This is a genomic window from Emticicia sp. C21 (assembly GCF_003418935.1).
Taxonomy (GTDB): Bacteria; Bacteroidota; Bacteroidia; order Cytophagales; family Spirosomataceae; genus Emticicia.
Genome location: NZ_QVMT01000021.1, coordinates 1 through 57,671 on the forward strand (window position 1 = coordinate 1; position 57,671 = coordinate 57,671).

At 37.0% G+C, this 57,671-nt stretch carries 53 protein-coding genes and 1 rRNA gene (1 of these 54 running past the window's edge); 31 read left to right on the forward strand and 23 right to left on the reverse strand.

Features of this window, described 5'->3' with window-relative positions:
* Positions 1 to 3 precede the first annotated feature (3 nt).
* Positions 4 to 115: ribosomal RNA gene (gene rrf / locus D0T08_RS26295) — 5S ribosomal RNA — on the forward strand.
* Between the two features lie 76 nt (positions 116 to 191).
* On the opposite strand, the gene D0T08_RS26300 is transcribed toward rrf, so the two are convergent.
* From D0T08_RS26300 to D0T08_RS26310, 3 genes are all read right to left on the reverse strand, one after another.
* On the reverse strand, positions 192 to 911 hold the full coding sequence (locus D0T08_RS26300) for a hypothetical protein (RefSeq protein WP_116985743.1): 720 nt from the start codon (positions 909 to 911) through the stop codon (positions 192 to 194).
* The gene (locus D0T08_RS26305; protein ID WP_116985744.1) at positions 892 to 3,915 is read right to left on the reverse strand and encodes an N-6 DNA methylase; all 3,024 of its coding nucleotides are present in this window, start codon (positions 3,913 to 3,915) and stop codon (positions 892 to 894) included. Before D0T08_RS26305 ends, D0T08_RS26300 begins: the two co-directional genes overlap by 20 nt.
* A gap of 179 nt (positions 3,916 to 4,094) precedes the next feature.
* Entirely contained in the window at positions 4,095 to 4,412 is a 318-nt protein-coding gene (locus D0T08_RS26310) for a hypothetical protein (protein ID WP_116985745.1), read from the reverse strand.
* A gap of 452 nt (positions 4,413 to 4,864) precedes the next feature.
* On the opposite strand from D0T08_RS26310, the gene D0T08_RS26315 reads away from it, so the two are divergent.
* Complete coding sequence (locus D0T08_RS26315) at positions 4,865 to 5,992, forward strand: aspartate aminotransferase family protein (RefSeq protein ID WP_116985746.1); 1,128 nt, start codon at positions 4,865 to 4,867, stop codon at positions 5,990 to 5,992.
* Here D0T08_RS26315 and D0T08_RS26320 read toward each other — a convergent pair.
* A complete protein-coding gene (locus D0T08_RS26320; RefSeq protein WP_116985747.1) occupies positions 5,982 to 6,785 on the reverse strand; it encodes a trans-aconitate 2-methyltransferase in 804 nt (267 codons plus the stop codon). The two genes, D0T08_RS26315 and D0T08_RS26320, sit on opposite strands and share 11 nt — an antisense overlap.
* A gap of 95 nt (positions 6,786 to 6,880) precedes the next feature.
* On the opposite strand from D0T08_RS26320, the gene D0T08_RS26325 reads away from it, so the two are divergent.
* On the forward strand, positions 6,881 to 7,363 hold the full coding sequence (locus tag D0T08_RS26325) for a DUF456 domain-containing protein (protein ID WP_116985748.1): 483 nt from the start codon (positions 6,881 to 6,883) through the stop codon (positions 7,361 to 7,363).
* Positions 7,364 to 7,486: 123 nt separating this feature from the next.
* Here D0T08_RS26325 and D0T08_RS26330 read toward each other — a convergent pair whose 3' ends face one another.
* Positions 7,487 to 8,029, reverse strand: a complete 543-nt coding sequence (locus D0T08_RS26330; protein ID WP_116985749.1) for a GNAT family N-acetyltransferase — start codon at positions 8,027 to 8,029, stop codon at positions 7,487 to 7,489.
* Positions 8,030 to 8,258: 229 nt separating this feature from the next.
* On the opposite strand from D0T08_RS26330, the gene D0T08_RS26335 reads away from it, so the two are divergent.
* From D0T08_RS26335 to D0T08_RS26360, 6 genes are all read left to right on the forward strand, one after another.
* The gene (locus tag D0T08_RS26335) at positions 8,259 to 8,618 is read left to right on the forward strand and encodes a BlaI/MecI/CopY family transcriptional regulator (protein WP_116985750.1); all 360 of its coding nucleotides are present in this window, start codon (positions 8,259 to 8,261) and stop codon (positions 8,616 to 8,618) included.
* A 31-nt stretch (positions 8,619 to 8,649) separates the two neighbouring features.
* Entirely contained in the window at positions 8,650 to 10,707 is a 2,058-nt protein-coding gene (locus D0T08_RS26340) for a M56 family metallopeptidase (RefSeq protein ID WP_116985751.1), read from the forward strand.
* A 181-nt stretch (positions 10,708 to 10,888) separates the two neighbouring features.
* Positions 10,889 to 11,614, forward strand: coding sequence for an OmpA family protein (locus tag D0T08_RS26345; protein ID WP_116985752.1), 726 nt, complete (start codon positions 10,889 to 10,891; stop codon positions 11,612 to 11,614).
* Positions 11,615 to 11,798: 184 nt separating this feature from the next.
* A complete protein-coding gene (locus D0T08_RS26350; protein WP_229239065.1) occupies positions 11,799 to 12,971 on the forward strand; it encodes an AI-2E family transporter in 1,173 nt (390 codons plus the stop codon).
* Positions 12,972 to 13,137: 166 nt separating this feature from the next.
* Complete coding sequence (locus D0T08_RS26355; protein ID WP_116985754.1) at positions 13,138 to 13,794, forward strand: porin family protein; 657 nt, start codon at positions 13,138 to 13,140, stop codon at positions 13,792 to 13,794.
* Positions 13,795 to 13,880: 86 nt separating this feature from the next.
* Positions 13,881 to 14,336: a hypothetical protein gene (locus D0T08_RS26360; protein WP_116985755.1), complete on the forward strand. Its 456-nt coding sequence runs from the start codon at positions 13,881 to 13,883 to the stop codon at positions 14,334 to 14,336.
* A gap of 470 nt (positions 14,337 to 14,806) precedes the next feature.
* On the opposite strand, the gene D0T08_RS26365 is transcribed toward D0T08_RS26360, so the two are convergent.
* Positions 14,807 to 15,061 (reverse strand): GlsB/YeaQ/YmgE family stress response membrane protein, encoded by a 255-nt coding sequence (locus tag D0T08_RS26365; protein ID WP_116985756.1) that lies wholly within the window; start codon positions 15,059 to 15,061, stop codon positions 14,807 to 14,809.
* A gap of 123 nt (positions 15,062 to 15,184) precedes the next feature.
* Complete coding sequence (locus tag D0T08_RS26370) at positions 15,185 to 15,547, reverse strand: response regulator (protein ID WP_116985757.1); 363 nt, start codon at positions 15,545 to 15,547, stop codon at positions 15,185 to 15,187.
* A gap of 221 nt (positions 15,548 to 15,768) precedes the next feature.
* Between D0T08_RS26370 and D0T08_RS26375 the strand changes: the two genes are divergently transcribed.
* The 3 genes from D0T08_RS26375 to D0T08_RS26385 all read left to right on the forward strand — a co-directional run bounded on the left by D0T08_RS26375 (position 15,769) and on the right by D0T08_RS26385 (position 17,107).
* Positions 15,769 to 16,077: a YtxH domain-containing protein gene (locus D0T08_RS26375; RefSeq protein WP_116985758.1), complete on the forward strand. Its 309-nt coding sequence runs from the start codon at positions 15,769 to 15,771 to the stop codon at positions 16,075 to 16,077.
* A 72-nt stretch (positions 16,078 to 16,149) separates the two neighbouring features.
* Entirely contained in the window at positions 16,150 to 16,512 is a 363-nt protein-coding gene (locus tag D0T08_RS26380; RefSeq protein ID WP_116985759.1) for a phage holin family protein, read from the forward strand.
* Positions 16,496 to 17,107, forward strand: coding sequence for a hypothetical protein (locus tag D0T08_RS26385; RefSeq protein ID WP_116985760.1), 612 nt, complete (start codon positions 16,496 to 16,498; stop codon positions 17,105 to 17,107). Before D0T08_RS26380 ends, D0T08_RS26385 begins: the two co-directional genes overlap by 17 nt.
* A gap of 10 nt (positions 17,108 to 17,117) precedes the next feature.
* On the opposite strand, the gene D0T08_RS26390 is transcribed toward D0T08_RS26385, so the two are convergent.
* Both D0T08_RS26390 and D0T08_RS26395 read right to left on the reverse strand, forming a co-directional pair.
* Positions 17,118 to 17,534 (reverse strand): response regulator, encoded by a 417-nt coding sequence (locus D0T08_RS26390; protein ID WP_116985761.1) that lies wholly within the window; start codon positions 17,532 to 17,534, stop codon positions 17,118 to 17,120.
* Between the two features lie 12 nt (positions 17,535 to 17,546).
* Complete coding sequence (locus D0T08_RS26395) at positions 17,547 to 18,935, reverse strand: CHASE3 domain-containing protein (RefSeq protein ID WP_116985762.1); 1,389 nt, start codon at positions 18,933 to 18,935, stop codon at positions 17,547 to 17,549.
* A 245-nt stretch (positions 18,936 to 19,180) separates the two neighbouring features.
* Between D0T08_RS26395 and rpoN the strand changes: the two genes are divergently transcribed.
* The 4 genes from rpoN to D0T08_RS26415 all read left to right on the forward strand — a co-directional run bounded on the left by rpoN (position 19,181) and on the right by D0T08_RS26415 (position 24,049).
* Complete coding sequence (rpoN, locus tag D0T08_RS26400; RefSeq protein ID WP_116985763.1) at positions 19,181 to 20,611, forward strand: RNA polymerase factor sigma-54; 1,431 nt, start codon at positions 19,181 to 19,183, stop codon at positions 20,609 to 20,611.
* A 32-nt stretch (positions 20,612 to 20,643) separates the two neighbouring features.
* Positions 20,644 to 22,074 (forward strand): sigma-54 dependent transcriptional regulator, encoded by a 1,431-nt coding sequence (locus D0T08_RS26405; RefSeq protein WP_116985764.1) that lies wholly within the window; start codon positions 20,644 to 20,646, stop codon positions 22,072 to 22,074.
* 74 nt (positions 22,075 to 22,148) lie between these two features.
* The gene (locus D0T08_RS26410) at positions 22,149 to 22,613 is read left to right on the forward strand and encodes a response regulator (protein WP_116985765.1); all 465 of its coding nucleotides are present in this window, start codon (positions 22,149 to 22,151) and stop codon (positions 22,611 to 22,613) included.
* Positions 22,610 to 24,049 (forward strand): ATP-binding protein, encoded by a 1,440-nt coding sequence (locus D0T08_RS26415; RefSeq protein WP_116985766.1) that lies wholly within the window; start codon positions 22,610 to 22,612, stop codon positions 24,047 to 24,049. Before D0T08_RS26410 ends, D0T08_RS26415 begins: the two co-directional genes overlap by 4 nt.
* Positions 24,050 to 24,101: 52 nt before the next feature.
* Here the strand turns inward: D0T08_RS26415 and D0T08_RS26420 are convergent, their stop codons facing one another.
* Both D0T08_RS26420 and D0T08_RS26425 read right to left on the reverse strand, forming a co-directional pair.
* Positions 24,102 to 24,935, reverse strand: coding sequence for a hypothetical protein (locus tag D0T08_RS26420; RefSeq protein ID WP_199538232.1), 834 nt, complete (start codon positions 24,933 to 24,935; stop codon positions 24,102 to 24,104).
* A 3-nt stretch (positions 24,936 to 24,938) separates the two neighbouring features.
* Positions 24,939 to 25,868: a YihY/virulence factor BrkB family protein gene (locus tag D0T08_RS26425; protein WP_116985767.1), complete on the reverse strand. Its 930-nt coding sequence runs from the start codon at positions 25,866 to 25,868 to the stop codon at positions 24,939 to 24,941.
* Positions 25,869 to 26,133: 265 nt separating this feature from the next.
* On the opposite strand from D0T08_RS26425, the gene D0T08_RS26430 reads away from it, so the two are divergent.
* Both D0T08_RS26430 and D0T08_RS26435 read left to right on the forward strand, forming a co-directional pair.
* Complete coding sequence (locus tag D0T08_RS26430; RefSeq protein ID WP_116985768.1) at positions 26,134 to 26,316, forward strand: hypothetical protein; 183 nt, start codon at positions 26,134 to 26,136, stop codon at positions 26,314 to 26,316.
* A gap of 24 nt (positions 26,317 to 26,340) precedes the next feature.
* Positions 26,341 to 26,811, forward strand: a complete 471-nt coding sequence (locus D0T08_RS26435) for a Dps family protein (protein ID WP_116985769.1) — start codon at positions 26,341 to 26,343, stop codon at positions 26,809 to 26,811.
* Between the two features lie 152 nt (positions 26,812 to 26,963).
* Here the strand turns inward: D0T08_RS26435 and lpdA are convergent, their stop codons facing one another.
* Positions 26,964 to 28,355 carry a dihydrolipoyl dehydrogenase gene (gene lpdA, locus D0T08_RS26440; protein WP_116985770.1) on the reverse strand — a complete coding sequence of 464 codons (1,392 nt, stop codon included), beginning with the start codon at positions 28,353 to 28,355 and terminating at the stop codon, positions 26,964 to 26,966.
* A 178-nt stretch (positions 28,356 to 28,533) separates the two neighbouring features.
* The gene (locus tag D0T08_RS26445; RefSeq protein WP_116985771.1) at positions 28,534 to 29,379 is read right to left on the reverse strand and encodes an SdiA-regulated domain-containing protein; all 846 of its coding nucleotides are present in this window, start codon (positions 29,377 to 29,379) and stop codon (positions 28,534 to 28,536) included.
* 102 nt (positions 29,380 to 29,481) lie between these two features.
* On the opposite strand from D0T08_RS26445, the gene D0T08_RS26450 reads away from it, so the two are divergent.
* Positions 29,482 to 31,539 (forward strand): M13 family metallopeptidase, encoded by a 2,058-nt coding sequence (locus D0T08_RS26450; protein WP_116985772.1) that lies wholly within the window; start codon positions 29,482 to 29,484, stop codon positions 31,537 to 31,539.
* Between the two features lie 60 nt (positions 31,540 to 31,599).
* Here the strand turns inward: D0T08_RS26450 and D0T08_RS26455 are convergent, their stop codons facing one another.
* Positions 31,600 to 32,295, reverse strand: coding sequence for a DsbA family protein (locus D0T08_RS26455; protein ID WP_158561355.1), 696 nt, complete (start codon positions 32,293 to 32,295; stop codon positions 31,600 to 31,602).
* Positions 32,296 to 32,504: 209 nt separating this feature from the next.
* On the opposite strand from D0T08_RS26455, the gene D0T08_RS26460 reads away from it, so the two are divergent.
* Complete coding sequence (locus D0T08_RS26460; protein WP_116985774.1) at positions 32,505 to 34,706, forward strand: 3-coathanger stack domain-containing protein; 2,202 nt, start codon at positions 32,505 to 32,507, stop codon at positions 34,704 to 34,706.
* A 71-nt stretch (positions 34,707 to 34,777) separates the two neighbouring features.
* On the opposite strand, the gene serS is transcribed toward D0T08_RS26460, so the two are convergent.
* From serS to D0T08_RS26505, 9 genes are all read right to left on the reverse strand, one after another.
* Entirely contained in the window at positions 34,778 to 36,049 is a 1,272-nt protein-coding gene (gene serS / locus D0T08_RS26465) for a serine--tRNA ligase (protein WP_116985775.1), read from the reverse strand.
* 45 nt (positions 36,050 to 36,094) lie between these two features.
* Positions 36,095 to 37,423, reverse strand: a complete 1,329-nt coding sequence (locus tag D0T08_RS26470; protein WP_116985776.1) for an aspartate kinase — start codon at positions 37,421 to 37,423, stop codon at positions 36,095 to 36,097.
* A gap of 49 nt (positions 37,424 to 37,472) precedes the next feature.
* Positions 37,473 to 37,949 carry an SRPBCC family protein gene (locus D0T08_RS26475; RefSeq protein WP_116985777.1) on the reverse strand — a complete coding sequence of 159 codons (477 nt, stop codon included), beginning with the start codon at positions 37,947 to 37,949 and terminating at the stop codon, positions 37,473 to 37,475.
* 150 nt (positions 37,950 to 38,099) lie between these two features.
* Positions 38,100 to 38,402 (reverse strand): DUF6922 domain-containing protein, encoded by a 303-nt coding sequence (locus tag D0T08_RS26480; RefSeq protein WP_116985778.1) that lies wholly within the window; start codon positions 38,400 to 38,402, stop codon positions 38,100 to 38,102.
* 8 nt (positions 38,403 to 38,410) lie between these two features.
* Positions 38,411 to 38,890, reverse strand: coding sequence for a 6,7-dimethyl-8-ribityllumazine synthase (gene ribH / locus D0T08_RS26485; protein ID WP_116985779.1), 480 nt, complete (start codon positions 38,888 to 38,890; stop codon positions 38,411 to 38,413).
* Between the two features lie 103 nt (positions 38,891 to 38,993).
* Entirely contained in the window at positions 38,994 to 39,689 is a 696-nt protein-coding gene (locus D0T08_RS26490; protein ID WP_116985780.1) for a tetratricopeptide repeat protein, read from the reverse strand.
* A gap of 332 nt (positions 39,690 to 40,021) precedes the next feature.
* On the reverse strand, positions 40,022 to 40,150 hold the full coding sequence (locus D0T08_RS28115; RefSeq protein ID WP_255413532.1) for a hypothetical protein: 129 nt from the start codon (positions 40,148 to 40,150) through the stop codon (positions 40,022 to 40,024).
* Positions 40,151 to 40,411: 261 nt separating this feature from the next.
* Complete coding sequence (locus tag D0T08_RS26500; protein WP_116985782.1) at positions 40,412 to 41,089, reverse strand: helix-turn-helix domain-containing protein; 678 nt, start codon at positions 41,087 to 41,089, stop codon at positions 40,412 to 40,414.
* A gap of 318 nt (positions 41,090 to 41,407) precedes the next feature.
* Positions 41,408 to 42,121 (reverse strand): MIP/aquaporin family protein, encoded by a 714-nt coding sequence (locus D0T08_RS26505; RefSeq protein ID WP_116985783.1) that lies wholly within the window; start codon positions 42,119 to 42,121, stop codon positions 41,408 to 41,410.
* Positions 42,122 to 42,468: 347 nt separating this feature from the next.
* On the opposite strand from D0T08_RS26505, the gene purB reads away from it, so the two are divergent.
* The 11 genes from purB to D0T08_RS26560 form a co-directional block, all read left to right on the forward strand.
* Positions 42,469 to 43,812, forward strand: coding sequence for an adenylosuccinate lyase (gene purB / locus D0T08_RS26510; RefSeq protein WP_116985784.1), 1,344 nt, complete (start codon positions 42,469 to 42,471; stop codon positions 43,810 to 43,812).
* Between the two features lie 210 nt (positions 43,813 to 44,022).
* On the forward strand, positions 44,023 to 46,968 hold the full coding sequence (locus D0T08_RS26515; RefSeq protein ID WP_199538233.1) for a DEAD/DEAH box helicase: 2,946 nt from the start codon (positions 44,023 to 44,025) through the stop codon (positions 46,966 to 46,968).
* 56 nt (positions 46,969 to 47,024) lie between these two features.
* A complete protein-coding gene (locus tag D0T08_RS26520; RefSeq protein ID WP_116985786.1) occupies positions 47,025 to 47,636 on the forward strand; it encodes a Uma2 family endonuclease in 612 nt (203 codons plus the stop codon).
* Between the two features lie 27 nt (positions 47,637 to 47,663).
* Positions 47,664 to 48,617, forward strand: a complete 954-nt coding sequence (locus tag D0T08_RS26525) for a D-2-hydroxyacid dehydrogenase (protein WP_116985787.1) — start codon at positions 47,664 to 47,666, stop codon at positions 48,615 to 48,617.
* A gap of 75 nt (positions 48,618 to 48,692) precedes the next feature.
* Positions 48,693 to 51,005, forward strand: coding sequence for a carbohydrate binding family 9 domain-containing protein (locus D0T08_RS26530; protein ID WP_147322848.1), 2,313 nt, complete (start codon positions 48,693 to 48,695; stop codon positions 51,003 to 51,005).
* Between the two features lie 152 nt (positions 51,006 to 51,157).
* Positions 51,158 to 51,679 (forward strand): hypothetical protein, encoded by a 522-nt coding sequence (locus D0T08_RS26535; RefSeq protein WP_147322849.1) that lies wholly within the window; start codon positions 51,158 to 51,160, stop codon positions 51,677 to 51,679.
* 249 nt (positions 51,680 to 51,928) lie between these two features.
* Positions 51,929 to 53,518 carry a sodium:solute symporter gene (locus D0T08_RS26540; RefSeq protein WP_116985790.1) on the forward strand — a complete coding sequence of 530 codons (1,590 nt, stop codon included), beginning with the start codon at positions 51,929 to 51,931 and terminating at the stop codon, positions 53,516 to 53,518.
* A gap of 190 nt (positions 53,519 to 53,708) precedes the next feature.
* On the forward strand, positions 53,709 to 55,205 hold the full coding sequence (locus D0T08_RS26545; RefSeq protein WP_116985791.1) for an NAD(P)/FAD-dependent oxidoreductase: 1,497 nt from the start codon (positions 53,709 to 53,711) through the stop codon (positions 55,203 to 55,205).
* A gap of 28 nt (positions 55,206 to 55,233) precedes the next feature.
* Positions 55,234 to 56,070, forward strand: a complete 837-nt coding sequence (locus D0T08_RS26550; RefSeq protein ID WP_116985792.1) for a phytoene/squalene synthase family protein — start codon at positions 55,234 to 55,236, stop codon at positions 56,068 to 56,070.
* 181 nt (positions 56,071 to 56,251) lie between these two features.
* Positions 56,252 to 57,376: a DNA polymerase III subunit beta gene (dnaN, locus tag D0T08_RS26555; RefSeq protein WP_116985793.1), complete on the forward strand. Its 1,125-nt coding sequence runs from the start codon at positions 56,252 to 56,254 to the stop codon at positions 57,374 to 57,376.
* 87 nt (positions 57,377 to 57,463) lie between these two features.
* On the forward strand, positions 57,464 to 57,671 hold the 5' portion of the coding sequence (locus tag D0T08_RS26560; protein WP_255413533.1) for a bile acid:sodium symporter family protein. It continues 770 nt past the right edge of the window; only the first 208 of its 978 coding nucleotides appear in the window; the start codon lies at positions 57,464 to 57,466; the stop codon falls past the right edge of the window.

Genomic DNA, 57,671 nt, shown 5'->3' on the forward strand with positions numbered 1-57,671 from the left:
CTTCATGGCGTCCATTGGGCGGGTGTTCACCTCTTCCCATCTCGAACAGAGTAGTTAAGCCCCGCACCGCTGATGGTACTGAGTTCATCCTCGGGAGAGTAAGTAGATGCCAGGATTTTATTACAAAAGCTCCAGAAGTAATTCTGGAGCTTTTTTTGTGTTTTTATATCCTGAATAGAGTAGTTTTTTTTTTACTTTGTAAAGTCGAAAAGTAAGTGATGTATTGTAAACTCCTTCCCTAAGCGTTTATGTAAACTATCAAAAGAAAAATTGTTTTGTTCAATAGAATTGTCATTAATATTGATTAAATCACCCTCAGGTGAAGTATTTAATTTCTCATTCAGTTTTGTTAAGAGACTGCTTTTAATTTCAGCATTATTTCCGGCTAACACAAAACCAATCATACCTCCAAAATTCAGATTTTGAGCGTACTTACCATTGAAATAACGTAATACTCCTCCATCAAATATATTAAGACCAGATTCATCTTTTTTGTATGTATTATAGCAAACATATTTATTTGTCAAATCTTGAGTTCCGTCTAAATTCTTGCATTCGAAGTAAAAGTCTTTATCTTTCCAATATGTATTATTTATAGTAATATCATAATTTCCCTCTACATTTTCATCATTTGTCTCTTCTCCTTTTACTGAAAAATTTAATCCAAATTTCTTATTTGCCCTTAATTTCAGTCGAATAAATTTTGCAATCACTCTTTCAGTTCTTGGAAATTGTTTCTTTTTCTCATCATCAATTTTTGACTTTAATTCAAAGCTATCATAATTTTGATAGAATTGGAGTAAATAGTAAAACACCCACTTCTTCCAAAACTCATCGTCTAATGCTCTTAGTTTACGAGTATCAAAAGGTATTGGAGAGGGCTTTCTAATCTTAATGTATTCTCTCTCCATCCTTATTAGGTATTAAGTGTTTTAATATATCCTGCCCATCTTCAAAAGCTTTTGTTTCAGTCCAATTTTTATTTATATCTTTCTTAATAATATACACACAATCTTTTCCAAAAATCTTCTCTTGACTTGCTAGGAAATTTGCATTTGAGTTTTGCTCAAAAATTTCATTCAATAAATAATTCTTCGTTTTCAAAGCTTCAGGACTATCGGGATTATTAACAAAAGATATTTTAACTACAATTAAATGAAAATCTGTAGAAGTTTTTTCAATGATTATAGAGCTTTCAAAATAAAACTCTATAATTTCTTTTAATATCTTTTCATAGCTATCTAAGGCTTTTTTCTTGTTCCCAATATTAGATTTAACTAGAAAGTAGTCTTTTATTCTTTGCTTTTCCCAATAGGATAATTCATATAAATCATAAATTAATTCATTTAATTCATGTTCTTTTTGTGCGTATTCATATTTACCATCAGATATATCTTTGCTTATATCAGAAATTTGTTTTTCTAGCTTTTGGTCAAATTCTTTCGGGATTGGAATTCCCAAGATGTCATCATTTCCAATTCTTGAAAATGAGTCAAAAAATCGCTTTCTATGGTAAAAGTCTAAATAGAATTGTATCAAATCAGAGTTTAAGATTGCTTGAAACAGATTGTATCTACTACTATTTTTCAGTTTGACTGTATAAATTGAAAAATCAAAATAATCATCGTTGTTTGAAAAGACACAGTTTAATTTACTTCCAATTCGAGTAAACATTAATTTCTCCCCATAGTATATTTCTCTATTTCTAGGTCTATGAAAATTGTCAATTCTATTTATGAATTGTTTTGAAGCTATCTTTATAAAAGGTTTTAAGGTAGTTGGTTTAATATATGGTTTATTATATTCCTCAGAATATGTATAGCTAAAATATTTCCCAATAAATTGGTTAAGATATTCTTTTTTTTGACTTTTACTTATTCGCTTCCACTCATCATTTGATATTTTAAACTCTTTTTTCCTTGCATCCTCTCCCCAAATTTCAAACCCTCTATGAACAGGATTTATATAATTACTCATAGGGGTATTAAGTCCAATTTTAAATATTAAATCTCTATCAAAGTCATTTCCTACAAGATAATCTCTTAATCGTACGCTTTTTTTAATAAGGTCTTTTTGATAAATATTAACAGCTAAATCTTCTTGAATAATTAATAATTCAAACGGCTTTTCTGAAAATAATCCTAAACTTACTGGATAATAGTTAATTTCGTTAACATCAGTTTGTACGCTTCTAAAAATAATAGCAACGACACTTTCTTTAGCCTTTTCAAATAATATATCCTTTACCCTTGAAAGTTCATAAATTTTCTCAATGCCATAGTTTGAATAGAAATATTGTTGGAAAGTTTCTGAATAATCGTTATAAAAATTAGAGCTATTTGAAATAAACCCAAATCTTGTATTTTCATCACTCCAATCTTTAATTTTCAAAAAAAAGCATTGAGAAATTTGGGATCTTCCTACGATATTTTTAGCAGTCACTATTTTCCCATCAGATAATAGTAACTTATAATTATTTAAAAATAAAGTTTCGTCCTTAAACTCTTCTGTATTAGGAATTTCAAAAAAAGGAGGATTCCCAACTATATATGAGAATTGTTTGTCATTAAAAGGTTTATATGAAGTATTGAGAGTATTTGAGTGTCTTATATTCTGGAAAAAGGAATATTCGGAGAAAAGATTAATTTTTTTATTATCCTTTAATTCCTTAGCTATGAATTCTTTTATATCTGTGGGGTTAATTCCGATGAAAACTTGCAAAGAAAGCGAGAATAGTGTAAAACGTTGGGCCATTAATTCTTTTTCTATCCCAAATATGTTTTCAGATAAAAGTTGTATTCTGTATCTAATCTTCTCAATATTATCGTGTGGTTCTAACCCTTGTTTTTGAGATATTTCCAGAAGTCTTTGATAACTTACAATCAAGAACATTCCCGAACCACTTGAAGGGTCTAAAATAGAACCTATTCGATCTTCTTTTATTACATCGTCAACAATTAATTGTGCCAATTTTTTCGGAGTATAATATATGCCATTTTCTTTCTGTTTTTCAGATAAGAAAACTTCATAAATGTAACTTATAAACTCAACTGGCAAAACATCAAATCTAAAATCATATAATCTTAATTGTCCAGTATTTAAATTCGCTTTGAAAGATAATGCTATGAGTTTACGCACCTCATATGTCAAATATTTGTCATCAATCGTTGGCTGATCAAAAAGTGCGTTATTAAATATTTCATGAATAATTTTATAAAGCTTATTAATGTCATTATTAGACTTATTTTCTAATAATATCTCATAGTTAAGCATCTCATCGTTAAAATAATGCTCATAAAAAAACGAATTAATAATATGATTGTCTTCTAAGTATTTAATATATAAAGTCCTATCAATTAATGCTTGGACAACCTCATTTCGCGCATAATCATTTGAAATTAATGAGGAAAGTAATTCACTTAACTGCTCTTTTAACGCATTTAAAGTATTAACCAATTCTTTATCAACCCCTCTGTACTTTGCTTTACTAATAAATGTATGATAATTTAGCCAAAATACTCCACTGTCAAACTGCCAGTGTTTGATTTTTTCGATTTTATCTAAATCTTTTTTAGTAGTTGAAAAAGTATCTAATTTGCTATCTATAGTAGAAACTTTTGGAGAATATTTGGCATAAAGCATTATTAACTCATCGGTATCTACTGGATAATAAAAAATTATATCGGCATCATTCTTATTCCAAACATATTTTCTGAATTGCTCAAGTTCAAAAGTTTCTAATGAAGAGGTAATTAAGTAAAAAGAAGTATTAGTATTATTGGGGCTTTTATAAAAAAAAACTGAGTCTTTAAGTTTTTGAGATAAAGTAGCTTCCTTCTCAATTTCTATAGTTTTTACTATCAAATCAATATTGAAAGCAAAGCCTAAATTAGAAAAAAAATCTATATAATTCATTGATAATGTGCTTGTTAGGTGTTTTATGTGTGGTATTTGTCAAGGATAAAGTTAATGAAAAATATTGAGTACTTATAGTCTTTTGGTATTTAAATAGTTTTCAAAAACGAATCCGTAAATTAGTTGTATTTATAATTTAGAGAAAAATAATTCGCATTAAAAATGCAGTCATATAAACTCTAAGTCGTCGGATACTCATCAATCCCCAAAGTGGTCAGTTTAGGATTAATAGTTTTAGGACAGATAATCACTTGAAAGAACTTAGTCTTCATAGCATCAAAATCGCATACAAACTTGTTCTTTATCTTCAAAGTACGATAGACCGCTGTATAATTTACCTTTTTCTGCTCCCAGCCGTTAATCGCAAGATTGGTTTGTACACACTCAATGGCTCTTTTTAAATTAGAGAAATAAACCGTAAAGGGTTCTCTTTTCCGAACATCATTCAATGAACCGATATAATGGATTGTCACCTCGTAGATAATTGCCTGCCGCATGAAATAAAAAATTTTAAGACTTATTATCTCCTTTGAATGGAGTCAATTTTTAAATTTATCTAATAAAACGCTTTTTGTGAAAAATTATTAGATAATTTTTCTGCTTCACAATATCAGCATATATCTGGCGTTATTTAATAGTATTTCATTTAGTTATAGAGAAAAAGCCCGAACATATCGATTTGTTGGGCTTTTTCTTTTTTATATAGGTTCTGTTCCATTAGGCTTCTTTGTAGAAATTTACTTCTACATTCTTCTTCCCTACTAGCACATTTTCATACTTATCCACATATACACAAGCTTATCCACAAATGTTGATTGTTTCTTACCAGTGGCATAGACATTCACATTCTTTCAATTTTTTGACTATTTTCTGCTAATAAAATGAGAACTTTGCTGGCTCATTTTAAAACGGCTCTCACAGAGCCATTTATCATAAAACCAAAGTACAAATGACGCTTTTTAATGTGTATCCCCTTTACGACATTGAGCCCGTTAAAGCTCAAGGTTCTTATCTATGGGATAAGAACGGACAACAGTATTTAGATTTATATGGTGGACATGCCGTTATTTCAATAGGTCACACCCACCCTGTTTATGTCCGAAGGCTTACACAACAATTAAAGAACATTGGTTTTTATTCTAACTCTGTAAAAATTCCTTCGCAAGAAGAACTAGCCGACAAATTAGGCAAAATATCTGGACTGAAAGATTATTATTTGTTCCTGGTTAATTCAGGTGCAGAAGCCAACGAGAATGCTTTGAAACTAGCGTCTTTCTATAATGGTCGTAAAAAAATCATTGCTTTTACCAAAGGTTTTCACGGGCGTACATCAGCTGCCGTAGCTGTTACAGATAATCCGGCTATCAAAGCCCCGATTAATTTTGACGACCACGTGCAGATTCTACCTTTCAACGATGTAGAAGCAGTAAAAAGAGCTATTGATACCGATACTTGTGCCGTAATTGTTGAGGGTATTCAAGGAGTAGGTGGTATTCAGGTGGCAAGCGATGAGTTTTTAAAAACTATCCGCAAGGCTTGTGATAAAACCGGGGCTATTTTTATTCACGATAGTGTACAATGTGGTTACGGCCGTTCGGGCAAGTTTTTCAGTTTCCAACATAGCGGTGTGAAACCGGATATTATCTCAACTGCCAAAGGTATGGGCAATGGTTTCCCGATTGGCTCAATCCTGATTTCTCCTAAATTTCAGGCAAAACATGGGATGTTAGGTACTACTTTTGGAGGAAATCACCTGGCTTGTACGGCTGCCAATGCAGTACTAGATGTGATAAAGAAAGAAAAACTGGTACAGAACGCTGCCACGGTAGGCGATTATTTCTTTGAAAACCTGAAGGGTTTCAACGGTATTAAAGAATTGCGTGGTAAAGGGTTAATGATAGGCATCGAGTTTGAACAACCCGTTGAGCCTATCAGAAATGCCTTATTGTTTGATCAGAAAATATTTACGGGCGTGGCCGGGAAGCATACGATGCGTTTGCTTCCAAGCCTTGCTCTTACAACCAAAGAGGCCGACATCTTCTTAGATGCCTTAAAAAAGGTATTGACTAAGGTTTAACCGCCTCTACAGCTAATAAATAGAGCTTCATGGCTTGTGCGTCACTGGCAATCCAGGCATCATACTCCTGGATTGCTTTCAGACGTAATTCTTCCGTGCAAAAACCATCGCGTACTACCTGATTCCCACGTGTTTCAGCTACCACATTCCAGATTCTTGCATCACCTTCAAATCTTTCTTCACCTTGTCTGCTTACTTCGTGTTGATCAACACTATTAATTAATTGAAGCCCCAAGTCTTGATAAATTACTGAAAGATTATCTGCAATCGCATTGTCATAGCCCGCGTCTGTTCTCCAGTTCAAAAATGCCTGGTAAAAGTCTATCATCGATTGTGGCGGCTGCGGCGTCCACTCAATTTTGGTATGATTATAATCTAATATAGAAATCATTCCTCCCGGCTTTACTAAATTCAGCATCTGCGCAACTACCTCCTTAGGGTTGTTGACCCATTGTAAAGTGCGGGCGGCAATCACTAAATCAAATTTTTGTTCTGGGTTATAACTATTAATATCAGCTACCTCAAACGACAGATTGCTCAGGTGCTCGTGGTTTTTTTGTGCTTGCGCAATGAGGTGTTCGCTGAAATCGATAGCCACTACCCGCCCGCTTACGCCTACCCGCTCGGCAACGCCTGCGGTAATAGTTCCTGAGCCACAACCCACATCAAGTACCGACATTCCTTCTTTCAGCAGGTTTAAGAGCGACGAATAAGCGTTTTCAACTGTTCGACGATCAAGCACTTTATTAGCGCCCTGTGGCATTTCTGCTCTTGTTTGAGATGTCTGATTCATGAGATATTTGATAAATGGTTGATAATGCTGATTGAAATAGTAGGCATCATTTCAAAAACTAATACATTTGTTCATTCAAATGCCACTCAAAATTTATGGATATTGTTCTGCTAATTGTTGCTATTGTTTGCCTGATAATCGGCTTAATCGGTGCTGTATTGCCTTTACCGGGGCCACCGTTAAGCTTTGTGGGCATATTAGTCTTGCACTTTACTAAGTTTGCCCAATTCAGCGAAACTCTTCTCTGGACATTGGGCATAATTACCTTAATTGTTACCATTTTGGACTACTATGTACCTATCTGGGGCACCAAAAAATTCGGCGGTTCTAAATATGGCACATGGGGTAGTATGATTGGCCTTATCGTCGGGTTATTCTTTGGACCATTTGGTATTTTCATTGGTGCGTTTTTAGGTGCTTTAGCCGGTGAACTCATTGGAGGCTCAACTTCACAACAAGCTACCAAAGCAGCCTTTGGTTCATTCCTGGGTTTCCTTGTGGGCATCGTCATGAAAATTGCGCTTTGCGTAGTCATGATCTGGTATGCCGGTAAAGAATTGTGGCATTATTTCGGTTAATTTTTTCGAATTCGCTTATTAAGATTCAAAATAATCGTCCAAAAAAGTACCTGGTTTGGTAGAGACAGGGCATTGCCCTGTCTCTACGTGTACCTACCATTAGAACTTTATGTGGATGAATAATCAGTCGATGAATATAGATTTCTCATCCTTTTTCAACTCCCACAATATCAATTCATTCTCGGTTTTTGCATACTGAAAACCAGCCTTTTGCAGTACTCTCTGCGAATTCAGCAGGTCAATAGGAGTATGAGCGATAATGGTTTTGAGGTCCGGATTCTGAAACGCCCAGTTTGCCAGGCAACTTAAAGCCTCGGTAGCATAACCTTTTCCCCGATGATTTAAATCCATGCCATAACCTATTTCACAGGAGCCGTTCTCATCAGGTAGGCCGGTCACGCCAATGCCCCCTACGGCAATATTTTCTTCTTTCAGCACAATCAGCCAGTTGGTATACCAGATATAATTGTCAGGATTCTGTTCTACGAGAGGCGCCCAATGATTTTGCAGGGCATCGTCGAACTCACTTTGAAAAAATGGTTCGGTTTCAACTTTGGCTGCTTTTAAGCCAAGATTTTCAGCTAAAGCTTCTGAATGAGTATAAATACGTAATTGATGTAAATTTAATGGGATGAGCTTTAAACGCTCAGATTCGATATAAAACATGATTTTGGATAGTCTTTTTTGAAAAAATAAACTCTTAGAACAAGTGAAGACTTGTCTTGATAATTACCTGTTTGTTTGTCTTAAACAATATCAGGCAGTCGACTATCCAGAAGTGAAGTATTAAATTTCAGAGGCAAATGATTACGCTATAAAGGTAGAAAAATATTTTCTAATAACAATAACTGAGAAATAAGTTTTATAACTGAAAAATACGTTATACATTTGACTTATGGAAGAATTAACAAAAACCGAAGAACGCATCATGCAGATAATCTGGGATTTAGGCAGATGCTTTGTAAAAGATATTATCGAAAAAATGGATGACGAGCCAAAACCGCCCTACAACACCATTTCCTCAGTAGTACGTATCCTTGAAAAGAAGGCATATGTGGGTTTTAAAGCCTATGGCAAAACTTATGAATATTTCCCGATTATCAGTAAAGACGATTACGGGAAATTCTCTTTCAAAAAAGTCTTTGCTAACTATTTCAATAACTCCACTGAAAGTTTACTGTCTTTTATGGCGAAAGAAGAAAAACTAACTGAGGCTGAAATCGAGAAACTGAAACAATTCATTGACAAACAATAGACTTTGTTCAACCCTCTAAATCTAAAATGCTATGCTGTTTCTAATTTACCTTCTTAAAGTATCGGCCTGTCTGGCTGTTTTTTATGGATTGTATTTCTTTGCATTTCGCCAGTTTACATTCCATACCCTCAATCGTTTTTATTTGCTTTGCACACTTTGCTTGAGTTTCATTATTCCCCTCATTTCTTTTGAAACTACCAAAGTTGTGAAGGTTGAACCTGCAGTAGTTGTTGAGACCTCTCCGATTACAAGCACTTCTGGTTATGAACCTGCTTACGTTCCGATGTATGATAGTCAAGCTATTGCAACTATACAATCTGTAAAAGAAGCACCAGACTGGCGTTTTTATGTATTATTCGCCTATATAACAATTGCCGCCATTATGATGCTATTCTTATGTGCAAAGCTTTTGAAAATATACCAACTTAGCCGAAAAGCCGTAAGAGCTGATAATTTAAGAATTATTCAAAGAGATGGGCAGTTGACTAATGCCTCGTTTTTTAATCTTATTTTTCTGAATACGAATGGACTTACCGATAATGAGAAAGCCCAGATCATTGCCCACGAATGTGTCCATATCCGTTATTTACACTCCATTGATATTTTGTTGGTTGAATTCTGCAAGATCATTTTGTGGTTTAACCCTATCATTTATTTCTATAAAAAATCATTGGTAGAAGTACATGAGTTTGAGGCTGATCTAAATACGATTCAACAATTTGACAGTAAAAGCTATGCGCATTTGCTACTCAAATTGGGTATCAGCCATACTATTGACTTAACTAATCAGTTTAGTTTACATCCACTATCTACACGTATTCAGTTTTTGTTTAAAAAACGTACAATTTCTATAAAGAGATTATTTTATATGATAGGGTTGCCTTTCTTAGCACTTGGAATTTTCGCCTTTGCTCAACGTAACGAAAAATTGATTTATGAAGCGGCGGCAAAAGCATCGGAGAGAATAAACAACAAAATAGAGAGTTTGACGGAAGTTTCAAAATTGGTTGACAAAGACTCAGTGAAAAAGCAACAAGAGATAAACCCATTAATAACGGCTATTCCTGCAGATTCAGGAGCATATAAATTAATAGTTAATCCTTTTTTATTAAAAACACCTGAAATTCAGTTTCCTGATTATGCTAAGAACCCAATGATTGGAGGAGAATTGACTATTACAACTCAATCTAAAAACACACCTGAGCTTTTTTCTTTTGATTTTTTTCAAAATGGAAGATATGTTACCAAAGGAGTGTCGGCTGATAGTATTAAAATTTTCCAGAATGGTAAAGAATTGCTGAATGGGGAAGATTTTGAATTTGTATATGAAAAAAGCATTATTACAAGCGCTGTTTTTAAGAAGCATATTGTAAGTGAAACTTTAGGGCTTACTATCCAAATTACAAAAGGACCGTCTTATACTCCTGTTAAACAAGGTGGAATTCCATTACAAATAAGACCAACACCTACTTTTAATAGCCCCTGGCGATATAAAGTTCGCCTCAACTCGCAGCAAAATTTCAATACCGACAGCCTACGAACTTTTATGCCTGCTAATTTTTTAGGAAAAAATCCATTAGTAATTATTAATGGTCAGGAGTATCCTTCAAATATATTACAAAGAATAAATCCTAAATCCTTTGGTTGGTCTTATTTTGCTGAACCGGATGAAGCACATGCCTTAGAAAAATATGGTGAAAAAGCACGCGATGGAGTACTGGAAATCAGAACCAAAGATGATTTTTTATTTAAATCAGAAAAAGATCGTCAAATGGCACTTGATAATATCCAAAGGGAATTGGATGCACGTAGAATTTATAAAAATGACAAAATAGTGCGGGTTCGTCTATTAGAAGATGATGGAAAAGAATTTGAAAGAGTGATTATTAAAGGTTTTTTTCAGGAGGAAAGTATAGTGGTTGATATTCCGGTAAATGGTAAAATACACTATGAAATTGATGGAGTAACCGTTAGTGAATCTGATGTAGTTAATTATAATGGTCTTTTTCAAGGCAGTAGCGGACAACATGGTAAAATACCTGATAAAAATGGGTATCATGCAAGCATTAGTTTAAAAACAAAAAGGTGAAAAATTGTAGAAAAATTTCCCATATATGTGCAAAACGTTCTAATTTTTTACATTTTTTAAATAATTAGACATTTACCCTTAAATGTCTAATTATCAATTGATTATAAAGTTTCATGTCTTAAACTGGTATATTTCTTTGACTGATTATTGAAAATTTCTAATCATTAAAATTTTCAAAGTCATGAATACGACTCAATCATCTATCAAAAAAATTGTAACATTGTCGGTTTGCGGAGCGATGTTATTGAGTGCTACAACTTCCTGTAATTCATTCAAGAAACTAACTAATGAACAAAAAGGCGCTATTATCGGTGTAGGTGCCGGAGCCGCCGCAGGAGCAGCCATAGGTAGCAAAAGTAAAAATCCTGCCGTATACGCTATTGTAGGCTCAGCAGTAGGTGGCGTAGCTGGTGTTTTTATCGGTAAATATATGGATAAACAAGCCGCTAAAATGAAGAAAGACATGGAGGGCGTTGCGGAAGTAGAACGTGTGGGTGAAGGTATTAAATTAACCATGAAATCAGGTATCCTTTTCGGAGTTGATTCTTATTCACTAAATCAAATGTCTAAAGATAATCTGGAGAAACTGGCGCAAACCTTGAAAGAGTATGAAGATACTAATATTCTAGTGGCAGGGCATACCGATAATACTGGGAGTGAAGATTACAATATGAAATTATCGGAAAAACGTGCCGATGCAGTAGCTGACTTACTAAATAGTATGGGAGTAAAACGCAGTAGAATGTCTGTAATAGGATATGGAGAATCAGCTCCTGTAGTTGATAATACAAGTGATGCCGGACGAGACAAGAACCGTCGTGTAGAGCTGGCCATTGTAGCTAACGAGGATTTGAAGAAAGATGCAGCCAAAAACGGCTCAAACGCTGTGGCTACCAATAATAAGTAATATACAGGTTGATATATATGGTGTACTTGGGCACGCCTAGTAAGGCACGCTCATCGGGGTACATGATGATAGGCTATACATACTATGTGTAGCCTATGTTGTTGTATAATATAATATGCGATACTTATAACTGGAATAGGTTTTTAATGATTTATACGTAAATTGAATTATAAACTATATCTCCATGCTTCCAGAACGTTTACCGTTTAATGTAAAACTGCCGCTTGCGCTTCTTTCCATTACTATTGTTGTATTTTGGCTGAGTATTCTTGAATCGGTGCTTGTCCCTTTTATTATTTCTATCATCTTATCTATCCTTTTATTTCCTTTATGCGATTGGTTCGAGAAAAGAAAAGTAGGAAGGGTATTAGCCATTACCATCACCTTAATCTTATTTACTGTTCTGATAGGTGTGATTGTCTATTTAGCCTCTACGCAAATTGCCGGGTTTTCTGAAATGATTCCGCAATTGCTTGATAAATTAGAAAAAGCCTATAATAATCTTTTAAAATGGACCTCTGAAAAGTTTGATTTATCAACTGAAACTCAAACTAATCAGGTGAATACTTACGCAAATCAATTACTTGCCAGAGGAGGAACCGTAGTAGGTACGGCTCTTACAACAACTTCAAATATGCTCGGCAATTTGACTATTATGCCCGTTTACATGTTCTTCTTATTACTGTACAGAGATTTCTTCAGAGAATTTTTTTATAAAGTATTTAAGAATGTAGAGAAAGAAAAGGTAGATGAGGTATTAGGTAAAATTTATGATGTGATTCATAGCTATCTATCGGGTGTCATCATCGTAACTATTATCATAGGTACGCTCAATACAATCAGTCTGCTTTTATTGGGTATTGATTACGCCATCTTCTTTGGTTTCCTTGCGTCTGTATTACTCATAATTCCTTATATAGGTATTCTTATAGGTTCACTATTACCTATTATTATTGCCTTGGTTACCAAAGATTCTCCTATGTATGCTGTAGGAGTAGCAGCTTCGTTTTTTGCTATTCAGATGTTGGAGGGTAATTTTATCACACCCAATATTGTTGGCTCAAAAATCAGTATAAATCCTTTAGCTGCCATTCTGGGCTTATTAATGGGCGCAATTCTATGGGGTCTGGCCGGGATGGCTCTATGTTTACCTTGTATAGCCATCATCAAAGTAATTTTTGATTCTGTTCCCAATTTACAACCCTATGGTTTTTTGATGGGGGAACCTGCAATTTCAAGAGATAATACTGAAGAGAAAAAGAAAAGAGCTAATAAAATTGAAAAGGAGATAGTAGATACCATTAGTGGGACAAAGGCTTTTTTTAAGAAAAAGAACCCTCCTAAAGAAAAAAAATAGATTTTGCAAAATCTTCAGAATAATAAATATCTTTCCCAACCTGTAGAAAGATTTCCTCATTTATAGAAGTGAATCTTTTTTAATTGGCTGATTATTAGGATTTTATGTACTTGGCATATAAATTTTTTCTTAATAATCAGAAAAGATTTAATAAAGAACACACAACATGAAAAAGATTATCACGTTAGCAATTGTCTCTCTATTCAGTGCCTCGACATTTGCACAAACAAAAGGATTCACAGCAGGTTTAAAACTAGGAACGAACCTGTCGCAAGTGAGAGGAAACGATTTATCTTTTACCTCGGGTAATACAGTTTTTAATTTTAGAAATAACGATAACAGAGCATTCGGTTTTGTCGGTGGTGTGTTTTTAAGATTTGGTAAGACAGTATTTTTACAACCCGAAGTTCTGGTTTCTCAAAAAGGTGGTAAATACGATTTGATTACTGACAATGGTAATAGTACCAAGACAATCGACTTCCGTATGACTAACCTTGACTTACCTTTATTAGTTGGGGTGAAAATAGGAGAGGTATTAAGAATTAACGCTGGCCCGATAGCCACATTCAATATAGGGAATGATGGCAAATTAGGAGATGCTATAACTGAAGCCAGAGGAGAAAGTGCCGAAAGCGTGTATAAAAAAGCTGTTTTTGGTTACCAGGCAGGTGTAGGTTTTGATATTGGCCAGATTAACTTCGATGTACGTTATGAGGGCAATGTAAATGATGTAATTGATGTAAAATATAAAAATGCTGAGACCGCCAGTAAGTTTGCCGCTAAAGGAAATTCGTTCCAGGCTACTATCGGTTTTCATTTCTAAAGCGAAATCTAAACTCCAACAATCCTCTATAGGATTGTAATATAAATAAAACATACGAAAACAACCATTTAAAATTATTATTAGCAATGAAAAAGAAAGTAATATTCGCATATGCGTTAATAGCAATCGGGACATTAAGTTTTACTTCGTGTTCGAGAGAAGAAAAAAGAGAGGCAGCTGATAGTATTCAGAATGCACAAGACAATGCAGCCAATGCAGCAGATGAAGTTGCCAGCGATATTAAAGATGGCGTTGACCAAACAGCCGAGGATGTAAAGAGAGAAAAAGATGAGATGGCAGCAAAACTGGAAGACCAACGTAAAGAGTTGAAGAGAGAGATAGAAGAAGCAGAAGATAATATTAAAACTGCCTCTGCTAAAGAGAAAGACCGTTGGGAAGAAAGAAGACAAAAATTGAAATCTCAATTGAATGATATTGATGATGATATAAAAGATATCAGAAGTGATATGAAGGAAGACTGGAAAGATTTCAAGAAAAGAGTCAATCAGAAGATAGATGAAATTCAAAAAGATATTGAATAATAATAATAGGTGGTTTAGATTAGTAGCAATGGTTAGAAAAGCAGCGGATTTTATCTGCTGCTTTTTTTGTTTGTCTGGTTTATGAGTTGCAAAGATTACTTCAGAATGACTATAGTAGAAAGACACTAGCCCCTATTTTAGATATGTAATGTTCGCTTTGCTTACACCTGGGCTAGGCTCTCATAGCGCCATAATTATTCTGTCTGAATAAGTGACAGACACAATGTAAAAATCAAGTATAAAATCTACTGTATTCAGACCCAGACTAGAATCTTTATGTAAATGCCTTTTAAGCTCTGAATAAGGGAAAAATATGCTGACTTTTGAAAATTGCTATAAAGCCAATATAAGTATCATTTATAAAAATTTAAAGACGTGTTGAAGAGAAATTTATTATTGCCATATACACCAAAAAAAGGATAGGGAATGATAAACCTACCATTCCCTATCCTTTTTATATCTAATAATTATTAAACCCTCCGTATCAGTCCCACTATAAACAGTACAACGAGAGCGCCTATTACGGCAGTAATGATTTGGCCAATAACACCAGCACCTAGAGAAACGCCCAGTGAGGCAAATAGCCAGCTACCTACAAGGGCACCAACTATACCAACGATGATGTTACCGATAAGACCAAAGCCGAAGCCTCGTTTGATTTCTCCAGCCAACCAGCCGGCAATAGCACCAATAATAATTGCATACAATAGTCCTTGTCCTTCCATTTTTATTTGTGTTAAAGGGTTTAAAAAAATTGCGTATATAACAATTAGATTTACTGGATTTTGGACACTATGAAAGGTCGCAAAACTGTGTGGATTTAGTAAACTAATAAATTGAATTCCTGATTATAAAGAGTTATCTATCGAAGCATATGATAAAGGCTTTTCAATAAAATTATAAGCGCCTACTTCAAAAGCCTTTTCTTTCAATTTTCCTATAGCAGTTATCATTACAATCTTGCTGTTAGGTAATAGTTTCTTAAACTCAGGCAATTTTTCAATGCCTAAGCCATCTGGTAAATTATTATCTAAAAAAATCCATTGCGGTTGCGGAGTCAGGCTACCTGCTTTTTCAAAACCATCTTGCAAAGTATGAGCATGAAAAGATTCTATTCCTTTCTTTTTCAAATACATTTTTATCAGCAAGCAAGTATCTATTTCATCATCTACTATTAGGGCAGATAATACATTTTCTTCTAAGCTTTTCATCTTTGCACAATTTGCATCAAATTATAATTCAATATATTATAAAAAACCATGCCAGCACTTTTTTTCTAGGCTTTTTAGGACTCGTCGTGCGATTCCCACAATCTGGGCAAAAACTTCTACAATTTAAAGTAAGTAAATATATGCTGGAGTATTGATAAACGTATGGAATAGGATTTTTAAACTACTTACCATATTGAAAACTATTTAAACATTGAACTATTATGAAAGGTACTTCAAAAATCTTGTTGGGAGTTATTACAGCAGCAGCGGCTGGAGCAGTAATCGGGATGTTGTTTGCTCCAGATAAAGGAAATGAAATTCGCTCAAAAGTGAAAAAGACAGCTAACGAATTAGCGGATGAGTTATTGAATGCAATTCGTCGTGGAAAAAGCCAATACCAGGATGCAAAAGACGAGGTACGTAATAAGGCATACGAATTGAAAGGAAAGGCTCAACAAAAATTCGAAGATGTAGCTGAAGAAGCTGACGACCAATATAATGCTACTAAAAAGAAGCTACAAGTTAGCTAAATCCAAAAGCATTTTTTGATGAGTCAGGGCTATGGCCTTGACTCATCTTTCACTTAAAAAGTACCAACTGCTATGGAAATCTACAACGACATTAAAGAAAAAACGGGAGATATATTCGACGATCTGACCCATCACTTGGAGGCTCGCTGGAATTTAGGGGTGCTGAATGCAGCAGAAAAAACTGCCGGAGCTATCTCTTCTGCTGCCTCTGCTATTATTATAGGAGCTATCACACTATTTGTACTTTTCTTTTTGAGTTTAGGTGTTGCCTGGATCATAGGCCAAAGCCTCAATAATCTTGCCTATGGTTTATTTATTGTAGCAGGCTTTTATGCCATTGTAGGATTAATAGTATATGCACTAAGGGATACTTTTATCAAGATTCCGGTTATTAACGCTTTAATTCATAAATTCTACTATGAAGACGAACATTAAAAATATTAATGACCTCAGAGCTGAAAGAGCAAGACTCAAAAATGAAATTGAGTTATCCAGAACCAAGATGAGGGGTAGTATTAATGCTATTAAAGAGGAATTAAGCCCCGCTCGCCATATAGTGAATTTCTTAGGTGACTTCCTGACTAACCGAAATCAAGGTCTGCTGAACGTGGGTGTTGGGCTTGGTGTTGATACCATAGTCAGAAATGGTATATTAAGACATGCTCCCTGGCCGCTGAAAGTATTAGTACCATTCTTCCTGAAGAATTTTGCAGGTAATGTAATTCATAATAACAAGGATAACATTATGCAGAAAGGTATAGAGTGGGTAAGAGACATAACCGAAAAGAAGCCGGAGCCTATATTGACCGAATTAAAAGAGGTAAGAATAGAAGAGAAACCATCTATGGTTGAAAAAGCCTTGCTATGGGTAAAAGATAAAACCGAAGAAAAACCCAAAGAATTGGCATTGAAAGAAGATCCGCTGGCTCCGCAAACAGAGAAGCCATCTTTTGTAGAAAGAGCTTTAATGTGGGTGAAAGAGAAAACCGACGAAGATCCTAAGCCTGTTCAGGTAATTCATGTGAACTGATACTCAGCAACTAGAGCTTTGTAGGAATCGATGCTATATTAAACCAGAACTTATTTAATTCGCCAATAACCCTCATCAATCCTTCAAAAGTTGAGGGTTTTGTTATGAAACAATTCGCCCCCAGAAAATAACAGTTTCTTATATCTTCCGGTGAGTTAGAGGTAGTTAGTATCAGGATAGGAATACTTCTTAATTTTGGATTTTCCTTGATTTCTTTCAGCGCTTCTCTGCCGTCTTTTTTCGGCATATTCAAATCTAAGAGAATGATGCTCGGCAACTTCTTTGCTTTATTCAGAAAATCCATCAACTCTTGCCCGTTATCTACAAAAGACAAAGGGGCATCTATTCCGCTTTCTTCAAAAGCTGATTTCAAAAGAAATTTATCATCTTCATCGTCGTCAGCGATGAGGATTGAAAATACACTCATTCTAAAGATTTATTATTTTGTAGGGAAATATAATATAAACCTGGCACCTTCGCCCAATTTACTTTCAGCAAATATAAAACCATTATGATTAGTCATAATCCGGCGGCAAATCGCCAAGCCTACTCCGGTGCCTTCATAATGACCTCGCCCGTGAAGACGCTGGAAAATAACAAATATTTTTTCGGCGTATTCTTCTTCAAAGCCAATGCCATTATCACTAACGGTTATTTTATGGTAATCAAGTTCTCTTCTTATTTTCTCAATTCCTTTTATCTCTGAGCCTTTTACTAAACTATAGATAATAGATATTACGGGCCCTCTGTCTGCAGCAGTAAACTTTAGGGCATTGCTGACAAGATTTAAGAATAATTGATTTAACTGAAAAGAAACGCCCCAAATATACGGCAATTTTTCTACATTTAGCTGTGCTTTTTTCTCTTCTATTTTTAATGATAAATCATTTATTACCCGCTCAATCGTTTCCTGCAAATTCACTTCCTGGAAACTGACCTCTTTTCTGTTTACCAGCCTGGAGAAATCAAGCAAGTCATTAATCAGAGTCTGCATGCGTTCAGCAGAATAAGTAATCTTATCTAATGTCTCTTTTCCGTCTTCATTCAATGACTCTGCATGCTTTCTTATCATACGATCACTAAAGGCTCTGATTTTCCGCAGAGGCTCTTGTAAGTCGTGTGAAGATACATAGGCAAACTGCTCTAAATCTGCATTGGAGCGGTTCAATTCATCAATTTTATTTTCTAGCTGATGTTGAAACTTTAGTCTTCTCTGCAGCTCGAGGAATATTAATAGAAAGCTGACGAATAACAAGACAAATGAGAAAATGGATAGCATTAAGAGCGTAGAGGTAGTTTGATTATCCGTCTTGTCTTTCAAGGCTTTTCTTTCGGCCAGTAGTTGTCTTTCAGTAGCCTGAAACTGATTAACAATTACCCTGATTTTATCCATCTCTTTTTTCCCTAAGAGAAAAGACTCTTTATCAAATATCTGATTGCCGTCCGATTGCTTAATATTAATTCTTAATAATCGAAGTTTTTGGAGAATGGCATTTCTTAAGGTATCTAATCTTTTTGCCTGTAGTGGATTGTCTCTTATCTGATAATGCAGTGTTCTGTATACGTTATTAATCTGGCTTTCGGCTCTGTAATAAGGTTCTAAGAAAACTTTCTCTTTGGTTAGAAGATATCCTCTTTGACCGGTTTCAAAATCTTTTAAAATAGAAATAAGTTCTTCACTTTTTCTCATTACCTCATGCGTATGTTCTACTGAGGTGGCATAACTGGTGGAATCTTTGATTTTCTGATAGGAGGTCCAGCTTAAGATAGCTAATAGCACAACACAGACGGCGAATGACCAAAAAATAAGACGCAGACTTTTTTTCATAGGTAGTGCTATAACTATTAGTAATAAGTGGTTAAACTAAAAAATGTGTAATATTATCCCCACATTGTGGATTTTTTTGCATTCTTTGTGAAAGCAAAGCCCGTTAGTATAAAAGTTGTGAAAAATTGTTGCTTTTGTAAAGTGCTGATAGTCAAAATTTTAAAATAACTTTTTTTGTTTTTTTCTTACATCCCAAGATGTGGGCTGTAAATTGATATATATAGGCTATCATAAAACATTATGCCATGCTAAATCTCAGCCAGACCCAGAAACAGACTTTAAGAATTTCTCCGTCTCAGATACAGTTGCTGAATTTTTTGCAACTCTCAACTTTGGAGCTCGAAGAGCATATTAAAACGGAATTAGAGGAGAATCCTATGTTAGAAGAAGCAACTGTAAGTGATGATAGTGCAGAGACTGACGATTTTGACAAAGATGAAAAAGACTTACTCCAAGGTAATAATTCTGATTACCTTGATTGGGACGAGTATGACGATGATACTCCCAACTACAAAACTCAACTAAATAATTATAGCAGCGACGATGATTTTTATTCGGCGCCTATTATACAACAGATCTCATGGCGCGAGGATCTGAAAGAGCAATTGCATGTATTAGCATTAACAGAACGCCAATTACTTTTAGGTGATTTTATTATTGATTCTTTAGATGAAAACGGTTTCTTAAAATATGATGCAGAGGCTATTGCTGACGATGTTTCTTTTACAAACAATATTTTTGTTGATACACCGGATGTAGAAGAAATGATTAAGGTTATCCGCCAGCTAGATCCGATTGGTATTGGTGCTTCAAATCTGCAGGAATGTTTGTTGATACAATTAGACCATAAGCGTGAACATGGATGCGATGTAGATTTAGCTTATGAAATTGTATTAAATAACCTGGATGATCTGGCTGTGCGCAACTATGAGAAAATTATGCGCTCACGTGAGATATGCACTGAAAAGCTCAAAGAAGCGGTAACACTCATTACATCATTAAACGCCAAGCCTATTTCAGAAGAAAATACCAGTTCTATTCTGGTTAAAGATAATATTATACCTGATTACCTTGTTTTCTTTGATGATGGTAAGATCGAGGTTTCATTAAATAGCAATCAGATTCCACCCTTAAAAGTCAATAATTCGTTTCAGGATTTATTGCAGGGCAGTGCTGATAAAGCCGCAACACACTATATCCACACTAAAGTTTCAGCAGCTAACTGGTTGATTGATGCAATTCAGCAAAGAGAAACCACCATGCTCAAAACCATGCGTACGCTGGTAAAATTGCAGGAAGAGTTTTTTAAAACCGGAAATGTTCAGAAACTAAAACCAATGACACTGAAAGATGTGGCAGAGATCATAAGTATGGACATTTCGACGGTATCAAGGGTAACCAGTGGCAAATATGCCCAGACTCCTTTCGGTACTATTCATTTAAAAGACCTTTTCTCAGGTGGTATTTTTACAGATTCAGGAACCGAAGTATCTAATCGTGAAATTCAGCAAACATTAGCTACACTGATTTCGAACGAAGATAAAAATACACCATTGAACGATTTCCAGTTAGCCGACCTGCTAGCACAAAAAGGGTACCCTATTGCTCGTCGTACGGTAGCAAAATACCGCGACCATCTGGGAATTCAATCAGCACAATTAAGACGTGTTTTATAATCTTAACTATTTAAATCAACCATATATTACTTATGCAACGTATCCTTGTTATTGATGATGACACTGATATTTGTCTTTTACTTCGTCGTTTCTTAAGCAAAAATGGTTACGAGGTAGCTATTGCTCAAAGTGGACAAACTGGCCTGAGTTTATTAGAAGAGTTTTCTCCTGATTTAGTCATGACCGATTTTCGTTTAGGAGATTTAGATGGAGGACAAATTTTAAGAAAAATCAAAGAACGTTTTCCTGAAGTTCCGGTGCTTATCATTACAGGCTATTCTGATATAAAGATTGCCATTGATGTAATGAAGCAAGGGGCTTTCGACTATATTACCAAACCGCTTTTCCCCGACGAAATCCTGCTTACAATTAAGAAAGCATTAGGCGGCGAAAAACCGGAGGGCAGTATGCAAGCTGCTGCCGAAAAAGAAAATACAGCTACTAAATCCGCTACTAAATCCAACAGAACGAAATCAGATGCCAGTTATATTTTTGGTAGTGGCCCCGAGTCTAAAAATCTGTATCGTCAGATAGACCTGGTTGCCCCTACCAACTATAGTGTAATTATCTACGGCGAGAGTGGTTCCGGAAAAGAGTCTATTGCACAGGAAATCCATAAAAGAAGCAAAAGAGCCAACGGCCCTTTTGTAGCTATGGACTGCGGAGCAATTTCAAAAGAGTTAGCTGCCAGCGAAATGTTCGGGCATGAGAAAGGCTCGTTTACAGGTGCTTTAAACCAGAAAATCGGGCACTTTGAAATGGCCAACGGTGGTACGCTTTTTCTTGATGAGGTGGCCAATCTGCCCTATGATGTACAGGTAGCTTTGCTACGCGTTGTACAAGAAAGAAAACTACGCCGCATAGGTGGTAATAAAGAAATTGCCGTAGATGTTCGTATACTGGTAGCATCAAATGAGCGTCTGATGGAATCGTGCCGCAAAGGGAAATTCAGAGAAGATTTATACCATCGTTTCAATGAGTTTAGCCTGGATGTACCGCCATTGCGTGATCGTAAGACCGATATTATGGAGTTTGCCCAATTCTTCCTTGAAACAACTAATAACGAATTAGGAAAAGATGTAAGAGGCTTTGACGAAGATGTAAAAGCTGCCTTTTTGAGTTATCCATGGTATGGCAATTTACGCGAAATGCGTAATGTAGTAAAACGTGCAACCTTGCTTTCGGATGGCGATTATATTGAATCTAAATCTTTACCATTTGAAATTATTAATTATTCAAGGTTATTATTCTCAGAGCCTACACAACCTGTTATCAACGAAGATATAGTTCCGAAACAAGAAGAACCCGCTAAGCCTAACCTGAAATCGGCGGCACTGGATGCCGAATACGAAATGATTTTACAGGTGCTTAAGCAGGTGAATTATAATAAAAGTAAAGCTGCACAGGTATTAAGTATTGACAGAAAAACGCTTTATAATAAAATGAAGAGTTATAACCTTTAAATAAGATAAAGATATACAACAGCTTAACTATAATAATAAAACTTTTAACCCAAACTCTCTAAAATTTAGTAATAATGATTCAAATTCAAAAAGATAGAAAGAGTATAGTAATAATGATGGCTGATGACGATCCGGATGACAGAAGCATGACAAAAGAAGCCTTAGAAGAGAATTTTTTATTGAACGAACTGCGCTTCACAGAAGATGGTGCTGAATTGATGGACTATCTGAAACGAAGAGGAAAATATAGCAATCCAGAAAGTTCACCACGTCCGGGAGTAATATTACTCGATCTTAACATGCCAAAAAAAGATGGACGAGAGTGTTTAAAAGAAATAAAATCAGACGACGAATTGAAAAGTATCCCAGTAATTGTTCTTACTACCTCAAAAGCCGAAGAAGACATTCTGCGTACCTATGATTTAGGGGTAAACAGTTTTGTTACCAAGCCTGTTACATTTATGGAATTGGTAGAAGTAATGAAAAACCTTGGCAATTATTGGTTTGATATTGTTCAGTTACCAAAATATAACTCATGAAAGATCTTGACACAATCAGGGTGTTAATCGTGGATGATGATGAAGATGACTTTTTCCTGACGAGCGATTATCTAAATGACATACGAGGTAAAAAATTTGCCATTGACTGGGCTAAAAATTTTGATGATGCCGTTGGAAAAGTAACATCCTGCGAATATGACATTTGCTTTTTTGACTTCCTACTTGGGGCTAAAACAGGTCTTGACCTGTTGAAACGGGCTATTCAGGAGGGTTGTCAAAGCCCGATTATTCTACTTACCGGTAAAGGCGACCATAAAATAGATATGGAAGCCATGCGGCTGGGAGCTGTTGATTATCTGATAAAAAGCGAGTTAGACCCCGAAAAACTCGAACGTTGTATCAGATACTCGCTAGAGCGCGCAGATACACTCAAAACTCTCCGTGAAAGCGAGCAGCAATACCGTACTATCTTTAATCATGTAAGGCAGGGTATTATTGTTACGCAACCTAAAGACGGCAGCTTTATCTATTATAATCCGGCCACTTTAGAGATGCTCGGTTATGAGGCCGAAGAACTCAACAATATGAGTACCGCCAAAATCTTCGAGAAACCTGAAATATGGCATTTGTTCAACGAAAGACTGGAAGAAAATGGTAATATTGATAAGTTTGAGGCTATCTTCCTGACAAAGAAAGGCGAAAAGAAAATTTGCCTGATTGATGCTCAGAAACAGAAAAACAGTGAGGGAAAGGAATCTTTCCTGAGTATTATTCATGATGTAACGGCTCAACGTAAAGCCGAGCGTGAGAACATGATGTTGGAGAAAATGGCCGCAACCGGACGTTTGGTGCGTACATTGGCACATGAAGTACGGAATCCGCTAACTAATATTCATCTATCGGTAGAGCAATTAGAAGATGAAATACAAAACGAAGATTCTAAGTTGTTTCTGGGCATTATCAAACGCAATGGGCAACGTATCAGTGATCTGATAACTGAACTGCTTAATAACTCAAAACCATCTGAACTGGCATTCGGTAAAATTTCAGTTCATAAGATTTTAGATGAAACGCTTGAACAGGCTATAGACCGTATTAACCTGAAAAGTATAGCCTTAGAAAAACAATATGGTGAAGATGTACTCCTCAATGTTGATAGCAATAAGATAAAAATTGCGCTTTTGAATATCATTATCAATGCAGTAGAGGCAATGGACGAGGGCAAAGGCTTGTTGTTAATCAAAAGTTATATCAACAACAATTATTGTTATATCTCTATCAAAGACAACGGTACGGGTATCAGTCCCGAAAATATGAGCCGTTTGTTTGAACCCTATTTTACAGCTAAAAACAATGGTATTGGTCTGGGGCTTGCTGCTACATTAAATATTATTCAATCCCACAAAGCCACCGTAGATGTTAACTCGGAGGTAGGCAAAGGTACTGAGTTTATTATTACGTTCTCATTAAATTAAAAAAGGCCATCATTTTCATGATAGCCTTTTTCTCATATTTTAATTCTTACCTTTAAACATGGTCATGAACTAATGGCTGGCGTTTTCTGAATCCTCCTCTAAATAGTTCGATAAACACACTTATCGCCACCAGGATAATACCTGCCCAGGCACTTAGCACGATGTATTCATAATAGATACTATCGCTTTTACGCTCGATAATAATACCGCTCAAAGCCCAGATAACGGCCAGCCCAATATAGAAGTTGTTGAACCTTAATATAGCTACAACACCTATCAATGAGCCTATCAGAACCATCATCGAAGCCCACGACTCTTCACTCATACCAAAGCCTCTCCAACCATAGCTTACTAATAAAGCTGTGATATTAGCGATAGTTGCTATACAAATCCAGCCTAAATATAAGCCAAAGGGCGCTTTCACTATAAAGCTTTGTGTATTGGTCAGATAAGGCTCTAATAATCTAATCTGAGTATCTATATAAATCAAGCGGCTGAGCAAGAAGAGCATTAATATGACACTTACTATGAGTAGGTCATAATGCCAGGCTACAATCCAGGTCATATTAGTAATACAGGTCAGAATAAACGCAATATTGATTCTTCTGACAATCTCGCCTACATAAGGATCTACCTTTGATTTAAACAGCGATGTCATCTGATAAATACAGAATATGAAGAGTAATAAATAGATGACGCTCCAGATAGAGAAGGTAAGCCCTGCCGGTACAAATAAGTTGGGGTATTGAGCTGATACCTCACCCGTATTCTTACCATTAATTGGTAAAAAATTGGCCAGAAAATTTACAAATACCATTCCGAGAAAAAACAGGAAGTTTAGTATCTGTAGCGTTCTGATTTTCGTTGCATTGAATCTAGTTTCCATATCTTAATGAATTTTAGTTTCCTTTACTTCTATTTCTTTCTTTTCTAGTAAAACAGCGTTCCTATTCGGTCTTATGGGTGTTCCATAATGGCGAGTATAGACTTTGGTAAATTCTGCCCCTAAGAAGAGGATAGTTGATGAATAATATACCCAAAGCAGAATGATTACCACCGAACCGGCTGCACCAAACGTACTCGTAATACTCGACTGCCCCAGATAATAACCTATCAGAAATTTACCTACCATAAATAGAATAGCTGTAACTCCAGCACCTATAAATGCATCTTTCCAGGCTATTCTGCCATCCGGTAATACCTTAAAGATGGTAGCAAACAAAAGTGTAATTACAGAGAATACAATGGCCAGATTGATAAACATAAACATATAAACCGTGATGTTCTCAAAGAATAACTGTAAACGCTGGCTGAAAATATCCAGAAATGTATTAACCAATAAGGATACAATTAATAGAAAGCCTAACGAGAGTATCAATGAAAAGGATAAAAGTCTGTTAAACAGATATTTTAAAATACCAGACTTTGGCTTCGCTTTTAAAGACCAGATAAAATTGATAGAATCTTGTATCTCAGCAAAAACTCCGGTTGCCCCAAGTAAAAGTGTTACCGTACCTATAATAGCCGCTATACCTGATTTTTGAGAGAGCCTCGCATTCTTAATAAGTTCTTCTACCTGTGCTGCAGCATCTTTTCCGATCAACCAGTTGATTTGCCCATAGAGCTGGCCTTGTATGGCTTCTCTACCATAGAAGATTCCTGCTACTGAAATAATAACCACCAACATAGGCGCCAAAGAGAAAATCGTATAATAAGATAAAGAGGCACTCAACTTAGTAGCATTGTCGGTGCTGAATTCGGAGAACACTTCTTCGGCAAAAGAATAATATTCTTTCAGTTTTGTTTTAAATAAATTCATAAGTGGTTGCTTGTTATATTAAGGTTGGTTTTTAATAATCCAGCTCCTCTGTTTCGTTATAATAAGTATAATAAATAATATATACCATCAGCCAATACCATAGTGGGAATCGCAGTTGGGGTGGAAATTCCACACTTATTTTCCCAAAATGCCACATTTTCCCCAATTTTTTCTTAAAAAATAGTAATTATGCCTCCGAAAAATACATGGTACAAAGTTTTTAAGTATATAAGCATAACAATCGTTTCATCAAATTATTGAAATCATGACACCCATCATCTTCATAATCGGCATAATAACCATGTTCAGTATGGCGGTGGTTTTATTGAAGATTGCGAATAACAATCATCAAGGTTGGGATGGCAGAACAAGAGGTTCTCGGAACCATGAATTCAATAATTTCATGAAGCGGGTGAAGCTTACTTCTACAAAAATGAAGCAAGCATAGCCACACAACCGCAACTTTATAGTCATGAAAACCCATATAGGTTTACCTGAAAAGGATATAATAAAAATTGCTGAATTGTTACAGGTTACATTGGCGGACGAACATGTGATAATAACGAAAACCCGTAACTATCATTGGAATATAAAAGGCCCTCGTTTTATTGAATTACACAAATTTTACGAAGACCAGTACAACACATTAAAAGATATAATAGACCAGCTTGCCGAGAGAATTACCCAATTAGGGCATCGGGCCAACGGTACGATGAAAGATTTCCTAGCAACGACTCGATTAAAAGAGGGTCCTTACGAAGACAAACAAGATGCTCAGATAAGCAATTTGTTAGCAGACCACGAAGCGTTTATAACAAATTTGCGTAAAGACATTGAAGATATAGATGAAAAACTGGGAGATGCAGTTACGACTGATTTACTCACAGGTTTCATGGGGCAGCATGAAAAAATGGCATGGATGCTCCGCGCGTTTTTAGGGTAGTGTTTAGGTTAAAAAAGGTGGTACAAAAGGGGCAATTTTTGCCCCTTTTGTATTTGTAGACAGTCTAGTCTGAAAATTCCTGACTAATTCCACATAAAAAATGGGTGCTTACCAATCGGCAAGCACCCGTTTTATTGATATATCTATCAGTATTATAGATGTATTACTTCACCATAAGCTGCCGCTGCTGCTTCCATAATAGCCTCTGACATGGTTGGGTGTGGGTGAACCGATTTAATGATTTCCATACCTGTTGTTTCCAGCTTACGAGCAACTACAGCTTCACCAATCATTTCAGTTACGTTAGCACCAATCATATGGCAACCTAACCATTCGCCGTATTTGGCATCAAAGATTACTTTTACGAAACCTTCAGGGCTACCAGCTGCTTTTGCTTTACCCGATGCCGAGAATGGGAATTTACCCACTTTAACTTCGTATCCGGCTTCTTTCGCTGCTTTTTCTGTATACCCTACTGAAGCGATTTCTGGTGTACAATATGTACAACCCGGGATATTTTTATAATCCATTGGTTGTGGGTGATGGCCAGCTATTTTCTCTACACAGATAATACCTTCTGCTGAGGCTTTATGTGCCAGCGCAGGGCCAGGTGTTACGTCACCAATGGCATAATAACCTGGTACGTTTGTTTCAGACCATTGGTTAACCGTGATTTTACCTCTGTCAGTAGCAATGCCTGTTTCTTCTAAACCAATATTCTCAATATTGGCAACGATTCCGGCTGCTGAAAGCACCATATCTGTTTCGATTTTGATTTCTCCTGTTGGAGTTTTCACTGTCGAAACACAACCGTTACCACTTGTATCAACTTTCTCTACGCTTGAATTAGTATAGATTTCGATACCGGCTTTTTTGTAAGCTTTAGCCAATTCTTTCGAAATATCTTCATCCTCAACCGGAACGATATTTGGCATAAACTCTACGATAGTTACTTTAGTACCCATGCTGGCGTATACATAGGCAAACTCAACACCAATAGCACCTGAACCAACTACCAATAACGAATCCGGTTTTTTCTCAAGGCTCATTGCCTTGCGGTATTCGATAATTTTTTTGCCATCAATCGGGATATTTGGCAATTGACGCGCTCTTGCACCAGTAGCAATGATGATGTATTTACCCTCTACATCAGATTTTTTACCTTCTGAATCAGTTACTTCTACTTTTTTCCCTGCTTTTACTTTGCCTGTTCCGTAGATAACATCAATTTTATTTTTCTTCATCAGGAACTGAACCCCTTTGCTCATGCCATCAGCAACCCCACGAGAACGTTTGATAACCGCCTCAAAATTCGCATTCGACTCACCTACTTCAATTCCGTAATCTTTTGCGTGCTTAATATATTCAAACACCTGGGCAGACTTCAACAAAGCCTTTGTTGGAATACAACCCCAGTTAAGGCAGATGCCCCCAAGGTTTTCTTTCTCAATAACGGCGGTTTTCAGGCCTAATTGTGAAGCACGGATAGCGGTAACATATCCGCCCGGCCCACTCCCAAGTACTACAACATCATACTGTGCCATAATATATAAATTTCTGGTTATTATAAATTTTGATGCAAAATTAGACAAAATAGCTTATCCACAAAACCCTTTTCGATTATCTTCAAAAAGCTAAAAGCCTGATGGAAAGTAAAGTTTTTGAGCTTGGAACACTATTTTGTTTCTAATGAAACAATCAAAAATGAGTATTAAATCCCGCTTATCTATAATTAAATTTGAGTATATAACCTTTCTTATCATCACCTTCTGAAGAGATATATAAATCACCTGATGGGTTAAAACAAATCCCTTCCGGCTGTAGGTATAATTTATCATCCAGTTCTATTAAATCTTTCTTTGTACCCTCCTTTGACAAAATCAATATCTTTTTCCCTTGCGAGGCAACTATATAAATATCACCATCTATTGGATGCACAGCTATACCTGATGGACGGAAATCGGTTTTGCCGTTTTTTCCTTTGACCATGTCTTTTGTAATAGTAAATCTGATAGTCAGTTGATTTTTTGTTAAATCATAGCTGTAAACCAGCTTTTCATCATCTCTGGCCTTTATGTGTTCTTTGGTAGCTAAAAGTAGGCTATTTGTGTGTGCATCATAGCCTAACCCTTCATACTCTATTACATCAGGACTCCTACAATCTATTTCATTTTCTGACTCACCATCAATGGCAAAGGTTTTAATTTCACCATTACTTTTCATCACGAATACTTCGCCTCCGACAAACTCTACGCCCTCATAATCGGCTGATTTACCAAAATCTATCTTTTCGATAATATCCTCTTTGGCTAAGTCATAGATAAATATTTTACCCTCCTCATCATTCACACATATCAGTTGATTCTCTTTATAGTACGATAAACCCGATATTTCTTTCAGGCTTTTAGAGAGTTTCATCTCTTGCGCAGGATTCGCAAAATCATAGCTTTGGAATACCTCCGTAACAGGAGTTTTTTCATCATTGGTTTTCTTCTTTGAGGGGCCACAGGCATTTAATATAAGTACTGCAATAGCAATGATACTCAGGGCAATGAAGAATAATTTCATCGTATACGTAATTTTAATTGGGAGTGAGTGAGTTTTTGAAAAAATCTTCTCAAATTTAACTCAAATAATTTCTAACATTTTCATTCAATATTAATCTATTCTATGCAAGCTATTACTGCGCCTAAAGTTTTACTATCAGGCATTTTATTGGTCTCAGGTGTTTACCTGACTTCCTGCCAGTTAAAATCGTCTGAATCTACCGAAAGAGATATTCTTACAGAAATTGTAGACACTACTGTATCACCCAAAGATGATTTTTTTAAATATGCCGTCGGCGGCTGGATTAAGAAGAATCCTATTCCCGCCTCTGAAAGTGGTTGGGGAATTTATAATATTGTACAGGAAGAAACCTATACACGTTTAAGAACCATCAGCGAAGAATCGGCTAAGAAATCAGGAAGTGCGGGTTCAAACGAGCAAAAAATCGGTGATTTCTGGTACATGGGTATGGATAGTGCAGGCATTGAGAAACAAGGGCTAACCCCTGTGAAAGCCGATTTAGACCGCATTGCCGCTATTAAAGATTTGCAGGGAGTTCTCAATGAAGTAGCACTTCAACAAACCTATGGTATGAGTACGCTTTACGGCAATTATATATTTCAGGACGAGAAAAACAGCGAAGAACAAGCCCTACACTTATATCAGGGTGGGATAGGTCTACCAGATAGAGATTACTATTTCAATACAGATAGTCGAAATACTAATATCCGTAAGGAATACAAGGCACATATACAACGCATGTTTAAGTTGTTGGGAAATGATGATGCCACAGCTACCAAAAATATGGAAAGTATATATGCCTTAGAAGAAAACCTGGCCAAAAATTCGCGCAAAATAGAAGCTTTGAGAGATCCGTATAAAAACTATAACAAAATGGATTTGGCGGCTCTGGATAAATTAGTGCCATCAATGAAATTCACTGATTTATTTGCTAAAATGAAAATGCCGCAAGTGAAAAGTGTAATTGTAGGTCAGCCCGAGTTTCTTACTGCGGTTGAAAAATTACTGAAAACTACACCGATAGATACCTGGAAAGCCTATCTGACATGGAATTTTATCAGTAATTATGCCAGTGAATTAAGTAGCCCATTTGCCAAAGAAGATTTTCATTTTTACAGAACTGTACTACGTGGCGTAAAAGAAATGAAACCTCGCTGGAAACGTGTATTAGATGCAGAAGAACGCTTATTAGGAGATGCTTTAGGGCAACTTTTTGTTAAAAACTACTATTCTGAAAAAACCAAAAAACGCTATGAAGAATTAGTAAAGAACATCTTCAGCACTTATAAAGAGCGTATTGAAAAACTAGATTGGATGTCGGACAGTACCAAGAAAAAAGCGCTTTTAAAGCTCTCAACTGTCATGTCTAAGGTAAGTTACCCGGATAAATGGAAAGACTTTTCGACTTTAGATATTAAAAGAGATTCTTATGTGCAAAATATTATGAGAGCGAATCAATGGTGGTATTTGTATGAAGTGAATAAAATCGGCAAACCTGTTGATAAAACCGAGTGGGGAATGACACCACAAACCTATAATGCCTACTATAACCCATCGAATAACGAAATTGTATTGCCTGCGGCTGTTTTCTTTGTAGCAGGTTTTAACGACGATCAATTAGATGATGCCGTTATTTATGCCTATGCGGGTGGCTCAACCATTGGCCATGAAATTACACATGGCTTCGACGACCAGGGCAGACAGTTTGATGAAAAAGGAAATCTGAAAGACTGGTGGACTAAGAAAGATGGTGATGAATATAATAAACGTGCCAAAGGTATTATAGAACAATATAATGCTTACACAGTGCTCGATTCTATGCATGTAAGAGGAGAAGCAACTCAGGGAGAAAATATTGCCGATTTGGGTGGAGCTGTTTTAGCTTTAGAAGCTTTCAAGAAAACGGAACAATATAAATCAGGTAAGAAAATCAATGGTTTCACCCCGCTTCAACGCTATTTCTTAGGTTGGGCATTAGCGTGGATGAATCAGTCAAGAAATGAAGCATTAGCCAACCAGATTATGACAGATGTGCATGCACCGAGTTTTCTGCGTGTAAACGGCCCGATTGTTAATATGGATGAATTCTATCAGGCTTTTGATATAAAACCGGGCGATAAGATGTATCGTGCGCCTGAAAAAAGGGTGAAGATATGGTAAGATGATAAATAAAAATAGCGGTCAGGTAATTACTGGCCGCTATTAGAATATATTCCGTTTTTAGCAATTTTCTCCACCTATTTCACAAGCATCACCAGTTACTTCAACGGGCTCCATTTCTTCCACTACTTTTGTTAAGGCATCTAAAAATACATCTGTTGGCTGCGCACCGCTTAGACCATATTTATTATTCAGAATAAAGAATGGTACACCCGAAATGCCTAAGTTTTGAAAATGCTTGATTTCCTGCGTTACCCAATAGCTTATCTGGTCGTCTGCTAAAATGCTTTCGGTTTTTTCAGCAGGCCAGCCAAAATCCTCCATGAAAGCAATGATGTTTTCCTGATTTGAAAAATCGATGCCATCGGTAAAGTAAGCCTTGAATAGTTTTTCCTCTAATTCATTCTGAGTGCCTTCTTCCCTAGCTATATGTAGTATTTTGTGTAAAGGAATGGTATTAATAACCTTTGGCATTTTTTCAAACTCAAACTGGATACCAGCCTTTTGGCCTACACCCTCTACTCTCTCGTGCATTTGTTGAATACGCTCTGCACTCCCGAATTTATTGGCGAAATATTCCTCACGAGGTAAACCTTCTTGTGGAATAGTTGGATCTAATTGAAAAGGATGCCACGTAACCTGAAAACTCTGACCTTCCATGCCTTCCAATGCTTTTTCTAAATGCTTTTTACCAATGTAGCACCAAGGACACGCTACATCAGAAACTATATCTATTTGAATGGGTTTATTTGTCATTACATTGTTTGTTTTAACAATTAAACTGTCCATTTGAAAGAATAGTTCAAATTGAATTTTGCTGCGAAACGTAGCCGTTTAATCATATTGTTATTAATGTTCAATTAAAATAACAGATAAAAAATACGGTAATGCTCTGAAACTAAAAATTTATGATTTAAATTGGTATGTTTTTGCTTTTCTAACCAAATCATTCTTACGGACCCCCCATGAAAAAATGCTTACTTTCAAGTTTGCTATGCGTTTTTGTTACCCACATAACTTTAGCAAAAATCGGGATGCCACGCGATAATACACAAGTATTGAGACATCAGAAGTTTTTACAACCTACTAAATCAACAAAAAAAACCGCCTCCTTTCTTACCCCTTTTTCTCAGCAACATTTTTCAAGCCCTCCTACATCACTTGCTTTAACAAGCACAATGGTTTTAAAAGACGAAATTGAACCTAACAATGATGTAGTAACGGCTATGCCACTAGGTGGGAATGATATAAAAATAAAGGGATTCGTTAACCCTAGTGGTGATATTGATTATTATTCTTTTACGGCTAATGCTGGTGATAAAGTATACGCGGCCACGCAAACTGCTTTTTCTGCATCAGGAAGCACAGATACTATTTTAGACGTAGTAGCAAGTGATGGTTTTCAAGTACTTGAAACTGATGATAATGATGGCTCATTCGGTGTTAATTCATCAAGTATTGCAGGTACTGTTATTCCGGGTAATGGGACTTATTATCTCAGAGTAAAGCATCTTTCCAATAGTATTAAATTGCTTCCTTATTATGTTTATTTCCGTTTACAAAGTGGTTTGCCAGGAGCTGAAATTGAGCCTAATAATAGTACATCAACAGCCAATGTATTTCCTAATTCAGCGTGGGTAAGTGGTGCCTTAAGTTCAAACCAGGACTCTGATTATTATTCTATTGCACTCAATGCAGGAGATACAATCTTTATAAGCCTTGATTTCAATCCTGAAAGAGATGGTACTACCTGGAACGGTCAGGTTGCTTTGGGAGAATTCAGTCAGTTCTATTTGCCCGCAGGTGATCCAAATACACAATCTCCTAATTCTGAAGGCCTTTTTCTAACAGTAAAAACGAGTGGTACTTACTATATTGTGGTTGCTCCAGACGGAAATACGTTTGGTACTTATGAATTGAGTGCAAGTGTGTTGCCAGCTAACAATGCTAATCTTTCAAGTTATACTAACACAACTGCAAAGGCAATTCCTTCCGGCCCAACTGTAATTACGTCAACTATTAATATCCCAGTTAATAAAAGAATTGAATCGTTAAAAATTTCAATTAATTTATTCCATAGTAATATAGAGGATTTAGATGTACGCCTAACTTCTCCTTCTGGCAATACCGTAATTCTATTTACTGATATTGTGGCTTTGTCTCCAATGGATATAAAGTTAGATGATGCTGCCGCCATTCCTGTCGGTAGTTTCCCTATAGTCAATAATATTGTTTACCAACCACCTAAGGAGTCTCGCTTAGAATGGTTTAAAGGGCAATTAGCACAAGGAAACTGGACTTTAACAATTGATGTTGATTCACCGGGTAGTACGGGACAGTTGAATAGTTGGAGTATTGAAATAGAAGAGCAACTCAATATTCTCGGTACTCTTACAAGTATTTATACCAATGATTTTGAAACCAGTGATGGGGGGTTTATCCATTCAGGTGCGCAAGATGAATGGGAAAGGGGTACTCCTACTATGGCACCGATAAATACTGTTAATAGTGGAACGAGGTGTTGGAAGACAGATCTGGATAATACCTACAATTTTAATACTAATTGTGACCTTATCTCTCCTAATATTTATATTCCAGACTTAGGTGTTAACAATGCTTATTTGACATGGAATCAAAAGTACCAGTTTGCGGGTACTGATGGGGCTAATACAAATGCTTATGCTTATGTTGAAATACAGGAAATTGGTACAGCTAATAGAAGAAAAGTATGGGAATGGCTAGGACCAAAAATGATTGGCAGTGTTGGAAGCCCAAGTACTACCATCAATGAATCAGCAGGATGGGGATTATTTCGGACTAATATCAATGAATTTGCTAATAAAACCATCAGAGTCATTTTTCACTTTGAATCAGATGCTTCAAGCCCATTGCTTGCTGGTTGGGCTATTGATGATGTGAATATATTTAAAACCTTCTGTCCGAATAGTTTAACGCTTACAGACACAGATAATTATTCAGGTGTTTATAGCAGGGTAGTAGCAAGCGAAAGTATTACAGCAAGAAATGAGGTTACGACTAATAACATTATTCAAAATCCTTCAAATCTCACCTATCAGGCTACGAAAGCTATTGTTTTATTACCTAATTTTAAAGCTGATGCCAGTGGTGGTACCGTCTTCATGGCACAGATAGGCGGATGTAACTAATGAGATTATTGCATAATAAAAATGCGAGGTTTATAGCCTCGCATTTGTTATTTATAGCATATGAGCAACTCTTAGTTGATTAAATCAAAACCACAATAAGGCACCAATACTTTCGGTATTCTGATACCTTCTGGTGTCTGGTTATTTTCCAGAATTGCCGCCAGAATACGGGGCAATGCCAAAGCAGAGCCGTTAAGCGTATGCAATAGCTGTGTTTTACCATCTACTTTATAACGCAATTTCAGACGATTGGCCTGATAAGCTTCGAAATTAGATACTGAACTAACCTCTAGCCATCTTTTTTGCGCAGCTGAATATACCTCAAAATCAAAGGTAAGGGCAGAGGTAAAGCTCATATCTCCGCCACATAAACGAAGAATACGGTATGGCAATTCAAGTTTAGCTAATAAACCTTTTACGTGCTCTGCCATTTCTTCCAAAGCCTGATATGATTCTTCCGGTTTGCGAATCTGTACAATCTCTACTTTATCGAATTGATGCAGACGGTTCAACCCTCTTACATGCGCACCCCAACTACCTGCTTCACGACGGAAACATGGGGTATAACCTACATTCTTAATAGGCAAATCACCCTCTGCCAGAATCGAATCGCGATAGATATTGGTAATAGGCACTTCGGCTGTTGGAATCAGGTATAAATCATCGGCAGTGGCATGATACATTTGTCCTTCTTTATCAGGTAATTGACCAGTACCAAAACCAGAATCCTTATTAATCAGAATCGGCGGTTGAATTTCTCCATATCCTGCTGCTAAAGCTTCATCAAGGAAGAAATTAATCATGGCACGTTGGATGCGTGCCCCTTTTCCTTTATACACAGGGAAACCTGCTCCGGTAATCTTGTTACCTAGGTCAAAATCAATGATATTGTATTGCTTGATTAGCTCCCAATGTGGTAGTGCACTCTCTGGCAAATCCGGAATAGTACCTGTTTCAAATATATTCAAATTTTCCTCAGGCGTACGACCTTCCGGCACACTGGCATGAGGCAAGTTAGGCATAGTCACTAAAACCTCGTATAAATCATTTTCCAAGGTTTTTAGGTTTTCTTCCAATACCTTTGACTGAGCTTTTAATTCTGCTGTCTGGGCTTTAGCTGTTTCAGCTTCTGTCTTTTTGCCTTCTTTCATCAAGCCACCAATCTCTTTTGCCAAAGCATTTGATTTTGCCAGCGTACCATCTAACTCTGCCTGAGTTTCACGACGTTTCTGGTCGATGCCAAGCAAGGTGTCAACAGTCTCTTCGGCATTCTTGAAATACTTGCGCTTCAAGCCATCGATGGTAGCTTGTTTATTTTCTTTGATATAATTTAGTTGTAACATAGTAGTCTTATGTAATCAGAGGTTAGTTAAAACCTCTGTGTAATATCATTCAAAAGTAAATAAGCCTTCGTTCAACGCTTCCAGGGCTGCATTTTTATCCTTGGTGTCAACTAATAAAGAGATATTATGCTCTGAAGCTCCGTAAGCAATCATTCTAATCGGGATATTTTTCATCGCTTCCATTACTTTCAGAGCAATCCCTGCTTTATCAGCTTTGAAATCTCCTACAATACAGATGATGCTTTGGTTGCGGTCATGCTCTTCCAATTCGGCAAACTGGCTTAATGCCGCTGTGATTTGCTCCAGATTCTCGGCATTATCAATCGTTACAGCTACGGATACTTCGGAAGTCGTAATCATATCGACAGGCGTTTTAAATTTCTCAAAAATTTCAAACACCTTCGTCAGAAATCCGTAGGCATTCAGCATACGGGTGGAGTGAATATAAATAGCTGTAATGCCATCTTTGGCAGCAATAGCTTTGATTTCAGACTCAGTGGTTTTGTGAGCAATCAGCGTTCCGTAGGCATTAGGCTCCATAGTATTTTTCAAACGAACAGGTACACCTCTCATCTTTGCTGGGGTAATGGTACTTGGATGTAAAATTTTAGCGCCAAAATAGGCCAGTTCAGCCGCTTCTTCAAAGGTTAGTTCACGTACTGGAAAAGTTCTTTTTACAATACGAGGGTCGTTGTTGTGCATACCATCAATATCTGTCCAGATTTGAATTTCTTCTGCACGGATTGCACCACCTATCAACGAAGCTGTATAATCAGAACCACCACGTTTTAGGTTATCTATTTCTCCACGTGGATTTCTACAGATAAAGCCCTGGGTGATAAATAAATCCTTGTTTGTCAATTGCTCCAACATGGCCGAGAGTTTTTCTTCCGTAAAACTTAATACCGGTTCGTTATCGGCATCAATGAGCATGAAATCTAAAGCAGGTAAAAGGGCAGAGTTAATGCCTTCTTCCTGCAGATACGCCTCAAACATCTGGGTAGAAAGTAATTCGCCTTCAGCTACAATTTCTTTCTCCTGTTTAAGCGTAAAAGGTTTGATGCTTACCAGAGAGCGGATAAAACTAAACTCTTTGTCTACAATTCCTTTCCCTGCATTATATCCTGCTTCGGTTTTATACAAATCTTTAATAAACGCCTCGTAATGCGCATATAAAGCATTTATTTTCTCAGTGGCTTCGGCATCATTGTTAGCTTTCAGAGACTCACCGATAGAGATAAGGGCGTTTGTTGTACCGGAGAGTGCCGATAAAACAACAATCTTACGTTGACCATCTTCTGTAATCAGATTACGAATAGAGTGCATACGCTCCGGTTTCCCTACGGAAGTACCGCCAAATTTCCAAACTTGCATTTTCTGTGGTTCTGGTTTTGTTTTACTATGAATAAAATATTTAATCCTTTTAATTACCTAATATTTCTCTCCACTTACCCGATTCCGCTATTTCCTTAATACACTGGTTTCTTTCTGTCAAAAAAACTTTCATATAATTTTCTAACACCAGTTTATCGACAATTTTGCCTAATATCCCTAAAGGCGACTCAAACATAAACAGGTCTTTCATTAAAGTGCCCTCACTGGTAGGTAAAAAATGGTGTTTATGCCTTAAAGACTTGAAAGCTCCTTTCTGCATTTCATCTACAAAATACTCTGGCTTTCGAGCTTCTGTGATTTTGGTAGTTAATTCTTGCCAAATACCAAAATGCTTTGCTCGCCATGTAACACTCTCTCCCAATTTCATCACTCCTTCCCTCACACCATCTACAATATGCTCCTTTGTTTTAGCTGTTGAAAGTTGGTGTAAATCTACACTCAACGATAAATCATAACAGATTTCAGCGGGGGCGTGTATAAGTGTTTCTAGAGTTATGGTGGGCATTTAGATTTTGTCAAATATTTACCACAGAGCTTCACTGAGTTTTGCACTGAGTTTCACAGAGCCTATTCTGAATCTTTTGACTTCGCTTCGTGTAACTCCGTGCAAAACTTTGTGACACTCTGTGATTTATGTTTCTAATATTTTGCTTAATTAATTTTGTATTTCTAATTTAATTTCTCCTTTACTAAGTTTGTAACATCTGAATTCTTCTTTAGGTATATCATAATAGAAGCTACAAAAATTTAAGGCAAGGTCTGACAAATATCGCATTTGCACAATCTCCTCTTTTATCTTCTCAATACCATAATACTTATTCATCTCCACCCAATCAGACAATTTCCCATTCATCAAAATACGATTGATAACATCACGTGTATGCTTATCAAAATCAATTTCCTCGAAATTGACATCCCAGAAAGCGGCTTTTGATATATTTGGTTTTGCCTTTTGCATGTTCTTGCTTACTGTAATCCTAACATCTTAATAGCAGTAATAGCTGCCTCATCACCTTTATTACCATGTATACCTCCCGCACGATCCAATGCCTGTTGTTGGTTATTTGGTGTCAATACCCCGAAAATAACAGGCTTATTATATTTCAAAGCTACTTCTGTTAAACCACCTGCTACCGCATGATTGATATAATCATTATGTTTCGTTTCTCCCTGGATCACACAACCGATGGCAATTACGGCATCAATCTCTGATTTTTGCGCAAATACCTGTGAGCCGAAACTTAGTTCGAAACTACCCGGTACATTGGCACGGACGATGTTTTCTGCCTGAACGCCATTATCCACTAAAGTCTGATACGCCCCTTCAAAAAGCGCTTCGGTGATTTCACTATTCCATTCGGCTACGATAATGGCAAACTTTTTCTGGCTTACATCCGGTAAACCTGTGGTACTGAATACACTAAGATTTTTGTGTGCTGACGACATTTTTTATTCGAGTAAAGAAATAGACTTTATAGAACAATATTTATTAAAAAAGGGACAAACCAGATTCGGCTTATCCCTTTGATTATGATTGTATAACCAAATTTTACTCGCCGACTATGCCTTCGAGTTTGGACTTATATTTCTTCGCATTTGTTACCTCTCCTGAATCAGGATATTTCTCGATAATCTGAGTATAAGCGTCTAATGCTGACTTATTATCTTTTGCAGTTTCGTAAGCTGTCGCTAACTTCATTAAGTATAATGGCGTAAAGAATTTGTTTGGTTTATATTCAGCCGCTTTTTTGTAGTAGCTGATAGCCTCTTCTGTATTCTTTTTCTCCATATAAGCATCACCAATCAAAGCATAAGCACGGCCCTGAACAAGCAAATCACTTGAGCTAAAACTTTTCAAATGCTCTATAGCTTCGTCATATTTACCTTGTTTTACCAAAGCAACTCCGGCATAGAAATTTGCAAGATTACCTGCATCAGTTGAGCCATAATTAGAAGCTACACTTAGTAAACCTTCGTTACCACCGGTACCGCTAAGCGCCTGTTTCAAAGAATCTGCTTCAAAAGCATAAACAGCATTAAACATTGCTACCTGTGCTTCTTCGTCTTGTGATTTCGACCAGTAGTTATATCCTACGATCCCTAAGATTATCGCCAAAATCCCTCCACCAACATAGGTAAGCAACATTTGATTCTTTTTCAAAAAACCTTCTGCTTTTCCAAACTCTTGTTTTAAAGCATCTGCACTTTCAAGAATCTCAATTCCTGTTTTTTCTTTTTTCGCCATTGTTTAGAACTCTTGTTTGATTGCACTGACTATCAGAATGTTAAAGCGCAATCAAGATATTTTATTAATACTTTTGAATGTCCGCATTTTTTCGGACTGCAAAGTTATGAAATTGATTTCGAACTTGTTGTATTCTTTTATAAAAATTATGCTAATTCTTATGATTTTATTCAAGTTTCTTCTTTTTTCTAATCCTTTAAAGGCCTTAACCGCAAAAACATGATTAATGAAAGAATGAAATATAATTTTAAATAACAAAAAGTTAATCCATATTCAAAAAGGTTCCCACCATATTGGTCACCTTTTCCGACCCTACTTTTAGTGGTTGATATCTAGCCCCCCTCTGCGTTGCTGACCCTATTCAAAAAGGTTTCCACCATATTAGTAACCTTTGCAGAGGTATAATCAATTATACCGCTACTACCTGTCCTTACTTTCTTTTTCTCTTCTTCTTCCGGCATAGCAATAGTTGTTAAATAAAGTACTGTCCCTGACTGGATATCCCAACTAGGCGTCCCTCTAAATTTCTGACATAAGGTTGTTTTTTCAAATTGTTTGAGGAGATTTTTGAAATAATCAGACTATTGCGTTATTCTCCGAACAATAGCCACTTTGCAGATGTAGCCATCAAACCAATTTTCAAAATTTAAACAAGTTCTAAAATAAAGACCAATAAAAAAGTCGGGAACACTATATTCCCGACTTCTAATATTTAAAACTTTCTAAGCTGCCATAAAAAAATCCTGAACCTCGTGTGGCTGTACTTTAATGACATTGGCCAGCACTAAAACAATCAGGGTACGGGAGGCTATTTTTCGAGGAATATTGGCAATATTGGCGTAGGTATCAACCGTAATTCGCTCATTATCTGCCAGATACTTCATTAATGCTCGTTCCTTATCACCATATTGAAACCTGATATTCTGCCCCTTGCGCTCGCCTTTCAATATCTCACGCATTTCGCGGCTGGCTTGCACCGAGCGATCTTCCACCCGCACATAGGCCCTTCGGTTTTCGACTATTCCGTCAAGGTCAACATAATGAGGTTTGAACGGACTTTTGGGGATATTAAATATTAACACCTCTCGGTCGCCCTCAACTACTACGTGTTTGACATCATACTCAATGGCCGGATAAATATGTCGTTCAATGGCTCTGCGCAGAATAAATTCGTCTTCATCTGCAAACTTGAGACCCTTGATACTTTTATCATCACCGACACCGATAATAAGCTGCCCTCCGTCAGAATTTGCGAAAGCAACAATTTCACGGATAATCTTTTCCGGATGATTAGTCTTAAGCTTAAACTCAACATGCTTGTTTTCTCCGTGTCTCACAAGCTCCTTGAGCTCCCTCAAATCAGATCTTGATTGTTGGGTGAATTGATAATCCAATATCATTTCCAGAATGACTTTGGTTTCTTAAAGATACACAAAACAATTCTATTTTACAAGGACTGTTTTCTACGTAAACGAATATTTCTGACAAAAGTTTACTATAGAATTATAAACCTTCAAAAATATTTATTTATCATACTATTCTTAAACTACTTTGCCACAATGTACACTAAATGCACAATGTTGCACTACTTTAATCTATTGTGTAACATTGTGCATTTAGTGTACATTGTGGCAATACTCATTTAGTCTTTATCTATGTATGAAATGTATTCATTAATAAATTTCTGCATTAATCCCCCATTTAGGGGCTAGGGGCGCTTACACATGAAAGGCATTCATCAACAAAGCGGCCAGAACCCCTCCTATAATAGGCCCAACAATCGGAATCCAGGCATATCCCCAGTCATTCGCTCCTTTGCCCGAGATCGGTAAAAGCGCATGAGCAATACGAGGCCCTAAATCACGGGCAGGATTAATGGCATAACCCGTTGGTCCCCCCAAAGACAAACCTATCGACCATACCAGAAAGCCGACCAATAGCGGCCCATAACCTGATTCAGGCATACTATAAAATGAAGAAGATGCTAATATTAATACAATAGTACCGATTACTTCTGAAAGGATATTTCCGGTTGTATGACGCACGGCAGGAGCTGTAGCAAAGATACCCAATTTAGCACCTTTGTCTTCTGTGATACTCCAGTGTGGCAAATACACCAACCAAACCAGAACAGCACCTATGAAAGAGCCGATAAGCTGCGCGGCAATGAAAGGGGCAACGTTCGACCAGTCGCCAGTTTTTACTGCCATGGCTATAGTTACAGCAGGATTAAGGTGGGCAGCAGAACTACCGAATTTTTGAGCTACGAAAATACCTGACATTACAGCAAATGCCCAGCCCGCAGTGATAGCAATCCATCCGGCATTTTCACCTTTTGAGCCTTTGAGTAATACATTGGCAACTACACCGTCGCCTAAAAGGATTAATACAGCTGTACCGATTAATTCTCCGATAAAATTAGAGGTTTCCATTTAATAGGTTTTGTTGGTTTAGGTTGAAATAGGGAAGCAATTTAATTTTTTTTTGATAGAACAACTAATCCATTGGTATTAAAGCATTAAATTTGTAGGCGATTAAACAAGCGCGCAAGTGTCAGTAAAATAAATGCCTAAGATAAACAGACATGCAAGGCTTTATTTTGTGGATTATGCATCGGTTGAATGTAGCAAATCCGTCAATAATTAAAAACGATAGATTGTAATATATAAATAATCTGTCTTTATCCACTTCATATAAATACACTTACTATAGATGTAGCTATCTTAATAAATGAAATCTCTGCCATAAGAGTATTGGCTACACTTTAAACTATAATTTTATGATTTTAAATACCCTTTCTGCTATTTCTCCTGTTGATGGTCGTTACCGTAAACAAGTGGAAGACTTAGCGAAATATTTTTCAGAATTTGGCTTGATATATTACCGTGTTCGGGTAGAAATTGAATACTTTATTGCTTTAGTTGAATTGCCAGTACCTCAATTGGCTGATTTTCAGAAATCACTCTACAAAGATTTAAGAGCTATTTACCAGAATTTTTCGGAAGAAGATGCGCTTAAAATCAAGGAAATCGAAAAAACGACTAATCACGATGTAAAAGCAGTTGAGTATTTTATTAAAGAAGCTTTTGAAAAACTAGGTATCAGCCAATATGCCGAGTTTATTCATTTTGGTCTTACTTCACAGGATATTAATAATACAGCTATTCCGCTTTCATTAAAAGAAGCAGTTGAAGCGAATATATTACCAACTTTCGCGCAAATTTTAGAGAAACTCTATGCTTTAGCCGAACAATGGAAAGACATTTCTCTATTGGCACATACCCACGGACAACCAGCCTCACCAACCCGTTTAGGGAAAGAAATACTGGTTTTTTGTGAGCGTATCGAAAAACAGATTGAATTGTTGAAGACAATCCCATATTCAGCAAAATTTGGCGGTGCTACGGGCAATTTTAATGCCCACCATGTAGCTTATGCTCAAACTGATTGGGTTACTTTTGGAAATACATTTGTCAATGAGCAATTAGGTTTGTATCGTAGCCAGAAAACTACACAGGTTGAACACTATGATATGTTGGCGGCGTTGAGCGATAATATCAAACGCATCAATAATATTCTGATTGATTTCTCTCGCGATGTCTGGACATACGTATCGATGAGCTATTTCAAGCAGAAAATCAAAGCAGGCGAGATTGGTTCTTCGGCTATGCCACATAAAGTAAACCCGATTGATTTTGAAAATGCCGAAGGAAACTTAGGTGTTGCCAATGCCTTGTTCGAGCATTTTTCAGCCAAATTGCCTATCTCACGTCTGCAAAGAGACTTGACAGATTCTACGGTTTTAAGAAATCTAGGTGTACCGGTAGCTCATACAGTTATTGCACTGAAATCGCTGCTAAAAGGATTGGATAAATTAGAGTTGAATAAAGAAGCTATCGACCACCATCTGGAAGAAAACTGGGCGGTAGTAGCAGAGGGAATCCAGACCATTTTAAGAAGAGAAGGTTTCCCGAAACCATATGAGGCGCTTAAATCTTTGACTCGTACCAATGAGAAAATTACAGAAAAGAAAATAAAGGAGTTTATTGATACGCTCGACGTAGGCGAAAAAGTAAAATATGAGCTTCGTCGTATCACTCCATTTAATTATACAGGTATCTAGAATTTTAAGAAACAACCTCATCTTTCTTCCCTTTACCAGTAGCAGCATGAGTAATCGTGTTGCTACATTTTTTATACGCGGGTTTGCTTGCAAATCAGCTAATCTATCATCATTTTTGTAGTTTGTACTACCGCCAAAGTCTAAGCCATGATACAGATAAGAAAAGTTTCTCCCAAACATCCTACTGGCAGGGCTTCATATTTTGTAAACATGAAAGTATCTACTCAACAACCATTTGAGATTGTTTATTCATTGTTCGAACACGAATATTTAGGCTTCCTGTTCGAAGCTTTTATCGTTCAACTCAATGGAAAGGGCGAACTCACGCTACTGAATCAGAATGTTTCCTCAAAAAATATCCGCGAGTTCTCCGAACGTTTAGATACCACGGATTTCGAATTGGTAAAGCTCATTGACGCCATTCAGCAAGAAACAGTACTCAAAAAGTTTAATCAACGAAAAATAAGTACGCTGGATTTTTTCCTGAAAGTGTTTGATGCCGACAAGGGTGACAAACTTCTACAGGAAACACTTCACAGCTATATGGAGAAACATCGCTCCCAGATTTTAGAAAAACTGCTCAACAAGCAGGTATTTATCATGGGTACTGATGGTGAGCCAACCTGGAAATCGGTGAAGATGATACAGGAAGGGGCAAAGGTATTTTTTAATTTTATCCGTAACGAAGAAAACACTCACTATTTCCCAACTATTAAATGTGAGGGAGAAAGAGTACAGTTTCAATTCAAAAATGCCAGTGTCTTATGCGAAGAGCCTGCCTGGTTGCTCATTGATAATAAACTGTATCATTTTGAGAAAAACGTAGATGGTAAGAAACTACGACCATTCCTGAATAAAAATCATATCATCATTCCACGCAATATTGAGGAGACTTATTATCAGAAATTCATTGCGCCGCTTATTGCCCAGTTTGATGTATTTGCTCAGGGCTTTGAGATACGCTTCGAAAGACATACTTCAAGACCGATTTTAACTATTGCCGAGGTAGTGAATAGTAATCAGAAAGTAATGGCAACCATGTTTGACCAAGACGAGGAAGAAAAAGAGGATAAAGAGAGCAAGATAGTTTTTGACCTGGCTTTTCAGTATGGCAATTATACATTCCGGTTTGATAGTTTTTCGGCTGAGGCATATGTGAATGTAGAAAAAAATGGTAACGACTGGATTTTCCATAAAGTAAAGCGTGATTTGGTTTATGAGCGTTATCAGATAAACCTGTTGAAAGAATGGGGATTAGACCTACGTCAAGGGCGATTATCATTTTCCAAAGCACAGGCATTCTCATGGTTGCAAAGTCATGCTACTTTGTTGGAGAATAATAATTTCGAGGTTAAACAGGAAGAAAATAGCCAGGGCCAGAAACAGTATTTCCTGGGATATTCAGCCATTGAAATAAAGATTGAAGAAAAGAACGATTGGTTCGATATTCAGGCAAAAGTACGTTTTGGAGAATACGAAATACCTTTTCTGAAGCTCCGCAATCTGATTATGGCGAATAAACGTGAGTTTACCTTGCCTAACGGACAGATTGCGGTAATTCCGGAGGAATGGTTTACCCGTTATTCAGAGCTTTTCAGTTTTGTGGAAAACACAATCGATGACGATATTATCCTTAAAAAACATCATCTGGTTTTAGTCCAGGATTTAACCAATGAGGGTTTGGCTCATTCTGTTATTACCAGAAAACTCGAAAAATTGAGGGACTTTGAGAAGATTAATCAATATCCTACACCACAGGGACTATTAGCCACGCTTCGTCCTTATCAAAAAGCCGGATATGATTGGCTAAGATTCTTATCTGAATACAAGTTAGGTGGGTGCCTGGCTGATGACATGGGTCTAGGAAAAACCATTCAAACACTGGCATTTCTGCAATCACAAAAAGAGCTGGGGCTTGCTCAACATCCAAGCTTGCTGATTATGCCAACATCATTGGTTTATAACTGGCTAAAGGAGATTGAGAAATTCGTACCTGATCTGAAAACATTTGTATATACTGGTACGTATCGCGAAAAGAACACCGAGCAATTTGATAATTATGACTTGATTCTTACCTCTTATGGAATAGTCAGAATTGATATAGATTTCATTAAAGATTATCGATTCCATTACGTAATTCTGGATGAATCACAATCTATCAAAAACCCCACTTCTAATATATCAAGGGCAGTGATGCAATTGAATAGTGCCAATCGTCTGATTCTGACAGGTACGCCTTTAGAAAACAGTACAATGGATTTGTGGACACAAATGACCTTTATTAATCCGGGGCTTTTAGGTACCCAAAGTTTCTTCAAAAACGAGTTTCAGGTTCCTATTGAAAAGCATCAGGATGAAAAGCAGATTAAGCATTTATATAGCCTCATAAAACCCTTCATGCTTCGAAGACATAAATCGCAAGTGGCTACTGAACTGCCACCAAAGGTAGAGAGCGTGCATTATTGCGACATGACCGAAGAGCAGGAAAAAACCTACGAGGAAGCCAAATCTTATTATCGCAATATCATTTTAGAACAGATAGAACAAGATGGTTTGGCTAAATCACAGATGGTGGTATTACAGGGTTTAACTAAACTCCGCCAATTGGCTAATAATCCTGTGATGATTGATGAAGGCTATAAAGGAAATTCAGGTAAAGATGAAGAGGTTTTCCAGAAATTAGAGACAATTATTGAAGAAGATCACAAGGTGCTGGTTTTTAGCCAATTTGTGAAGCACTTGGCTATTTTCAGACATTATCTGGATGAAAACAATATTCCTTACTGCTATCTGGATGGTTCAACCATTAACAGACAAGAACAGGTTGACCGTTTTCAGAATGACAAAAGCATTAAAATATTCCTGATTTCACTAAAAGCCGGAGGGCTAGGCCTTAACCTGACAGCCGCAGAATATGTTTTCTTATTAGACCCGTGGTGGAATCCGGCAATTGAAGCGCAAGCGGTGGACAGAGCCCATAGAATAGGTCAGCAGAATACAGTTTTCACCTATAAGTTTATCACCCGTAATTCGGTAGAAGAAAAGATTCTGGCCTTGCAGCAAAACAAACGGAAGCTATTCGATAACCTGATTACTACTGAGGAGACCTTTGTAAAATCGTTGTCGAAAGAGGATATTATTAAATTGTTGGAGTAGAATAGTTTTTGAATAGAGTAAAAAAATAACTATTTTCGATTCATAAATCTACAGGTATGGTTAGTATAGAAAAGAATCCGAAGAGGGCTAAAGCCAAACATATACCAGAAAGTCTTATTTATGAGATAATAGACGGGAAGCCTTTTTATTACGAAGGTTATAAAGATGTTTTGTCCAATAAAAAAACTGTTGAAGAAATCATGGGTGCAAGTGGCTTACAATCGTATATTATTTATTATCTATTGAAAGTATTGTATGCCAAGTTAGACAGTATTAAGTATATTTTCCTAACTAATGAAATAGGCACGCACTTAGATACTAATAACAATCTATCTGGCGATATTTATATTTATGAAAAATCAAAACTTCCTCCTGAGAAAATCAATATTCATTATGTAAAGGTAGCTCCTAAAATAGCTATAGAAATAGATATTCGAGTAGATTTATCTGATGAAAAGGATTTCGGCTATGTTTTCACAAAGACCCATAAATTACTTGATTTTGGTGTAGAAAAAGTATTCTGGATTTTTACTAAACATCAAAAAGTAATGATAGCCATGAAAGACCAGGATTGGATTACTAAGGACTGGAATCAGGAAATTGAACTATTTGATAATGAATTTTTTAATATAGGTCAGTTCCTTGCTGACGAGGGTGTAAAACCTTAATACTTCATCAACCTTACAACAAACCTAATGAAAATCGTTTACCTCGACGCCTACACGGTCAATTCCCTCGGAGATTTAGATTTATCTATACTCAATACTTTAGGCGATGTAACCCTTTATGACCGCACACCTAAAGACCAGATTATTGAACTTGCCAAAGACGCAGAAGTCATATTAACCAATAAATGCCAGCTAAATCGTGAAATTATCAGCCAGTTACCTAATCTGAAATATATTGGTGTGACGGCTACAGGCTATAATATTATTGATGTGGCCGCAGCTAAAGAACATGGGGTAATTGTTACCAATGTAAAAGGTTATAGCTCGGCATCCGTTGCACAATTGACTTTTTCTTTGCTATTAAGCTTCACTAATAGAGTAGCGGAGCATGCTGAAAACATTGACAAAACTTGGCCTTCTTCTGCTGACTGGTGTTTCTATTTAAATCCTCTGGTTGAATTAGAAGGGAAGACCTTAGGCATTATTGGGTTTGGGGATATTGGTAAAAAAGTAGCAAATATTGGCTTAGGCTTTGGTATGAAAATTCTCGCCAATAAAAGAGACCTGACTAGTGGTGGCATGGAAGGGGTAGAACTATGCGAAATAGAAAAAGTGCTGAAAGAAAGTGATTTTGTAAGCCTGCATTGTCCTCTGACTGCCGATAATCAGGGATTTATCAATAAAGATTCTTTGGCATTAATGAAATCTTCGGCAATTCTAATCAATACTTCCCGTGGTGGTTTACTCAATGAATTCGATTTAGCAAATGCCTTAAATGCAGGTAAAATTGCAGGTGCAGGCTTAGATGTACTTTCTGCCGAACCTCCGGCGCAGGATAATCCGCTATTGACTGCCAAAAACTGTATCATTACCCCGCATATTGCCTGGGCAGGTGTAGAAGCCCGGAAATTGTTGCTGAAAGGTACAATTGAGAACATCAAAGCCTATCAGAATGGCTCACCTATCAATGTAGTTTCTTAATATTTCACACAGAACTGCAACTTTTTCACCTGTACTCATGTAATAAGAAGTACTATCCGTATTATTAATTTTTTTATGAAAAAACTTTACGCTACCATAGGAGCCATCCTATGCGTAATGAGTAACCTATTAGCGCAAGACAACAAAATCTCAAACGAAGAAAAGTACAGTATCCACATTAAAAAATCCGCCGTTCCAATCAAACTGGATGGTCTTTTAGAAGAAGAAATCTGGAAGACTGCCGATATTGCCAAAGATTTTTTTCTTAATCGTCCTTATGATTCTTCCTTTGCCCAATTACAGACTGAGGTTCGCGTAGCCTTTGATAATAATTTTTTGTATGTAGGGGCTATCTGCTACCAACCCCGTAGTACTTACACCATTGCTTCGCTAAAACGGGATTTTGAGCCAGGCACAAGCGATGTGTTTGTAGTAAACATAGATACATTCAAAGACCGCCTGAATGCTTTTCAGTTTGTGACTAATCCTTATGGTGTGCAACGGGAGGGGTTGATTTTTAATGGTGGAGAAATCTCCAATTATTGGGATAATAAGTGGTATTCACAGGTACGTAACTATAATGATTATTGGGTAGTCGAAATGGCGATTCCTTTTAAAACTATTCGTTACAAAGTAGCTGAAGACCAGAATACTTGGCGGGTAAACTTTACCAGAAATGTATTAAAAAGAAACGAGCAATCGAGTTGGAGTCCTGTACCTCGTAATTTCCCACCAAGCAATCTAGCTTTTACAGGCTTAATGATTTGGGATGAGAGCCCTCCAAAGCCTGGTGCTAACGTCTCATTAATCCCTTATGTTTCATTAGCTGCTCAAAAGGATTTCCCGAGAAATGAGGAGGATTTAAAACCTTTGGGTACTACCTCTGATTACCCTAAAGGTATTGGTTTAGATGCCAAGGTAGCCGTTACTCCATCTCTGAATCTGGACTTAACAGTCAACCCTGATTTTTCACAGGTTGAGGTAGATAAGCAGGTGACTAACTTGAGCCGTTTTGAATTGTTTTTCCCCGAAAGACGTCAGTTTTTTTTAGAAAACAATGACCTCTTTGGTACTTTTGGTTTCCCTGATACTCGCCCTTTTTTCTCTCGCCGGATTGGCATTACCCGTAATCCTAACACAGGTTTAAATCAGCAGGTTCCTATATTGGCAGGTGCCCGTTTAAGTGGGAAACTGAATGATAAGTGGCGCATTGGCTTAATGAATATGCAAACCAGAAAAGTGAATTTTGGGAATGATGCTTATTTACCAGCGGCTAATTATTCAGTAGCTACACTTCAAAGAAAGATATTCACCCGCTCAACTATAGGAGGTATTTTTACCAATAAGGAAAACCTTTTTGGAAATTTAAGTGAACAACAAACACAGAACTATCGTAAGTACAATAGGGTAGGCGGATTGGAGTTTAACTATTATTCAAAAGATAGTCGTTTCGAGGTTGAAACGTATTATCACCAGTCTTTCTCGCCAGATGGGAAAAAGGATGCCGGAAGTGCCGCTCATTTTATGGGCTATAAGCACCCGAATATTGAACTGAATTTTGGCGTACAACGCATCGGAGAAAACTATCGGGCTGATATTGGGTTTGTACCGCGTACAGGCATCTGGCAATTGTATCGACCTGCTACTTTCATATTAAATCCAAAATCTGCATCTATTGCGAAGTATATTAACGCCTATGGTATTGGTACAGAGGGAAGCGACGTATTTGATTTGAAAGGAAAACGATTAGATAGCGAGTCGAATATCTTTATATTTGCTAACAGTCCCGCAGGGGATGAAGCCTATATTGCCTATAGCTGGAGTTTCACACACCTGTTCGCCAGTTTCGACCCTACCAATGCCAGCGATAATCCGAATCCTGATACCTATAAGAATGTAGTTGAACTGCCCGTCGGCGACTACCGCTCTAGATTCTTTAATATAGGTTATGAGAGTAGTCAGCGAAATAGTCTGACAGGCACTTTTGATTTTAGCACCGGAAAATACTTTAATGGCAAAGCCAGTATATGGGAGAGCAGCATTGCCTATCGTTTTCAGCCTTATGGCATTTTTACGCTCGATTGTAATTATACTAAAATTAACCTGCCTGCACCCTATAATAGTGTGCAATACTGGTTATTAGGTCCACGAGCTGAATTGACAGTATCAAAAAGCCTGTTTTTCAGTACATTCTTCCAGTATAATACACAGACCAATAATATTAATATCAACTCACGCCTGCAATGGAGATTCCGTCCGGTAAGTGATGTATTCCTGGTTTATACGGATAATTATTTTGCCGAAAATATTACCAGCTACTACGTAAATGCCTGGGCGCCTAAGAACAGAGCCTTGATTTTAAAAATGACTTATTGGCTGAATATTTAGACAGCTTATAAAACTCGCGATTTTGGTAGTCCGCATTTTTTAAATTCTTATCAGCATAGGGGTAAGACCATTTTTGTTTGTCTTTGTTAAAAATCTATATGTATGCAACCTTTGTGTATGTAAGTGCATCATTAACAAAAATGAACAATACTATGAAACGTAACGCCTTTGCCATTCTTGTTTTGTTTTGCATGCTTTTCGTTACCGAAACCAACGCGCAACGCCGTGGATACAGGTATCGATACGTTCCGCCTCGACCTTATGTACGAGTTATGCCGCGTGTCATTGTTCCACGCATTATTGTACCACCGCCAGTCATTGGTTTTTCATGGGGTTATCGTCCAAGAGTATATGTAGTACCGCCTCCAATTATTATTGGTGGAGGAATGGGCTGGCGTCATTATCACCGCCGGGGATACGATTGTAATGACCGTTGCCACCGTTGGAGCGATGATAACTATTATCGCGATAGAGACCGCAGATACTACGACGACAGAAGATACAGAGGTGAGTATGATACTAGAGACAGAAGATATGATGACGAGGATAGAAACCGTCGGTATAATGACAATGACCGCTATTATAATAATAATTTAAAAGATAAGCAGCAGCCGACCCCGAAGACGTATAATACTGATGAGGATTCGTACGAAGAAGAAACAGATACTGTTTAATTTAAATAAATGAGAGTGTACCAAAAGGGTAGGAAAGTATTTCTCTGCCCTTTTTTAATGCCTGAACTGGGAAGATAAATTTTAAAAAATCAATTTTTTTCTCTTATTTGTACAAGTCTAATTGAGGATTGAGCGATTTAGTGAATGAGTGATTAGCTAGTTGATAATTAATCACTCATCCACACAATCACTAAATCACTCAATAGATTACCTCCTATTATTTATACCCAAACTAATAACTTTTGTACAATGAATCAATTTGGTTTAAGCCCGATCGATCTGGGTATCATTATATTTTATCTGGTCGGTATTATCTGGTACGGTATCCGTAGCGGAAAAAAAGGTAGTTCCGACGAGTACTTTTTAGGCGGTCGGGATATGACCTGGTTTACGATTGGTCTATCCATGTTTGCCGCTAATATCTCTTCCAATTCATTAGTAGCCATTACAGGCGGTGCTACCAAAGGCGGTATCGCTTTCTATAATTACGAGTGGATGGCAACTGTTGTATTAGCCTTTTTTTGTGTATTTATTCTTCCCTTTTACCTAAAGACAGGCATTTATACGATGCCTGAATTCCTTGAAAAACGCTTCGATAGCCGGTCGAGGTATTATTTTTCATTCATTACCTTAGTGGGTAATATCTTTATTGATACCGCAGGTACTTTGTTTGCCGGGGCATTAATTGTGAAACTCGTTTATCCCGAAGTGCCTACCGTTTTAGTCATTGCAGCTTTGGCTTTATTTGCTGCTTCTTATACAGTCTTAGGTGGACTCTCTTCCGTAATGAAAACAGAGGTATTGAATACCATTATCTTACTCATATCAGCTGTAATTGTAGCGACCATTACTTATATCAAAGCAGGTGGATATGGGGAAATTGTAAAGACTGCGAATGCTAAAAGCCCGACTTTTATGCATCTGATATTGCCCTCCAATCATCCTGATATGCCCTGGCAGGGATTAGTTTTTGGAGTGCCTCTATTAGGCTTTTATTTCTGGTGTAACAACCAGTTTATTGTGCAACGTGCACTAAGTGCTAAAAGTGTAGACGAAGCACGCAAAGGCGCTTTATTTGCAGGCGTTCTCAAAATTCCTATTCTGTTTTTATTAGTTCTTCCGGGTATTGCTACTTTGAAATTGTTTCCGGAAATGACTAACTCCGATCAGGCATTCCCAACATTGGTATTTAACCTTTTGCCTCATGGATTGATAGGATTAGTAGTAGCAGGTTTCTTAGCAGCTATGGCAAGTGCTATTTCTGCCACGCTCAATTCTGCCTCTACTTTAGTAACGATGGATTTTGTAAAGAAAGTAAGGCCTGATATGGGAGAGAAAGCCTTGGTGCGAGCCGGACAAATAGCTACACTGGTGTTTGTTCTGATAGCCGTACTCTGGTCTCCTCAAATAGCTCGATTTGACTCTCTGATGAATTATATGCAAAGCATATTAGGCTTGATAAGCCCTCCGGTAGTAGCTGTCTTTTTGCTCGGTTTATTCTGGAGGCGTACGAATGGCACAGGTGCTTTTACGGGTTTAATGGTAGGTTTCGCCTTGGCTGTCTGGACGGTTATTTCACCCGGAACAAGCTTCTTAGGCTCATTTCATTTTTTAGTAGCGCCACCAATCCTATTGATTATTTGCGGGTTAGTCACGATGGTGTTCAGCGTTTTAACCCCTAAACCCGATTATGAGAAGATAAAAGGCATGATATATACCCAGAAAATTTACGATGCCGATACCGCTAGCTTAAAAGGTTTGCCGTGGCATCAAAACTATCGGGTATTGGCACTTATCTCGCTCATTATCACAGCCATAGTCGTCTGGATTTATAGATAGTAGGATTCTCCATCACTCTTTAGGCTGTTAAGATTTCGGTCTTAACAGCTTTTTAATTGAATCTGATTTTAACATCTTGACGTAAATTTCAAGAATATTAAAAATTATTTTAATTTTGTTTAATCTTTCTTGAACAAAATTAAACAAATAAAGTTTATACATTTAATTAGCAAAGAGAGGTCTTTTGGATATGAATAAAGCTATAGTAATAGGAGCAGGTTTTGCAGGACTCTCAGCAGCAACCAAACTGGCAGATGCAGGGTATGAGGTAACAATCCTGGAAAAAAACACAATGGCCGGAGGAAGAGCCAGAGTTTTTGAAGAAAAAGGTTTTACCTTCGACATGGGCCCGAGTTGGTACTGGATGCCTGATGTATTTGAAAGCTACTTTGCTGAGTTTGGTAAAAAAGTAAGTGATTACTACGATCTTGTAAGATTGAATCCATCCTATAAAGTTATTTTTAGCGAGAATGAAGATGTCGATTTACCAGCAAATCTGGGAGAATTAAAAGTATTATTTGACAGTATAGAAAAGGGGAGCAGTAAGAGATTAGAAGCATTTTTAGCGGAATCGAAGTATAAATATGAGGTAGGCATTGGGGAGTTTGTCTGGAAGCCAAGTTTATCAATTACCGAATTTTTTGATTTCCGACTGGTATCAAAGGCGTTGAGCTTAGATTTGTTTGCTTCATTTGGCAGGTATATAAGAAAGTTTTTTAAAAACAGGAGGCTACTGCAATTAATGGAGTTTCCGATTCTATTTTTAGGGGCCACACCCAAAGATACACCGGCTCTATATAGTTTGATGAACTATGCAGAAATAGCTTTAGGCACCTGGTATCCGATGGGGGGTATGCATGAGATAATAAAAGCGATGGTGAAGCTGGCAGAGGAGAAAGGGGTAATTATTAAACTTAACGAGGAGGTAAAAAAAATTGAGGTTGCCGATAAAACAGCCAGAAAAGTAGTAACGGCTAATGGCGAGTATGAAGCAGATATTGTGATTGGTGGAGCAGATTACCATCATATTGAAAGTAAATTGCTTGATGAAGCCCATAGAAATTATAGTGAGAGCTATTGGCAAAGCCGAACCATGGCGCCTTCGTCTTTATTATTTTATGTAGGTATTGATTATAAAGTAGATAAATTATTACATCATAATTTGTTTTTTGATGAGGATTTCGACGTACATGCCGACGAAATCTATACTCATCCACAATGGCCTTCAAAACCACTATTTTACGTGTCGGCACCCTCTAAGACAGATGGGAGTGTAGCGCCGCAGGGTGCCGAAAATCTTTTTATTCTGATACCCATTGCTCCGGATTTGGCTGATGGAGAAGAAGTGCGGGAAAAGTATTATGAAATAGTAATGGAGCGTCTGGAAAAGTACGTAGGGCATAGCATCAGAAAACATGTAGTCTATAAAAGAAGTTTTGCTGTTAGCGACTTCAAGAATGATTACCATTCGTTTCGGGGCAACGCCTACGGTCTGGCGAATACTCTGATGCAGACAGCATTTCTGAAACCGAGCCTGAAAAACAAAAAAGTTAAGAACCTGTATTATACAGGTCAGTTAACAGTGCCCGGGCCGGGAGTGCCACCCTCGTTAATTTCTGGATTGGTAGTGGCTAATCAGGTAATAAAAGAGTTTGGAAAAGTACAGAAAGAAGTAACGATTGCTTAAAATTGCCCACCTTTTAAATGAAAAAATAATGTTCGATCTGTTTGAAAAAACTACTTTCGGTTGTAGTAAGCTGATTACCAGGAGTTATAGTACCTCTTTTACTTTAGGGATACAGACACTCGACCGCAAATTTCATGACCCGATTTACGGGATTTATGGCTTTGTGCGGTATGCCGACGAAATTGTGGATACTTTCCATGATTTCGACAAAAAGACGCTGCTCAGCCGCTATGGTGACGAAACTTATCGGGCTATCGAAGAGGGTATCAGCCTGAATCCGGTCTTACATTCATTTCAAAAGGTGGTGAAGCAATACAACATTGAACGAGAATTGATAGCGGCTTTTCTGGAAAGTATGGAAATGGATCTGGAGAATAAAGTCTATGACAGAAACGCTTACGATAAATATATCTATGGCTCGGCGGAAGTGGTAGGACTGATGTGTCTACGGGTTTTTTGTGAGGGTGATGGTGCACTATTTGACAAACTGAAAGTCTATGCCCAAAGCTTAGGGGCCGCGTTTCAGAAAGTTAATTTTTTAAGGGATATTCAAAGTGATTTTTCAGAAAGGGGTAGAGTCTATTTCCCGAATGTTGACTTTAATGACTTTTCTGTGAATGGTAAAAAACAGATTGAAGAAGATATCCAGAAAGATTTTGATAATGCCTACATCGGTATACTTGGTTTGCCGGGTGGAGCAAGAAAAGGCGTATACTTAGCTTATTGTTATTACTTAAAATTATTCGAACGAATAAAAAGAATTTCGGCAGCCCGGATTCAGCAGGAACGTATTCGGGTGCCGGATACAACCAAGCTTGCTTTGCTGGCCAAAATATGGGTGCAAAGAAGCTTAAACACCATCTGATTTTTAACTTAAATACGGGGCTTGCTGGTTGAAAAATCAGCAAGCTTTTTGTTGTTTTCTACTTGGAAAACAGGAGATTTTTTACTATTTTTGCTGACTTATCCTCTTCCAAACCTATTAGTAGAGTTTTAGATGATAAGTAGTTGATAAACAAGCATTTAATAGAAAATCTCATATACACATGAAGTTTGTCGTTTCGTCATCCGCCCTGCTTAAACATCTTTCTACCATTAATGGTGTGATTGCGAGTAACCCTATCGTTCCGATTCTCGAAAACTTTTTGTTTCAATTAGATAAAGGTAATCTGACTGTGACAGCTTCTGATATGCAAACAGTGATGATCACTGAATTTGAGGTTGATTCACGTGATAAGGGTTCTTTTGCCGTGCCTGCACGCTTATTATTAGATACACTTCGTAGCTTACCGGAGCAACCAGTACAGATTAATGTTGATGAAGAAACTTTCGGAACAGAATTAGTAACAGCCAATGGTCGTTATAAACTGGCAGGTGAAAATCCGATGGATTTTCCGCGTGTGCCGCAAGTGAATCGTAATTTCAGCATTGAGATGGATTCAGATACCTTAGGCTGTGCGATTGCTAATACGATTTTTGCTACCAGTACAGACGATTTACGTCCTGCTATGACAGGTGTGTTTGTACAGGCATCAGATAATGCTACTACTTTTGTAGCTACCGATGGTCACCGTTTGATTCGCTACCGTCGTGAAGATGTAAAATCACCTAACAATACTTCGATGATTTTACCTCGCAAAGCACTGAACTTATTGAAATCTTCTTTACCAGGCGAAGTAATGCCTGTAAAAGCAGAGTTCAGTAATTCCAACGCCTTTTTCAGCTTCGGAAATATCAAAATGATTTGCCGCCTGATCGACGAACGTTTCCCTGATTACGAAAACGTTATTCCTCAGAATAACCCAAATAAGTTGAAAATCGAGCGAACAGAATTATTGAGCACTTTGAAACGTATTTCAATCTACTCTAATAAAACTACGCATCAGATTCGCTTAAAAATATCGGCTAATGAATTAGTAATCTCAGCCGAAGATTTAGATTATTCAAACGAAGCGACCGAAAAATTGAGTTGCGAATACGATGGCGACGAAATTGAAATAGGCTTTAACGCGAAGTTCTTAATAGAAATGTTGAATAACCTGAGCGTGAAGAATATCTCTCTGGAAATGTCTCAACCAAATCGCGCAGGCTTGATTATTCCGGTAGAAAAAACAAATAATGAAGATACCCTGATGTTGGTTATGCCTGTAATGTTGAATACTTACGCATAAGTGCTCAGAAGATATAACTAAGCCCTATAAATCAATCTGGTTTATAGGGCTTTTTGTTTAATTTGCTAATTGCTAAAATCCTACATTGTGAATATAAAAACATTTTTCTCCCGCATTGGCCTTGACTGGTTTCTAGGTGCCATTATTGTCATGATAATTTTAGCCTATTATTTCCCGTCTTTCGGCTTAATGCAAGAGCCTATTTCCTTAGAAGAAATAGCTAATTATGGAGTATCGGGCATTTTCTTTTTTTATGGACTGAAACTAAGCACAGATAAACTCAAACAAGGTTTAT

Bases quoted from the DNA above. Each gene is read 5' to 3' on its own strand.
- D0T08_RS26455 (WP_158561355.1), bottom strand. From the start codon at position 32,295: ATGACAAATAAACCCATTCAAATAGATATAGTTTCTGATGTAGCGTGT.
- D0T08_RS26500 (WP_116985782.1), bottom strand. From the start codon at position 41,089: ATGATATTGGATTATCAATTCACCCAACAATCAAGATCTGATTTGAGG.
- D0T08_RS26380 (WP_116985759.1), top strand. From the start codon at position 16,150: ATGGAAATCTACAACGACATTAAAGAAAAAACGGGAGATATATTCGAC.
- D0T08_RS26345 (WP_116985752.1), top strand. From the start codon at position 10,889: ATGAATACGACTCAATCATCTATCAAAAAAATTGTAACATTGTCGGTT.
- D0T08_RS26350 (WP_229239065.1), top strand. From the start codon at position 11,799: ATGCTTCCAGAACGTTTACCGTTTAATGTAAAACTGCCGCTTGCGCTT.
- D0T08_RS26395 (WP_116985762.1), bottom strand. From the start codon at position 18,935: ATGAAAAAAAGTCTGCGTCTTATTTTTTGGTCATTCGCCGTCTGTGTT.
- D0T08_RS26360 (WP_116985755.1), top strand. From the start codon at position 13,881: ATGAAAAAGAAAGTAATATTCGCATATGCGTTAATAGCAATCGGGACA.
- dnaN (WP_116985793.1), top strand. From the start codon at position 56,252: ATGAAGTTTGTCGTTTCGTCATCCGCCCTGCTTAAACATCTTTCTACC.
- D0T08_RS26335 (WP_116985750.1), top strand. From the start codon at position 8,259: ATGGAAGAATTAACAAAAACCGAAGAACGCATCATGCAGATAATCTGG.
- D0T08_RS26420 (WP_199538232.1), bottom strand. From the start codon at position 24,935: ATGGAAACTAGATTCAATGCAACGAAAATCAGAACGCTACAGATACTA.
- D0T08_RS26470 (WP_116985776.1), bottom strand. From the start codon at position 37,423: ATGCAAGTTTGGAAATTTGGCGGTACTTCCGTAGGGAAACCGGAGCGT.
- lpdA (WP_116985770.1), bottom strand. From the start codon at position 28,355: ATGGCACAGTATGATGTTGTAGTACTTGGGAGTGGGCCGGGCGGATAT.
- D0T08_RS26365 (WP_116985756.1), bottom strand. From the start codon at position 15,061: ATGGAAGGACAAGGACTATTGTATGCAATTATTATTGGTGCTATTGCC.
- D0T08_RS26315 (WP_116985746.1), top strand. From the start codon at position 4,865: ATGACGCTTTTTAATGTGTATCCCCTTTACGACATTGAGCCCGTTAAA.
- D0T08_RS26435 (WP_116985769.1), top strand. From the start codon at position 26,341: ATGAAAACCCATATAGGTTTACCTGAAAAGGATATAATAAAAATTGCT.
- D0T08_RS26405 (WP_116985764.1), top strand. From the start codon at position 20,644: ATGCAACGTATCCTTGTTATTGATGATGACACTGATATTTGTCTTTTA.
- D0T08_RS26545 (WP_116985791.1), top strand. From the start codon at position 53,709: ATGAATAAAGCTATAGTAATAGGAGCAGGTTTTGCAGGACTCTCAGCA.
- D0T08_RS26390 (WP_116985761.1), bottom strand. From the start codon at position 17,534: ATGAGTGTATTTTCAATCCTCATCGCTGACGACGATGAAGATGATAAA.
- D0T08_RS26320 (WP_116985747.1), bottom strand. From the start codon at position 6,785: ATGAATCAGACATCTCAAACAAGAGCAGAAATGCCACAGGGCGCTAAT.
- D0T08_RS26325 (WP_116985748.1), top strand. From the start codon at position 6,881: ATGGATATTGTTCTGCTAATTGTTGCTATTGTTTGCCTGATAATCGGC.
- D0T08_RS26340 (WP_116985751.1), top strand. From the start codon at position 8,650: ATGCTGTTTCTAATTTACCTTCTTAAAGTATCGGCCTGTCTGGCTGTT.
- D0T08_RS26550 (WP_116985792.1), top strand. From the start codon at position 55,234: ATGTTCGATCTGTTTGAAAAAACTACTTTCGGTTGTAGTAAGCTGATT.
- D0T08_RS26425 (WP_116985767.1), bottom strand. From the start codon at position 25,868: ATGAATTTATTTAAAACAAAACTGAAAGAATATTATTCTTTTGCCGAA.
- purB (WP_116985784.1), top strand. From the start codon at position 42,469: ATGATTTTAAATACCCTTTCTGCTATTTCTCCTGTTGATGGTCGTTAC.
- D0T08_RS28115 (WP_255413532.1), bottom strand. From the start codon at position 40,150: ATGCCGGAAGAAGAAGAGAAAAAGAAAGTAAGGACAGGTAGTAGCGGT.
- D0T08_RS26530 (WP_147322848.1), top strand. From the start codon at position 48,693: ATGAAAAAACTTTACGCTACCATAGGAGCCATCCTATGCGTAATGAGT.
- ribH (WP_116985779.1), bottom strand. From the start codon at position 38,890: ATGTCGTCAGCACACAAAAATCTTAGTGTATTCAGTACCACAGGTTTA.
- D0T08_RS26540 (WP_116985790.1), top strand. From the start codon at position 51,929: ATGAATCAATTTGGTTTAAGCCCGATCGATCTGGGTATCATTATATTT.
- D0T08_RS26480 (WP_116985778.1), bottom strand. From the start codon at position 38,402: ATGCAAAAGGCAAAACCAAATATATCAAAAGCCGCTTTCTGGGATGTC.
- D0T08_RS26330 (WP_116985749.1), bottom strand. From the start codon at position 8,029: ATGTTTTATATCGAATCTGAGCGTTTAAAGCTCATCCCATTAAATTTA.
- D0T08_RS26490 (WP_116985780.1), bottom strand. From the start codon at position 39,689: ATGGCGAAAAAAGAAAAAACAGGAATTGAGATTCTTGAAAGTGCAGAT.
- D0T08_RS26515 (WP_199538233.1), top strand. From the start codon at position 44,023: ATGAAAGTATCTACTCAACAACCATTTGAGATTGTTTATTCATTGTTC.
- D0T08_RS26410 (WP_116985765.1), top strand. From the start codon at position 22,149: ATGATTCAAATTCAAAAAGATAGAAAGAGTATAGTAATAATGATGGCT.
- D0T08_RS26535 (WP_147322849.1), top strand. From the start codon at position 51,158: ATGAAACGTAACGCCTTTGCCATTCTTGTTTTGTTTTGCATGCTTTTC.
- D0T08_RS26445 (WP_116985771.1), bottom strand. From the start codon at position 29,379: ATGAAATTATTCTTCATTGCCCTGAGTATCATTGCTATTGCAGTACTT.
- D0T08_RS26305 (WP_116985744.1), bottom strand. From the start codon at position 3,915: ATGAATTATATAGATTTTTTTTCTAATTTAGGCTTTGCTTTCAATATT.
- D0T08_RS26300 (WP_116985743.1), bottom strand. From the start codon at position 911: ATGGAGAGAGAATACATTAAGATTAGAAAGCCCTCTCCAATACCTTTT.
- D0T08_RS26460 (WP_116985774.1), top strand. From the start codon at position 32,505: ATGAAAAAATGCTTACTTTCAAGTTTGCTATGCGTTTTTGTTACCCAC.
- D0T08_RS26385 (WP_116985760.1), top strand. From the start codon at position 16,496: ATGAAGACGAACATTAAAAATATTAATGACCTCAGAGCTGAAAGAGCA.
- D0T08_RS26505 (WP_116985783.1), bottom strand. From the start codon at position 42,121: ATGGAAACCTCTAATTTTATCGGAGAATTAATCGGTACAGCTGTATTA.
- D0T08_RS26370 (WP_116985757.1), bottom strand. From the start codon at position 15,547: ATGAAAAGCTTAGAAGAAAATGTATTATCTGCCCTAATAGTAGATGAT.
- D0T08_RS26520 (WP_116985786.1), top strand. From the start codon at position 47,025: ATGGTTAGTATAGAAAAGAATCCGAAGAGGGCTAAAGCCAAACATATA.
- D0T08_RS26475 (WP_116985777.1), bottom strand. From the start codon at position 37,949: ATGCCCACCATAACTCTAGAAACACTTATACACGCCCCCGCTGAAATC.
- rpoN (WP_116985763.1), top strand. From the start codon at position 19,181: ATGCTAAATCTCAGCCAGACCCAGAAACAGACTTTAAGAATTTCTCCG.
- D0T08_RS26415 (WP_116985766.1), top strand. From the start codon at position 22,610: ATGAAAGATCTTGACACAATCAGGGTGTTAATCGTGGATGATGATGAA.
- D0T08_RS26375 (WP_116985758.1), top strand. From the start codon at position 15,769: ATGAAAGGTACTTCAAAAATCTTGTTGGGAGTTATTACAGCAGCAGCG.
- D0T08_RS26430 (WP_116985768.1), top strand. From the start codon at position 26,134: ATGACACCCATCATCTTCATAATCGGCATAATAACCATGTTCAGTATG.
- serS (WP_116985775.1), bottom strand. From the start codon at position 36,049: ATGTTACAACTAAATTATATCAAAGAAAATAAACAAGCTACCATCGAT.
- D0T08_RS26525 (WP_116985787.1), top strand. From the start codon at position 47,664: ATGAAAATCGTTTACCTCGACGCCTACACGGTCAATTCCCTCGGAGAT.
- D0T08_RS26450 (WP_116985772.1), top strand. From the start codon at position 29,482: ATGCAAGCTATTACTGCGCCTAAAGTTTTACTATCAGGCATTTTATTG.
- D0T08_RS26310 (WP_116985745.1), bottom strand. From the start codon at position 4,412: ATGCGGCAGGCAATTATCTACGAGGTGACAATCCATTATATCGGTTCA.
- D0T08_RS26355 (WP_116985754.1), top strand. From the start codon at position 13,138: ATGAAAAAGATTATCACGTTAGCAATTGTCTCTCTATTCAGTGCCTCG.